57 protein-coding genes and 3 pseudogenes (1 of these 60 only partly in view) are annotated in these 53,604 nt (G+C 71.2%); 26 read left to right on the plus strand and 34 right to left on the minus strand.

The annotated features are described in order from the left end of the window. Positions 1–159: pseudogene (locus tag ACZ6ZP_RS11750) on the plus strand (electron transfer flavoprotein subunit alpha/FixB family protein); the annotation flags it as partial. A gap of 56 nt (positions 160–215) precedes the next feature. Here ACZ6ZP_RS11750 and ACZ6ZP_RS11755 read toward each other — a convergent pair. Continuing rightward, positions 216–1,112 carry an endonuclease/exonuclease/phosphatase family protein gene (locus ACZ6ZP_RS11755; RefSeq protein ID WP_469406581.1) on the minus strand — a complete coding sequence of 299 codons (897 nt, stop codon included), beginning with the start codon at positions 1,110–1,112 and terminating at the stop codon, positions 216–218. A gap of 229 nt (positions 1,113–1,341) precedes the next feature. On the opposite strand from ACZ6ZP_RS11755, the gene ACZ6ZP_RS11760 reads away from it, so the two are divergent. Then, positions 1,342–2,634 (plus strand): DUF6986 family protein, encoded by a 1,293-nt coding sequence (locus ACZ6ZP_RS11760; RefSeq protein ID WP_469406583.1) that lies wholly within the window; start codon positions 1,342–1,344, stop codon positions 2,632–2,634. Between the two features lie 100 nt (positions 2,635–2,734). Here the strand turns inward: ACZ6ZP_RS11760 and ACZ6ZP_RS11765 are convergent, their stop codons facing one another. After that, the gene (locus ACZ6ZP_RS11765; protein WP_351157899.1) at positions 2,735–3,721 is read right to left on the minus strand and encodes a LacI family DNA-binding transcriptional regulator; all 987 of its coding nucleotides are present in this window, start codon (positions 3,719–3,721) and stop codon (positions 2,735–2,737) included. 234 nt (positions 3,722–3,955) lie between these two features. Between ACZ6ZP_RS11765 and ACZ6ZP_RS11770 the strand changes: the two genes are divergently transcribed. Next, positions 3,956–4,921 carry an ROK family protein gene (locus ACZ6ZP_RS11770; protein ID WP_361471226.1) on the plus strand — a complete coding sequence of 322 codons (966 nt, stop codon included), beginning with the start codon at positions 3,956–3,958 and terminating at the stop codon, positions 4,919–4,921. 90 nt (positions 4,922–5,011) lie between these two features. On the opposite strand, the gene ACZ6ZP_RS11775 is transcribed toward ACZ6ZP_RS11770, so the two are convergent. After that, the gene (locus ACZ6ZP_RS11775) at positions 5,012–7,135 is read right to left on the minus strand and encodes an NPCBM/NEW2 domain-containing protein (protein WP_469406586.1); all 2,124 of its coding nucleotides are present in this window, start codon (positions 7,133–7,135) and stop codon (positions 5,012–5,014) included. A 404-nt stretch (positions 7,136–7,539) separates the two neighbouring features. Here ACZ6ZP_RS11775 and ACZ6ZP_RS11780 point away from each other — a divergent pair. Then, positions 7,540–7,638: pseudogene (locus tag ACZ6ZP_RS11780) on the plus strand (carbohydrate ABC transporter permease); the annotation flags it as partial. A gap of 80 nt (positions 7,639–7,718) precedes the next feature. Here ACZ6ZP_RS11780 and ACZ6ZP_RS11785 read toward each other — a convergent pair. Then, positions 7,719–8,000, minus strand: a pseudogene (locus ACZ6ZP_RS11785) (Rrf2 family transcriptional regulator); the annotation flags it as partial. Between the two features lie 38 nt (positions 8,001–8,038). Here ACZ6ZP_RS11785 and ACZ6ZP_RS11790 point away from each other — a divergent pair. Both ACZ6ZP_RS11790 and ACZ6ZP_RS11795 read left to right on the plus strand, forming a co-directional pair. Further along, positions 8,039–8,182, plus strand: coding sequence for a VanZ family protein (locus ACZ6ZP_RS11790; protein WP_469407233.1), 144 nt, complete (start codon positions 8,039–8,041; stop codon positions 8,180–8,182). 48 nt (positions 8,183–8,230) lie between these two features. Further along, complete coding sequence (locus ACZ6ZP_RS11795; RefSeq protein ID WP_351157891.1) at positions 8,231–8,455, plus strand: hypothetical protein; 225 nt, start codon at positions 8,231–8,233, stop codon at positions 8,453–8,455. A gap of 264 nt (positions 8,456–8,719) precedes the next feature. On the opposite strand, the gene ACZ6ZP_RS11800 is transcribed toward ACZ6ZP_RS11795, so the two are convergent. The 3 genes from ACZ6ZP_RS11800 to ACZ6ZP_RS11810 form a co-directional block, all read right to left on the minus strand. Further along, a complete protein-coding gene (locus ACZ6ZP_RS11800) occupies positions 8,720–9,058 on the minus strand; it encodes a hypothetical protein (RefSeq protein WP_351157889.1) in 339 nt (112 codons plus the stop codon). Positions 9,059–9,273: 215 nt separating this feature from the next. Beyond that, a complete protein-coding gene (locus ACZ6ZP_RS11805) occupies positions 9,274–9,780 on the minus strand; it encodes a response regulator (protein WP_351157886.1) in 507 nt (168 codons plus the stop codon). A gap of 536 nt (positions 9,781–10,316) precedes the next feature. After that, positions 10,317–10,682: a cupin domain-containing protein gene (locus ACZ6ZP_RS11810; RefSeq protein ID WP_351157884.1), complete on the minus strand. Its 366-nt coding sequence runs from the start codon at positions 10,680–10,682 to the stop codon at positions 10,317–10,319. 378 nt (positions 10,683–11,060) lie between these two features. On the opposite strand from ACZ6ZP_RS11810, the gene ACZ6ZP_RS11815 reads away from it, so the two are divergent. Together ACZ6ZP_RS11815 and ACZ6ZP_RS11820 are read left to right on the plus strand one after the other, a co-directional pair. Further along, positions 11,061–11,261 carry a hypothetical protein gene (locus ACZ6ZP_RS11815; RefSeq protein ID WP_361471216.1) on the plus strand — a complete coding sequence of 67 codons (201 nt, stop codon included), beginning with the start codon at positions 11,061–11,063 and terminating at the stop codon, positions 11,259–11,261. Positions 11,262–11,270: 9 nt separating this feature from the next. Continuing rightward, on the plus strand, positions 11,271–11,540 hold the full coding sequence (locus tag ACZ6ZP_RS11820; protein WP_351157880.1) for a hypothetical protein: 270 nt from the start codon (positions 11,271–11,273) through the stop codon (positions 11,538–11,540). 25 nt (positions 11,541–11,565) lie between these two features. Here the strand turns inward: ACZ6ZP_RS11820 and ACZ6ZP_RS11825 are convergent, their stop codons facing one another. Further along, a complete protein-coding gene (locus ACZ6ZP_RS11825; protein WP_351158054.1) occupies positions 11,566–12,153 on the minus strand; it encodes a hypothetical protein in 588 nt (195 codons plus the stop codon). Positions 12,154–12,155: 2 nt separating this feature from the next. Beyond that, positions 12,156–12,473, minus strand: a complete 318-nt coding sequence (locus ACZ6ZP_RS11830; protein ID WP_351157877.1) for a PadR family transcriptional regulator — start codon at positions 12,471–12,473, stop codon at positions 12,156–12,158. Between the two features lie 204 nt (positions 12,474–12,677). On the opposite strand from ACZ6ZP_RS11830, the gene ACZ6ZP_RS11835 reads away from it, so the two are divergent. Continuing rightward, entirely contained in the window at positions 12,678–13,712 is a 1,035-nt protein-coding gene (locus tag ACZ6ZP_RS11835) for a pentapeptide repeat-containing protein (protein WP_361471213.1), read from the plus strand. Between the two features lie 76 nt (positions 13,713–13,788). On the opposite strand, the gene ACZ6ZP_RS11840 is transcribed toward ACZ6ZP_RS11835, so the two are convergent. Together ACZ6ZP_RS11840 and ACZ6ZP_RS11845 are read right to left on the minus strand one after the other, a co-directional pair. Continuing rightward, positions 13,789–14,814, minus strand: coding sequence for a hypothetical protein (locus ACZ6ZP_RS11840; protein ID WP_469406591.1), 1,026 nt, complete (start codon positions 14,812–14,814; stop codon positions 13,789–13,791). Positions 14,815–14,997: 183 nt separating this feature from the next. Then, positions 14,998–15,450 carry a winged helix-turn-helix transcriptional regulator gene (locus ACZ6ZP_RS11845; RefSeq protein WP_351157871.1) on the minus strand — a complete coding sequence of 151 codons (453 nt, stop codon included), beginning with the start codon at positions 15,448–15,450 and terminating at the stop codon, positions 14,998–15,000. Positions 15,451–15,562: 112 nt separating this feature from the next. Between ACZ6ZP_RS11845 and ACZ6ZP_RS11850 the strand changes: the two genes are divergently transcribed. The 5 genes from ACZ6ZP_RS11850 (at position 15,563) to ACZ6ZP_RS11870 (ending at position 19,821) form a co-directional block, all read left to right on the plus strand. Beyond that, on the plus strand, positions 15,563–16,849 hold the full coding sequence (locus tag ACZ6ZP_RS11850; RefSeq protein WP_399981671.1) for an MFS transporter: 1,287 nt from the start codon (positions 15,563–15,565) through the stop codon (positions 16,847–16,849). Between the two features lie 145 nt (positions 16,850–16,994). Beyond that, complete coding sequence (locus ACZ6ZP_RS11855; protein WP_351157869.1) at positions 16,995–17,132, plus strand: lasso RiPP family leader peptide-containing protein; 138 nt, start codon at positions 16,995–16,997, stop codon at positions 17,130–17,132. 96 nt (positions 17,133–17,228) lie between these two features. After that, the gene (locus ACZ6ZP_RS11860) at positions 17,229–19,133 is read left to right on the plus strand and encodes an asparagine synthase-related protein (protein WP_469406593.1); all 1,905 of its coding nucleotides are present in this window, start codon (positions 17,229–17,231) and stop codon (positions 19,131–19,133) included. Beyond that, positions 19,130–19,393, plus strand: a complete 264-nt coding sequence (locus ACZ6ZP_RS11865) for a lasso peptide biosynthesis PqqD family chaperone (protein WP_351157864.1) — start codon at positions 19,130–19,132, stop codon at positions 19,391–19,393. Before ACZ6ZP_RS11860 ends, ACZ6ZP_RS11865 begins: the two co-directional genes overlap by 4 nt. Then, complete coding sequence (locus ACZ6ZP_RS11870; protein ID WP_469406595.1) at positions 19,390–19,821, plus strand: lasso peptide biosynthesis B2 protein; 432 nt, start codon at positions 19,390–19,392, stop codon at positions 19,819–19,821. Before ACZ6ZP_RS11865 ends, ACZ6ZP_RS11870 begins: the two co-directional genes overlap by 4 nt. 444 nt (positions 19,822–20,265) lie before the next feature. On the opposite strand, the gene ACZ6ZP_RS11875 is transcribed toward ACZ6ZP_RS11870, so the two are convergent. Next, positions 20,266–21,564 carry an MFS transporter gene (locus tag ACZ6ZP_RS11875; RefSeq protein WP_469406597.1) on the minus strand — a complete coding sequence of 433 codons (1,299 nt, stop codon included), beginning with the start codon at positions 21,562–21,564 and terminating at the stop codon, positions 20,266–20,268. A gap of 99 nt (positions 21,565–21,663) precedes the next feature. Here ACZ6ZP_RS11875 and ACZ6ZP_RS11880 point away from each other — a divergent pair, with 99 nt between their 5' ends. Continuing rightward, positions 21,664–22,749 (plus strand): DUF5937 family protein, encoded by a 1,086-nt coding sequence (locus ACZ6ZP_RS11880; RefSeq protein ID WP_469406598.1) that lies wholly within the window; start codon positions 21,664–21,666, stop codon positions 22,747–22,749. A 187-nt stretch (positions 22,750–22,936) separates the two neighbouring features. On the opposite strand, the gene ACZ6ZP_RS11885 is transcribed toward ACZ6ZP_RS11880, so the two are convergent. Further along, complete coding sequence (locus ACZ6ZP_RS11885) at positions 22,937–23,314, minus strand: STAS domain-containing protein (protein ID WP_383826241.1); 378 nt, start codon at positions 23,312–23,314, stop codon at positions 22,937–22,939. A 303-nt stretch (positions 23,315–23,617) separates the two neighbouring features. Here ACZ6ZP_RS11885 and ACZ6ZP_RS11890 point away from each other — a divergent pair, with 303 nt between their 5' ends. Next, positions 23,618–24,664: an NUDIX hydrolase gene (locus ACZ6ZP_RS11890; RefSeq protein ID WP_351157852.1), complete on the plus strand. Its 1,047-nt coding sequence runs from the start codon at positions 23,618–23,620 to the stop codon at positions 24,662–24,664. Positions 24,665–24,809: 145 nt separating this feature from the next. On the opposite strand, the gene ACZ6ZP_RS11895 is transcribed toward ACZ6ZP_RS11890, so the two are convergent. Beyond that, positions 24,810–26,165: a dipeptidase gene (locus ACZ6ZP_RS11895; protein WP_351157850.1), complete on the minus strand. Its 1,356-nt coding sequence runs from the start codon at positions 26,163–26,165 to the stop codon at positions 24,810–24,812. A 135-nt stretch (positions 26,166–26,300) separates the two neighbouring features. On the opposite strand from ACZ6ZP_RS11895, the gene ACZ6ZP_RS11900 reads away from it, so the two are divergent. Continuing rightward, complete coding sequence (locus ACZ6ZP_RS11900; RefSeq protein WP_351157848.1) at positions 26,301–27,503, plus strand: geranylgeranyl reductase family protein; 1,203 nt, start codon at positions 26,301–26,303, stop codon at positions 27,501–27,503. Positions 27,504–27,537: 34 nt separating this feature from the next. Here the strand turns inward: ACZ6ZP_RS11900 and ACZ6ZP_RS11905 are convergent, their stop codons facing one another. Beyond that, on the minus strand, positions 27,538–28,017 hold the full coding sequence (locus ACZ6ZP_RS11905; RefSeq protein ID WP_361471194.1) for a nitroreductase family deazaflavin-dependent oxidoreductase: 480 nt from the start codon (positions 28,015–28,017) through the stop codon (positions 27,538–27,540). A gap of 174 nt (positions 28,018–28,191) precedes the next feature. On the opposite strand from ACZ6ZP_RS11905, the gene ACZ6ZP_RS11910 reads away from it, so the two are divergent. From ACZ6ZP_RS11910 to ACZ6ZP_RS11930, 5 genes are all read left to right on the plus strand, one after another. After that, positions 28,192–28,890, plus strand: coding sequence for a TetR/AcrR family transcriptional regulator (locus tag ACZ6ZP_RS11910; protein ID WP_351157844.1), 699 nt, complete (start codon positions 28,192–28,194; stop codon positions 28,888–28,890). 130 nt (positions 28,891–29,020) lie between these two features. After that, entirely contained in the window at positions 29,021–29,158 is a 138-nt protein-coding gene (locus ACZ6ZP_RS11915) for a hypothetical protein (RefSeq protein WP_469406600.1), read from the plus strand. An 80-nt stretch (positions 29,159–29,238) separates the two neighbouring features. Next, the gene (locus ACZ6ZP_RS11920) at positions 29,239–29,433 is read left to right on the plus strand and encodes a hypothetical protein (RefSeq protein ID WP_469406601.1); all 195 of its coding nucleotides are present in this window, start codon (positions 29,239–29,241) and stop codon (positions 29,431–29,433) included. A 53-nt stretch (positions 29,434–29,486) separates the two neighbouring features. Next, positions 29,487–30,743, plus strand: a complete 1,257-nt coding sequence (locus tag ACZ6ZP_RS11925) for a sensor histidine kinase (RefSeq protein ID WP_366463028.1) — start codon at positions 29,487–29,489, stop codon at positions 30,741–30,743. Then, a complete protein-coding gene (locus ACZ6ZP_RS11930; RefSeq protein ID WP_351157834.1) occupies positions 30,740–31,405 on the plus strand; it encodes a response regulator transcription factor in 666 nt (221 codons plus the stop codon). The genes ACZ6ZP_RS11925 and ACZ6ZP_RS11930 overlap by 4 nt, the downstream gene beginning before the upstream one ends. Here ACZ6ZP_RS11930 and ACZ6ZP_RS11935 read toward each other — a convergent pair. Continuing rightward, entirely contained in the window at positions 31,366–31,638 is a 273-nt protein-coding gene (locus ACZ6ZP_RS11935) for a DUF6332 family protein (protein WP_351157831.1), read from the minus strand. The genes ACZ6ZP_RS11930 and ACZ6ZP_RS11935 overlap by 40 nt on opposite strands. Before the next feature lie 76 nt (positions 31,639–31,714). Next, entirely contained in the window at positions 31,715–33,202 is a 1,488-nt protein-coding gene (locus ACZ6ZP_RS11940) for an MFS transporter (protein ID WP_351157829.1), read from the minus strand. Positions 33,203–33,290: 88 nt separating this feature from the next. On the opposite strand from ACZ6ZP_RS11940, the gene ACZ6ZP_RS11945 reads away from it, so the two are divergent. Continuing rightward, positions 33,291–33,707: a MarR family winged helix-turn-helix transcriptional regulator gene (locus ACZ6ZP_RS11945; protein ID WP_361471185.1), complete on the plus strand. Its 417-nt coding sequence runs from the start codon at positions 33,291–33,293 to the stop codon at positions 33,705–33,707. Between the two features lie 64 nt (positions 33,708–33,771). Here ACZ6ZP_RS11945 and ACZ6ZP_RS11950 read toward each other — a convergent pair whose 3' ends face one another. The 8 genes from ACZ6ZP_RS11950 to ACZ6ZP_RS11985 form a co-directional block, all read right to left on the minus strand. After that, complete coding sequence (locus ACZ6ZP_RS11950) at positions 33,772–34,500, minus strand: maleylpyruvate isomerase family mycothiol-dependent enzyme (protein ID WP_366463026.1); 729 nt, start codon at positions 34,498–34,500, stop codon at positions 33,772–33,774. 48 nt (positions 34,501–34,548) lie between these two features. Continuing rightward, positions 34,549–35,010 (minus strand): DUF3237 domain-containing protein, encoded by a 462-nt coding sequence (locus ACZ6ZP_RS11955; RefSeq protein ID WP_351157821.1) that lies wholly within the window; start codon positions 35,008–35,010, stop codon positions 34,549–34,551. 62 nt (positions 35,011–35,072) lie between these two features. Then, positions 35,073–35,879, minus strand: a complete 807-nt coding sequence (locus tag ACZ6ZP_RS11960) for an ABC transporter ATP-binding protein (RefSeq protein ID WP_351157819.1) — start codon at positions 35,877–35,879, stop codon at positions 35,073–35,075. Next, on the minus strand, positions 35,872–36,960 hold the full coding sequence (locus tag ACZ6ZP_RS11965) for an ABC transporter ATP-binding protein (RefSeq protein ID WP_366463024.1): 1,089 nt from the start codon (positions 36,958–36,960) through the stop codon (positions 35,872–35,874). The genes ACZ6ZP_RS11960 and ACZ6ZP_RS11965 overlap by 8 nt, the downstream gene beginning before the upstream one ends. Continuing rightward, the gene (locus tag ACZ6ZP_RS11970) at positions 36,957–37,832 is read right to left on the minus strand and encodes an ABC transporter permease (protein WP_469406603.1); all 876 of its coding nucleotides are present in this window, start codon (positions 37,830–37,832) and stop codon (positions 36,957–36,959) included. The genes ACZ6ZP_RS11965 and ACZ6ZP_RS11970 overlap by 4 nt, the downstream gene beginning before the upstream one ends. Next, positions 37,829–38,779: an ABC transporter permease gene (locus ACZ6ZP_RS11975; RefSeq protein ID WP_469406604.1), complete on the minus strand. Its 951-nt coding sequence runs from the start codon at positions 38,777–38,779 to the stop codon at positions 37,829–37,831. The genes ACZ6ZP_RS11970 and ACZ6ZP_RS11975 overlap by 4 nt, the downstream gene beginning before the upstream one ends. Then, positions 38,776–40,431: an ABC transporter substrate-binding protein gene (locus tag ACZ6ZP_RS11980; RefSeq protein ID WP_469406606.1), complete on the minus strand. Its 1,656-nt coding sequence runs from the start codon at positions 40,429–40,431 to the stop codon at positions 38,776–38,778. The genes ACZ6ZP_RS11975 and ACZ6ZP_RS11980 overlap by 4 nt, the downstream gene beginning before the upstream one ends. Before the next feature lie 140 nt (positions 40,432–40,571). Further along, positions 40,572–42,293 (minus strand): CocE/NonD family hydrolase, encoded by a 1,722-nt coding sequence (locus tag ACZ6ZP_RS11985; RefSeq protein ID WP_469406607.1) that lies wholly within the window; start codon positions 42,291–42,293, stop codon positions 40,572–40,574. A gap of 122 nt (positions 42,294–42,415) precedes the next feature. Here ACZ6ZP_RS11985 and ACZ6ZP_RS11990 point away from each other — a divergent pair, with 122 nt between their 5' ends. Next, positions 42,416–43,018, plus strand: a complete 603-nt coding sequence (locus tag ACZ6ZP_RS11990) for a TetR/AcrR family transcriptional regulator (RefSeq protein ID WP_469406609.1) — start codon at positions 42,416–42,418, stop codon at positions 43,016–43,018. A gap of 273 nt (positions 43,019–43,291) precedes the next feature. Beyond that, positions 43,292–44,758: an amidase gene (locus tag ACZ6ZP_RS11995; protein WP_469406611.1), complete on the plus strand. Its 1,467-nt coding sequence runs from the start codon at positions 43,292–43,294 to the stop codon at positions 44,756–44,758. Positions 44,759–44,832: 74 nt separating this feature from the next. Here the strand turns inward: ACZ6ZP_RS11995 and ACZ6ZP_RS12000 are convergent, their stop codons facing one another. The 5 genes from ACZ6ZP_RS12000 to ACZ6ZP_RS12020 all read right to left on the minus strand — a co-directional run bounded on the left by ACZ6ZP_RS12000 (position 44,833) and on the right by ACZ6ZP_RS12020 (position 48,506). Further along, positions 44,833–45,921 (minus strand): serine hydrolase domain-containing protein, encoded by a 1,089-nt coding sequence (locus ACZ6ZP_RS12000; protein WP_469406612.1) that lies wholly within the window; start codon positions 45,919–45,921, stop codon positions 44,833–44,835. Beyond that, entirely contained in the window at positions 45,918–46,901 is a 984-nt protein-coding gene (locus ACZ6ZP_RS12005; protein ID WP_469406613.1) for a DUF6895 family protein, read from the minus strand. The genes ACZ6ZP_RS12000 and ACZ6ZP_RS12005 overlap by 4 nt, the downstream gene beginning before the upstream one ends. Continuing rightward, on the minus strand, positions 46,898–47,707 hold the full coding sequence (locus ACZ6ZP_RS12010) for a hypothetical protein (RefSeq protein WP_468613432.1): 810 nt from the start codon (positions 47,705–47,707) through the stop codon (positions 46,898–46,900). The genes ACZ6ZP_RS12005 and ACZ6ZP_RS12010 overlap by 4 nt, the downstream gene beginning before the upstream one ends. Then, positions 47,704–47,892: a hypothetical protein gene (locus ACZ6ZP_RS12015; protein ID WP_351157796.1), complete on the minus strand. Its 189-nt coding sequence runs from the start codon at positions 47,890–47,892 to the stop codon at positions 47,704–47,706. Before ACZ6ZP_RS12015 ends, ACZ6ZP_RS12010 begins: the two co-directional genes overlap by 4 nt. 251 nt (positions 47,893–48,143) lie before the next feature. Beyond that, positions 48,144–48,506, minus strand: coding sequence for a DUF952 domain-containing protein (locus ACZ6ZP_RS12020; protein WP_399981616.1), 363 nt, complete (start codon positions 48,504–48,506; stop codon positions 48,144–48,146). A 324-nt stretch (positions 48,507–48,830) separates the two neighbouring features. Between ACZ6ZP_RS12020 and ACZ6ZP_RS12025 the strand changes: the two genes are divergently transcribed. Continuing rightward, positions 48,831–49,517: a phosphatase PAP2 family protein gene (locus ACZ6ZP_RS12025; RefSeq protein WP_469406615.1), complete on the plus strand. Its 687-nt coding sequence runs from the start codon at positions 48,831–48,833 to the stop codon at positions 49,515–49,517. Between the two features lie 12 nt (positions 49,518–49,529). Here the strand turns inward: ACZ6ZP_RS12025 and ACZ6ZP_RS12030 are convergent, their stop codons facing one another. The 4 genes in view from ACZ6ZP_RS12030 to ACZ6ZP_RS12045 are tightly spaced (at most 25 nt apart) and all read right to left on the minus strand, a layout consistent with a single transcriptional unit that may run on beyond the window. Then, entirely contained in the window at positions 49,530–50,894 is a 1,365-nt protein-coding gene (locus tag ACZ6ZP_RS12030) for a glutamate-1-semialdehyde 2,1-aminomutase (RefSeq protein ID WP_469407235.1), read from the minus strand. A 25-nt stretch (positions 50,895–50,919) separates the two neighbouring features. Then, positions 50,920–51,471 (minus strand): dTDP-4-dehydrorhamnose 3,5-epimerase family protein, encoded by a 552-nt coding sequence (locus ACZ6ZP_RS12035; RefSeq protein ID WP_351157790.1) that lies wholly within the window; start codon positions 51,469–51,471, stop codon positions 50,920–50,922. Further along, a complete protein-coding gene (locus ACZ6ZP_RS12040) occupies positions 51,468–52,727 on the minus strand; it encodes a polysaccharide pyruvyl transferase family protein (protein ID WP_469406617.1) in 1,260 nt (419 codons plus the stop codon). The genes ACZ6ZP_RS12035 and ACZ6ZP_RS12040 overlap by 4 nt, the downstream gene beginning before the upstream one ends. Continuing rightward, on the minus strand, positions 52,724–53,604 hold the 3' portion of the coding sequence (locus ACZ6ZP_RS12045) for a glycosyltransferase family 2 protein (protein WP_469406618.1). Its footprint extends 67 nt past the window's final position; the window shows 881 of its 948 coding nt (coding positions 68–948); the start codon falls outside the window, past its right edge; it ends in the stop codon at positions 52,724–52,726. Before ACZ6ZP_RS12045 ends, ACZ6ZP_RS12040 begins: the two co-directional genes overlap by 4 nt.

The following is a 53,604-nucleotide window of genomic DNA, read 5'->3' on the forward strand; positions in this document are numbered from 1 at the left end:
ATCCAGCACCGGGCGGGCATGCAGACCTCCAAGACGATCGTGGCGATCAACAAGGACGCCGAGGCCCCGATCTTCGACCTGGTCGACTACGGCGTGGTCGGCGACCTCTTCGACGTCGTCCCCCAGCTCACCGAAGAGGTCAACACCCGCAAGGGCTGAGCTCATCGACGTACGAGGCCCTCACCCCGCAGCCGCGGGGTGAGGGCCTCGGCGCGTCACAGGGTCAGACTCGCCTGCACCGGCAGATGGTCGCTAGGGAACTGCCCGCCCAGCGAGAAGGTGTTGATGGCCGCCGAGTGGACCCGCACCGCGGGCGTCGCCAGGATCCAGTCGATCCGGTCGCCGTCGGGCTTCAGCGGCTTGTAGCCGTGGAAGGTGGCGTACGCCTTGCTGCGCTCGGCCGCCGCGTCCCAGGTGTCGACGAGACCGGCGCCCAGCAGCGTGTCGTAGACCGGGTTCTTGTGGGCCGCGACATTGAAGTCACCGGTGACCAGGAGCGGCAGGGACGGGTCGAGGGCCGCGATCCGTTCGGAAATCAAACTCGCGGCACGCGCGCGTGCGTACTGACTCGCGTTGTCCAGGTGGGTGTTGAGGACGTACAGCTCGCTGTCCGTGCGCAGGTCGTGGAAGCGGACCCAGGTGACCATGCGGATGGAGCCGCCGCCCCACGTGTTCGATCCGATGACGTCGGGGGTGTCGGAGAGCCAGTAGTGGTCGTACGCGATCGGCGCGAGTCTGCGGGTGTCGTAGAAGACGCTCATGAACTCGTCGCGGCTGCCGCCCGCCCGGCCGGTGCTGATCCAGTCGTAGTGCGGGCCCAGGTCCTCGGCGATGTCCCGCACCTGCTGGTAGAGGCCTTCTTGGGTGCCGATGACATGAGGGCGCGCGCGACGCAGCAGTTCCCGGGTCACCGGGCGCCGGTCGGCCCAGGTGTTGGGCGGCGTGGTGCTCGCGTAGCGGAGGTTGAACGACATGACCTCCAGTCGGCGCCCCGCGCGCTCAACCCCGTGCGCGGGGGAGGCGGCCAGTGCGGTGGTGAACAAGGGCACCGCCACCGCGGCGAGCGCGGTCTGCAGGCCCAGGCGGCGCGAAACTCGGGTGTCGTTCGGCACGCGGTCTCCTTCAAGGGGTGAGGGTCAGGATGAGGTGCGGGCGGGCGAGTGCGGAAGCAGGATCTGAGACACGGGTGAACGGACGCGGTCCGGCAGACGAGAGGGTGTTGACCAGCGGGAAGGTCGCCGGATAACTTCGGCATGCGGATTGTTGATTCCGTGAAGCGGAAGTTCTGGCAGTCCTGAGTGGTCCTGAGTGTGTGGTCCTGAGCGTGTGGAGGGTGCAGGAATGGGTCAGCAAGAGAAGGTGGCAACGAGTCTCGCGGGCGCGGTCAGCGAGGGCATCAGCGCTTCCCTCGCCCCGGTGGACGCGGAGCTGGAGCGCCGCTATCCCGGAGACCCGGGCACCCGCCAGCCGGTCCACACCGTGTACGTCCCCGGTGAGCTCTTCGGTGCCGACACCATTCGTACGTGGGGCGACCAGGCTCTGAAGTCCCTCGACCAGCACGCTCCGGACGCCGCCACCTTCGCGTCCGTCCTCGGTCTGGCCGACGACCTCGCCGCGCCCGTCTACGACCGCGTACGCGCCAAGCTGGAGCGCGAGCCCGTCGAGGACCTGCGCATCGACTTCGAGGACGGCTACAAGGGCGCGGACGAGGACCAGGACGCCGCCCGCGCGGCCCGCCTGATCTCCGAGGCCTACAAGAACGGCACAGCCGCCCCGTACATGGGCATCCGCATGAAGTGCTTCGAGGAGAACGTGCGCGACCGCGCCATCCGCACCCTCGACATCTTCCTGTCCGGCCTCATGGAGGCCGGCGGCCTGCCCGACGGCCTGGTCCTTACGCTGCCCAAGGTGACCTACCCCGAGCAGGTCACCGCGATGGTGCGCCTCCTGGAGGAGTTCGAGAAGGCGCGTGGCCTGGAGGCGGGCCGGATCGGCTTCGAGATCCAGATCGAGACCAGTCAGTCCATCCTGGCCGCCGACGGCACCGCCACCGTGGCCCGCATGATCGGCGCCGCCGAGGGCCGCGCCACCGGCCTGCACTACGGCACGTTCGACTACAGCGCCTGCCTCGGCGTCAGCGCCGCCTACCAGACCAGCGACCACCCGGCCGCCGACCACGCCAAGGCGATCATGCAGGTCGCCGCTGCGGGCACCGGCGTCCGCGTCTCGGACGGCTCCACCAACGTCCTGCCCATCGGCACCACCGAGAAGGTCCACGACGCCTGGCGCCTGCACTACGGCCTCACGCGCCGCGCCCTGGCCCGCGCCTACTACCAGGGCTGGGACATGCACCCCGGCCACATCCCCACCCGCTACGCCGCCGTGTTCGCCTTCTACCGCGAGGGCTTCGAGCAGGCCGCCGCGCGCCTGTCCGCCTACGCGGCCCACCGTGAGGGCGGCGACGTGGCGGACGAGCCGGCCTCGGCCAAGGCGCTCGCCGGCTACCTGCTGCGCGGCCTGGACTGCGGCGCCCTGGACGTCGGCGAGGTCACCCGGCTCACCGGCCTGACGCTGGCCCGCCTGCAGAGCTTCTCCGGCCCGCGCCGCGGGGACCTCACGCCGCACGGCAAGTAACTCCCGGCTCGCCCTGTCACCCCTGCCCCGTAGTCTGTGAGCCACGAAAAGTGGCGTCACAGGAGCGGGGCAGCGGTGCCTTCGGGCGTACCGCCAACTGTCAGCCCGCGGGCGGCAGTTCGCCCGATCCGCGCTTGATCAGCCGCGTCGGGAGCTCGATGCGCTCAGGGGCGTCGGAGGCGCCGTCCAGCTGACGGAACAGGCGCTCCGCGGCGGTGCGGCCCAGCTGCGCCGCGTCCTGGGCGACGACGGTCACCCCCGGCTGCAGCAGGTCCGCAAGCTCGATGTCGTCGAAGCCGACGAGGGCCACGGGGTGGGAGTGCCCGGCGAGGACCCGCACGACCGTCACCGTCACACGGTTGTTGCCCGCGAAGATCGCCGTGACGGGGTCGGGGCCGCTCAGCATCGCCCGGGTGGCCGGTCCCACGCGGTCCGGCGAGGTGATGCCCAGGGACATCCACTCCTCCTGGACGGGGATGCCCGCGTCCTCCATGGCCGCGCGGTAGCCGCGCAGGCGCTCTATGGCGGTGTGGATGCGCGGCTGGTCGCCGATGAAGCCGATGCGGCGGTGGCCGTGGGCGATGAGGTGGGCGACGCCGTCGCGGGCGCCGCCGAAGCTGTCGGAGAGCACGACATCGGCGTCGATCTTCCCGGCGGGGCGGTCGACGAAGACGGTGGCGACCCCGGCGGCGATCTCCGGCTCCAGATAGCGGTGGTCGTCACCGGCGGGGATGACGACCAGGCCGTCGACCCGGCGCGCGCACAGCGCGAGCACCAACTCCTGCTCGCGGTCGGGGTCTTCGGCGCTCGAGCCGTTGATGAGCAGCGCGCCGTGGGCGCGGGCCACTTCCTCCACGGCGCGGCTGAGCGGGCCGTAGAAGGGGTCGGCGAGGTCTTCGAGGACCAGGCCGATGCTGGCCGTGCGGCCCTTGCGCAGCACCCGCGCGCTGTCGTTGCGGCGAAAGCCCAGGGCGTCGATGGCCTCCTGGACGCGGCGCTCGGTGTCGGGGGTGACACCCGCCTCGCCGTTCACGACGCGGGAGACCGTCTTGAGGCCGACTCCGGCGCGTGCGGCGACGTCTTTCATGGTCGGACGGTTGCCGTAGCGGGGTTCGGGTCGCTCGGGTCGGCTGGCGGTCTCGGCCACGGTGCGCTGTCCTGTCGTCGACGATGGTGAGCTGAAGAGGTGCGTAAGTGATGTGGCGTCGAGCATAGAACCTGGACAACGTTGTCAGATGCAAGAGAGACTGTCCATCGCATTCTCCGGCCTGCCCTTTCACCGGGGGAGCGGCCTGCCCTTTCACCAGGAGATCTGACACTGATGCACACGGACCTCGTCGCCGCACTCGACATCGGCGGCACCAAGATCGCCGGCGCCCTGGTGGACGGCCGCGGCCGGATCCTGCTGCGTGCCCAGCGGCCCACGCCCGCGCGCGAGGACGGCGACACCGTGATGCGGGCGGTCGAAGAGGTCGTCGGCGAGCTCACGCACTCCCCGCTGTGGGGCAGGGCGCGCGCGGTCGGCATCGGCAGCGCGGGCCCCGTGGACGCCTCCGCGGGCACGGTCAGCCCCGTCAACGTCCCCGGGTGGCGCGGCTACCCGCTGGTCGAGCGGGTGCGCGCGGCCACCGGCGGACTGCCGGTCGAGCTGGTCGGCGACGGCGTCGCGATGACGGCGGCCGAGCACTGGCAGGGCGCGGCCCGCGGCCACGACAACGCGCTGTGCATGGTGGTGTCCACCGGCGTCGGCGGCGGACTGATCCTCGGCGGCAAGCTGCACCCCGGCCCCACCGGCAACGCGGGCCACATCGGTCACATCAGCGTCGATCTGGACGGCGACCCCTGCCCGTGCGGCGCGCGCGGGTGCGTGGAGCGCATAGCGAGCGGGCCCAACATCGCACGGCGCGCCCTGGAGGGCGGCTGGCGGCCGGGCGCCGACGGCGACACGTCCGCCGCCGCGGTGGCCGTCGCCGCACGGGCCGGGAACCCGGTCGCCGTCGCCTCCTTCGAGCGGGCGGCCCAGGCGCTCGCCGCGGGCATCGCCGCCACGGCCACGCTCGTCGAGATCGACATCGCCGTGATCGGCGGCGGGGTGGCGAAGGCGGGCAATGTCCTCTTCGACCCGCTGCGCCGGTCCCTGCGGGACTACGCCACGCTCTCGTTCGTACGCCATCTGACCGTGGGCCCGGCCTTGATGGGGACGGACGCGGGTCTCGTGGGGGCCGCGGCAGCCGCGCTCAGCCAGGAGGACAGGGCCGTGGACCTGCACCCCGCTGTGGGCAGCTGACCGTCCCTGGGGCTGCCGCCCGCCGGTTCGTCCGAGTGCGGGCCGGGCTGAAGTGCACCAGCCCGGCCCGCGGTTGACGATGTGTCGGATTCAGCAGCTGAGCACCGGCTCCGCCCAGTCCGCGTGGTCGGAGTCCCTGCCGTCACCGCCGTCCGTGACGACCAGGCGCACGATCTGGGCGCCGCTCACGTCCGCCGAAAGGCTCTTCGCCGCATCGGCGTTGGTGAGGACGCCGGTCGATGCGGCCTTCTTGCCGTCCGCCCAGATCTCGAAGGTGACCGTTCCCTTCGGGTCCTTCTCGTCGTCGACGCCCACCTTCGCGCTGACCTTCTCGCAGGAGGCGCCGGTGTAGTACTCGACGGAGCCCGCGGCGTGCACCCCGAGCCCCTTGGCGTGGACGACCCCGCCGATGGTGAGCGGATTGCCGTCGCCCGCCGCGCTCTCGCCGTTGCTGGTGTCCTTCTCGACAGGGCCCCAGCCATTGACCGCCGACATCCACGGCAGGTCACTGACCGCCGAGTTGCCCGCGGGCGGCGCCACGACGACATGGGCCGTCAGCGGCAGCACGCTCTGGGCGCGGGTGCCGCCGGGGGAGCGGTAGCTGGTCTTGAGCGTCAGGTCGTACGCTCCCGGGGTCGCGCCCTGCGGTGCGCTCACCGACCACGACGTACGCAGCGACGTGCCCGTACGCAAGGAGCTCGCGGTCGAGGGCGAGGTCGCCTTGATGCGCCAGCCGGAGGGGCCGGTGAAGGTGACGGACACCTTCCGCGCGGGGGTGCGGCCGAGATTGGTGACCTTCGACGTCAGCTTCTCCGGCTTGCCGGCCTCCACCAACGGCGCTCCGTCCAGGCCGAGTTCGACCGCCGAAGGGTTCTTGGCCCACTTGCCGTCCGCCGCGACGCGCAGCAGCACGGTGCCGTGCGCGGGGACGGTCGCCGCGATCGCGCCCGCCGTGTTGTAGCTCTTGTGCTGCCACAGGTCGCGCAGCGTGTACCCGTCGGCCTCCGGGAGCCCGACGGCCTTGGCCGACGTGGCGATCGACTGGGCGCTGCCCGTCTCGTTGAAGAGCGCGACCGTGCGGCTGCCGTCCTTCATCTCCTTGGCGACGACCCAGCGGCCGTCCTGGGAGGAGAGCACCTTGCCCTGCTTGCCCAGCGGGTCCTGGTCGACGGCGATGACTTCCTTGTTGCCGATGATCTCGAAGGTCTCGGGGGTGGCCTTGCGCAGGTCGGAGCCGATGAGCAGCGGGGCTGCCATGATCGACCACATCGAGAAGTGCGTGCGGTACTCGGTGTCGGTCATGCCGCCATTGCCCACCTCGAGCATGTCCGGGTCGTTCCAGCGGCCCGGACCCGCGTGCTCGGCGAGCGGCAGGTTCTGCTTCATGATCGACAGCATCGAGCTCCAGTTGTCGCTGATGTCGCCGGTGGTGCGCCACAGATGGCCGACGTCGGCGGCCCACTCCCAGGGCTTGTTCTCTCCCCACTCGCAGATGCTGTAGACGATGGGGCGGCCGGTGGCCTTCAGCGCGTCGCGCATGGCGATGTACCGCTTCTTGGCGTCGACGCCTTGGTTGTTGCAGTTGTCGTACTTGAGGTAGTCGACGCCCCAGTCGGCGAACTGCCGTGCGTCGCTGACCTCATGGCCGAGTGCTCCGGGGAATCCGATGTCGCTGCAGGTCTTGGTGCCGGCGCTGGTGTAGATGCCGAGCTTGAGTCCCTTGGCGTGCACGTAATCGGCAACCGCCTTGATTCCGTTGGGGAATCGCTTGGGGTCGGGCACCAGTTTGCCGTTGGCGTCCCGCTGGGGCAGTGCCCAGCAGTCGTCGAGATTGACGTACTGATAGCCGGCGTCCTTGAGGCCCTTCTCGACGAAGATGTCCGCGATTCCCTTGACCATCGCCTCGTCGAACTCGGCCCTGCAATGCGTGGAGTTCCAGTTGTTGAAGCCCATGGGCGGGGTGAGGGCGAGACCGTCGGGGAGCTTCGCGTCGGGAGCGCGTGTCCCGGCGGCCTGTGCCCCGGCGCCCTGTGACCTGGTGGTCTGCGACTCGGCGGTCTGCGGCTCGGTGGTGGAGGGCATGAAGGGCCTCTCGGCCGCACCGCCCGCGTCACGGGCCGCCGCCGGCGCCGCGAGCCCTGCGGCACACAGCAGTGCGGCGGCCAGCGACCCGACGACTCTTCGACGCGTTGTGAGGGGTGAGGTATGACGCATCGTTACATTCCTCCGTACTCGCAGAAGTTGGGGGACTGCGTACGTGTCAGAGGTGCGCGCTTACGGTAGGCCGTGTTCGACTCTGTTGGAAGAGGGTCGCAACGGTTCTAGGACCCGAACGCCAAAACCCTTGGCTGGTAAGGCACTTGGTAGTGGTATCGCAACCCTCGCGTTCGGTTGTGTTCGGTTGCACCCCGAGGAGGGGGGCATGGCGCAGTCATCGTTCATGGGTCCTGCCACGTCTCGAAGCATGGCAGGACATCGGATGTCCCGGCGGAATGTCCTGTGCGGTGCGGCCGCCGGAGCCGGAGCGGTCACTCTTCCGGCCCTGCTCACGGCCCGCGGCGACGGCCCGGGCGGCACAGCGAGTTCCAGCAGAACATCACGCGCTATCTGCAGGGCACGCCGGCTCGGTCCGGGTGGCGCTGCCCACGGTGCTGGTCTTCCTGCTCCTGCAGCGGCACTTCATCGCAGGGCTGAGGTTGGGGTCGAGCAAGGGTTGAGGGGGTGTGGCGACAGCGAATGCGGATGCGGGTGTGGGTGCGGATGGGGATCTTGGTGATGCCGGGGCGTAACGGGGTGGCTAGCGAGGTGCCGCGAGTACGTCCCGGAGTACGTCCGCGAGCGTGACGCGGGCGAGCTCGTGCCGCAGGGTTTCCTCGATGCCCTCGTAGATGCCCTGCATCGCCGGCTGGATACCGTAACCCACCACGCATCCCTGGTCCGGGGTGGTGCGGTGCATCGCGAACAGCGGGCCGGGTTCCACTGCCTCGTACACGTCGAGCAGGGTCATCGACTCCAGCTCGCGCGCCAGTGACCAGCCCGCGCCCACGCCCCGCCGGGACTCCCCTCGGCCTCTTCGCCTACGCGGCGGCCCGTCGCCCATCGGCTCTCACGATCGTGGTGGGCTGCTCTGCCTTGAGTGCCGGCATCGAGGCCGTGCAGTTCGTCATGAACGCCGGCCGGGTCGTCGATGTCGGCGACGTCATTTTCAACACCGTCGGCGGACTGGTGGGCTGCTGCTGGCCGCCGGGGCTTGGCTGGTGACAGGGCGCGGTACTGAAGGAGCCCGCCACGGCCCGCCAAGGAGCCCGTATGACCGACCAACATCCCCGCCGCTTCATGATGGTGCGCGACATCGATGAGACCGGCGTTTCCGGCGTCGGCGTCATCGTCGAAGGCATCGAGTTCACCGATGGCACCGTCGCCCTGCGATGGCTGACCGAGACGACCTCGACCGCCATCTACGCATCCATGGACGATGTCGAAACCATCCACGGCCACGGCGGCAGGACACGGATCGTCTGGATCGACGAGTAGGGCAATGACTCAGCGGGCGCCACTGTGCCGCCGTACTGACCGTGCACTGCTTTGAAGACACGACCCGGTCGCGGCCACTGAGCCCTGGGGCGTCGACGGCGGCATCCACCGCCGGCTCATCCGGCCCCAGGTCACCGCGCTCATGGCCGTCCATCAGGAACGGCGCACCGTGCGGATCTACGACATCCAGCGACGACGACGCTGACGCCGACACCGCGAAACCCCCGCCAGGGCGGGCGGTCTGCCGCTTCCCCGGACCACAGCTCAGGCCGAGGCATGACCACCGATCGTCACCTCGATGTCGTCTCCCGACTGGGCGAACTCCCGGATCAGCCAAGTGCGGCCGCCGATCGGCGTGCCCGCGCCGGTGGTGTAGGCCGAGACGGTGAGCACGGGGCCCATCGAGTCGGCGCGCAGCTGCGCCTCGGTGACCACGTCATCGGAAAGCCGCAGTTCCACGTCGATCGGCCACGGCTCTGCCGCAAAGGCCGTGGGATCGGAGAGCCCCAGCAGGCGGCAGCGAGCGCCGGGGAAGAGATGCGTGTGACCGCATACGGCCAGGAAGGTGTTCGCTTCGGTCGGACCGGTGGAGGACTGGGGCATGACGAAGCTCCGAAATCGGTGGGGGGCAGGCCGCCCTTGGATTGTGCGGCCTCCGACGGGCGGGCGGCGGCATCCCACGGCCTCGACGCCCCCACTGCCACCCGGTCGGAGCCGCACGAGATCGGTGAAGCGACGTAGGGCGACGGATTCAGTACCGCCTTTCCGCCCCTTTCTGCCACTCAGCCGCTTTCTGACACTCAGCCCGGAACACGCCCCTAGTGGCGGCCGGGTGGGTCGGAGGTGCACTGCGGGTCAAGAGGGGTGTTGTTCGTGCGGAAGGCGGCTCCGTCCTTCAACTGCGCCCGTAAGTCCTCGAGTTCCCGCTGCATCGCTTGCAGCCGCTGATACGTCTCGAAGAGATAGCGAATCTTGGTGCGCAGGGTCAACGGGTCGATGGGCTTGAGAACAACGTCGGCCACCCCGAGCAGGTACGCCGCGGCTGACACCTCGCGGCTCACGCTGTAGCCGGTCAGCAGGACGATGGGGATCGACCGCGTCTGATCCAGGCGGTGCATGTAGCGCACGACGTCCAGGCCGCCGACGCCCGGCATGCGCAGATCCAGCAGTACGAGACCGACATTGCCCCGCAGGAGCTCCCGCAGGGCGTCGTCACCGTTGGTCGCGCGCCCCAGTTCGTAGCCGAGGGGGGCCAGCGCGCTTTCCAGCGCGAACAGCGTGTCCTCGTGGTCATCGACGACGAGGATCTTGGAGTGCGTTGGCATCGCCTCGGGCCCCTCTCACTGACGTAACCAGGCTATGCCTAGGACGAGTTGAAGAATCCTTCCTCGCGTGGGAGTTGATGCTTCAACGGCCACGAGGAGAACACCGGCCACAACAGTCAGCCCCCTCCCGCCGGAAGGCAAGAGGGGGGAGTTCCCGTTTCAACTTGTGTCAGTGGCGCCGCTCTGGGAAGACGTGCGGGCGTAGAGCCGGTGGCACCGAACCGCATGGGTTGATCGCCGCTGATGCCACCGGTCCCGGACTCCCATGGAGGCATGTTCGATCCCGCATTGCCGCCCCATGGTCGAGGCGGGTCGGCCGCGGCCGAGGGAGCTCGCCGCGGCCGCTCCTGCCGTCAGCTTGCTCCTGATCAGGGTGGATGGCCTCCGCATTTCTCACGCCGTATTCCGTACGACGCATTCCTCACGCAGGCAGGCGAGTTCGGGCCATCGGGTGTGGTGTCGAGTTCGGGATATCGGGTGCGGAGCAGGGCTGGACGCCCGGGCCCGAGCCCAGGAGTGACCTGTATGCGTCGCGGCTATCCCTGCGCCGCCTTCGCGTACTCCTGTGCCATGCCACCCGCGAAGTCGTACACCACGACCGGTTCCTCACCCACCACCCAGGCATCGTGTCCGGGCGAGCACACGAAGACATCGCCCGGCCCGACTTCGACCTCGCCTCCGTCGTCCATGCGGATGTGCATCCGCCCCTGGACGACATAGCCGTTGTGATGGATCTGGCAGCTCTCGGTCCCCGCGAGCGGGGCCACGGACTCGGACCAGCGCCAGCCGGGCTCGAAGTTGCCCACGGCGAAGTCCAGTCCGGTGAGATGTACGGCTTCCAGGTGGCCGCGGGGGAAATCGCGGCGCTCATCCGGCTTTTCGACCGCCTTGACCTCGATCATGACGACTTCCTCCGTTCGGGCCGTGCAACGTTCCGGAGTCAGTTGTCGCCGCCGCGTGACCCACGGCCGACGTCATCGCCAGCCGACCCCTTCATTCCATCGTCTGCCTGTCAACCGGGGGACGCCACCTGGGGGACTGCCGGGTCACCGAGGGGGTCGGGTCTCCTACTTGCTGTGTTGATCGAGGCGCCGATTCGGACGTCGATTCAGGCATGGACACGGACGTCGGTTCAGGCACAGACGCGCCTGACCTGCCAGAACGGCAGGAGTGACATCCCCCGGATATCCGGCGCGCTACCATCCGAATGCCAACCGGGAATCACCACCCGTGATTCCACCCATGATTCCACCCGTGATTCCACAGCCTGGGAGGGCGGCATGAGCAGCCAGCCGTGGACCACCGAGGAGCTCGTCGACCTCGACGAGACCATCGACGCCGCCCGCGAATCCGGCAACGACGAGCTCGCCGCCTACTGGCTGAGCGTCCGTGACGGCGGCACGCCCACCGCTGACTGGGAAGACCTCCGCGTCGGCCTCTACGCCAAACACGGCATCGACGTCAGCGACCACGCGGCATAATCAGGCGCCATGGCGCCCCAGCACAGCAGGCCCGGAGCCCGCATCGTCCTCGGCCCCACCGCCGTCGCACAGGCCGGCCGCTTCACGCCGGCCGAAGAGATCTCCGTGGACCGCGCCCTGGCCGCCATCGCCGCCGACCCCACCATCGGCTTCGTCCGCACCCGCACCGAAAACGGCGGGATCATGTGGGAGTACCGGGCATCCGGCACCAGCGTCCGCATCATCTACACGATGACCATCCGACGCACCATCGTCACCGTGGCGTACTTCGAAGCCTGAGCCAGGACCGCGCCCCACCCGTGGGCTACTGCTCGCCGGGCGGGTCATCCGTGCGGGCCGCGGCCAGCTCGATCTCGCGGATCCGGCGCAACCACCGCGCCAACACATACAGGGCGCCGCCGAGGATGGCGCACGGCTCCCAGATCTCCGTGACGAGAGCCGGTAGACCGCCGTCCCCGACGATGTACACCGACTGAGCGCCGACCACCAGGGCAATCGCCGTGTTCGTGCGGCGCTCCACCCGCAACAGCCACTCCACCGGAACCCACAAGGGGCCGCACAGATCACTCAGGCGCATGCGGATCGCGGCGCCGAGGAAACCGAACGACAGCCGAAGCTGAGCCCAGCTCGACAGGGTCTGCCCGGACTCAGGATCTCCGGCGAGTACGGCTGCCCAGTCCGCGCGAAGATGCGGACGCCGACGCCCCGCGAGCGCTGCGGCCAACGACATCGCCCTTCGTGGAACCCGCAGATCGGCCAGTTGGTCCGACTTCGCTTTGATGCCGATGGTGAGGAGGAGGACCCCTACGACCGCCGGCGTGCCGAACTGCCATTGCACGATCTGCTCGAATCCCACCACAAAGACCGCGGCGATCAGTGCCACCAAAGGCATGGCTACGTGCCACCTCCTGCGAAGCCAGGACGGCGACCGTACCGGGCGGCCCGTTCAGCAAGTGCGGACGAGGCCCACGTGCGTCCGGCACCCGTGAGCTCGTAGAACCGCCGGGCGGGACGGCCGGGGTGCGGATCCGACTCCACGGAACCTGCGACCAACCCCTGCCTCTCCAGCCGGTCGAGGATCGGGTACACGGTTCCAGAGCCGAGCTCGGCCTCCTGACAGATCTTCAGCCCCCAGGCCGGGTCGTTGGAGGTGGACGCCAACAACACCTTGATCACCTCAAGTGTCGGGCGTGTAAGGCGAATTGAGGTCATGTCAGGGGTACAGCACTCGGCGGAGCGTATGTCGAGAACGAAGTACGCTCCCTGGTGACGGGACCGACGGGCCCTCGGGGCCACTCGGGGGCCTCCAGGGCGTGAGCGCCTCTCCTGTGAATCCGTCGAGCTGAACCTCAACCCCAGCTCTGAACAAGCGGGTTCACCGCATGCCGACGGCTGCAGACGGACATCATGCCCGGCATGGATGAGTCCCAGCAGAAGCTCAGGCCTTGGCAGTGGGCGGCCATCGGTGGCGGGGCACTCGGTTTCATCGCGGCCGTCATCTGGGTGCCGTGGCTCATCGAAGGCGGCCACATCAAAGACGATGAGGGCAACCTCTACTCGTCCGCGGGCATCATCATCACCGGGCTCCGCACAGCGTTCATCGCAGTGGCCGCCGGAGCCATCGCCGGGGTCGGCCTCTGGTACACGCACCAGAGCCATAAACAGACCGAACGGCTCTTCCAGCACACGCGAGCAAAGGATCGTGAGCAAGCGGAGCTCACCCGTGAAGGCCAAGTCACCGACCGGTACGTGGAAGCGATCAAGCTGCTGGCTTCTGACAACATCACCCAACGGCTCGGCGGCATCTACAGCCTCGGGCGCATCATGCGTGACAGCGAGAAGGACCACTGGACTGTGGCCGAAGTCCTGGCCGCGTTCGTGCGGACCCAGTCCCCCAGAACGACTGCCGAGGGCGGCGAGGGGCAATCAGTGCACCGAGCCGATATTCACGCCGCGATCACGGTGATCGGCAGAAACCCCAGGAACGGGCTGAGCGTCCTGCTGTACAAGACGATCGACCTTTCCAACACCGACCTCAGGGGGTACCAGCTCTACAGCCTGGACCTGGATTCGATCATCTTCGATGGTGCTGACCTGTCGGACTGCCAACTCGCAGGCACATCCCTCAACCGCAGCAGCTTCCGGAACGCCAGACTTCGAGACGCCAATCTCGGGGGATGCTCCCTGAACCGCGCGAGCTTCAACAAGGCCGACCTCACGCGAGCAGACCTCTCATGGGCTCGCATGGTGAGAGCCACGGTGACCGATGCGGTCCTGGACGACGCCATGCTCTTCCACCTCCAGGCTGACGCTGCCTACGGGTGGGCCCGCAATCAGGTCGACGCCGGCAGACACGACGCAACCACCCGGTTTCCCGACGACATCGCGGCCTGGCTCGAAGCCAGGGCGGAAGAGGCCCGGAACGCTGGAGAAGTGCGGGAGCGCCAATAGACGGTTCGAGGAGCGGCCGTTCGCTCGCCGCGGTCCGAGGCCGGACAGGGCCGCGGCCCGCGGCGGGCGGCAGGATTCAGGCGGAGGATGCTGCCGTGTCCCCGGTGCGTCGGGGAGTGGGACGTGGCGGCTGCAGGCGGTCGTACAGGGCCGCGAAGGCGGTGCAGGTGATGGGCAGGGTCAGGGCCGCGGTGATCAGGATGCCGACGATGACGGGGGCGAGGATGCCTGCGTAGTAGGCGGCGAAGAAGTTGCCCGTGGCGTCTTCGAGAAGGCCTCGTATGAGGGGGCGCAGGGGCAGGGCGAGTTGCACCACCAGCCGGAGCACCCCGGCGCTGAGCGCGGCCAGCGGCAGTGTGAGGGCGAGGACGCGGACCACTCCTGCGCGCCTCCATGCCAGAGACCAGGAACGGCGCAGGGCCGCGCGGGGGCCGAGGCCGGCTGCCGCGGCGGCCGGGGCGAGGGCGAGCCCCAGGCGCAGCAGTACGGCGGCGAACAGGGCCACCGCCGGGGAGGTCTCGACGAGTGTGTGGGGCCACGTTCCGCGTTTCAGCACCTCGTCCTCGGTGTCGAGATGGAGGCCGGTGAGACGGTCCGCCACGACCGCGACGAACACCGGCAGAGGCCAGACGATCAGGCCGCGCAGCGCGTACACGGTGAGCACCGGGCGCAGCCGCGCGCGGATCGCGCCCTGAGGCCGATCGTCCGTCGCGGAGGGGGCCTGGGCCTCCGCCGCGACGACGGCTCGGGAGCACACGCTCTGCAGGGCCGCGCTGCCCATGCCGAACAGGAGCAGGAAGAGCGGGAGCGTCCAGAGGGCGACCAGTGTCAGGTCGGTGTGGTCGTGCAGGTAGGGGTCCTCGAGCTGGTGGTACCGGACGACTTCGTTTCGCATGTGGGTGAAGAGGGGCCAGGCGAGAGCGAATATCGCGGCCGTCATCAGCAGCCCGGCCAGTCCGGACAGACCGACGACACGCACCGTCGCACTCGCCAGCGTGCCCCGATGCCGCCGCAGGGCGACGAACGCCGTGGCGGTGACACCGCGTTGTGGGCTCACGCCTGTCGGTGGCGCGGTGCGGTCGTGCGGTGTCGTGCGCTTCATGGGGTGAGCCTTCTGTCTGTTCCTGTGCTGTTCCTTGTCCGTTCCTGGTGGGGACGCTGGGTGGGAGGCGTGAGGTTCTCCGCATGGGCCCCGACCTTTGGCGGGGCTGCTGGAATCGGCACCCACCGGCGCGTGCGTACGCCAAGTCCTTCCGAGCGGGAAGCGCAGGCCCTGCGGCTCAGTTCACTGGGGCGTGACCTTGTGGACGGTGGTGTCGTCGGGGTTCAGGCGGCGGCCGTCCGCGGACAGTACTTCCAGTTCGCGCAGACCCTGTCCCTCTCGGCGGTCGACCAACTGTGAGTGCGGTTCGCCGGGGGCGAAGAAGTTCTGTTCGCCCCACTGCCGCAGGGCCACGATGACGGGGAAGAGTGCCTTGCCCTTCGGGGTCAGTACGTACTCGCGGTAGGCGCTGCCGTCCGAGGCGGGGACGGATTCGAGGACGCCGCCGGCGACCAGGCTGCGCAGGCGCGCGGTGAGGATGTTCTTCGCCACGCCGAGGCTGCGCTGGAACTCCCCGAAGCGTCGGCTTCCGTCGAAGGCGTCCCGCACGATCAGCAGGGACCACCAGTCGCCGATCGCGTCCACCGACCGGGCGACGGGGCATTCGCTGTCGTCGAAGCGGGTCCTGGTCACCATGGTGTCTCCCCGTTCCTCATTCCCGTACTGGTTGCAACATGCTACCAGGAGGGGTTATCTTCGCCTTCCTTTCTTAGTGGCAAGTTGAAACCAAGTGAGTGGAGGAGCGCTGATGGCCGGCGACTGTGCGGCTGTGACACGACCGACCGAGGCCCCGGGCGGGGGAGGCTCCGCGGCCGTCCTGTCCCGTGGCGTCGTCATGTTGTTCGCCGTTGCCTGTGGGGCAGCGGTGGCCAACGTCTATTTCTCCCAGCCGCTCCTGGTGACCATGGGGCACGACCTGGCGATGAGCCCGGCGCTCGTCGGCAGCGTGGTCACCCTCACGCATGTCGGCTATGGCCTCGGCCTCTTCCTGCTCGTGCCGCTGGGCGACGTGGTCGACCGCCGGCGGCTCATCGTGGCCCAGTTGCTGCTCCTGGTGGCGGCGCTGGCCGTGGTCGCACTCGCCCATAGCGCGGCGATCCTGCTCGCGGGCATGGCCGCGGTCGGTCTGCTCGCGGTCGTCACGCAGACGCTGGTGGCCTTCGCGGCATCGCTGGCACCTGCCGACGGGCGCGGGCGGGTCGTCGGCCTGGTCACCAGCGGCGTGGTCATCGGCATCCTGCTCGCCCGCACCGCATCCGGCCTGGTCGCCGACCTCGCGGGCTGGCGGGCCGTCTACGTCGCCTCGGCATCGCTCACCGCTCTGCTCGCCCTGGTCCTCTACCGCGTACTGCCGCGCCCCAATGACCGCGGCGATCACGGTGACGCCCCGCCGACCACCCTGCGCTACGGACAACTCCTGCGCTCCACGGTCACCCTGTTCGCACGGGAGCGACTGCTGCGGCTCCGGGCCCTGTTCGGCCTGCTGATCTTCGCCGCCTTCAGCACCCTGTGGAGCAGCGTCGCGCTGCCGCTCAGCGAGGCCCCGTACTTCCTGTCCCACAGTGCGATCGGGGCGCTGGGCCTCATCGGTGTCGTCGGCGCCCTGGCCGCGACCGTCGCGGGCCGACTGAACGACCGCGGGCTCTCCCGGCGGACCACCGGCATCGCCCTCGCGCTGCTTGCCGCCTCGTGGCTGCCCTTGGCCTTCACCCGCAGCTCGCTCTGGGCCCTGGCCGTCGGGGTGATCCTTCTCGACCTCGCCGTGCAGGCCGTCCATGTCACCAACCAGACGCTGATCTACGCCCTGCACCCGGAGGCAGGCAGCCGGTTGATCGGCGGATACATGGTCTTCTACTCGATCGGCAGTGCCACCGGCGCCATCGCCGCCACCTCCCTCTACGCAGTGGCCGGTTGGGGCGCCGTCTGTGCTCTGGGAGCCGCGTTCAGCTGTCTCGGGCTCGTGTTGTGGACGTGCACTCGACACAGCATCCCGGACCCCGCAGGCACAGTGCCCCGGACCCCGCAGGCGAGGTGACCGCGCGGCCCTGACGCCCGGCCAGCAGGCAATTCACTCCATTGGGTGGGACATCGCCCTGGCCGGCGTACCGCCGAAATGCCATGGGCATTTTCCGCAGCGGCGTGGGGTTCCGCGCCGTCGGCAGAAGCAAGGGAGGCCCTTCATGCAGCAGGAAGAAGTCTACGAACCACCCGCCATGGTGGAAGTCGGTGACTTCGCCGAACTGACCCGCGGCGAGGCCCTGGGCGCGCAGTACGAGGGCGGTTTCCCGCCCTACGAGTGGTACCTCGGCCCCAACTGACCCCTTGGCGCCTCGGCGGCTGACTCCTTGGCACCGCGGCCCAACTGATCCCGAACTCGACAGCACATGAACAGCACATGATGGGTGATACGTGCCATGAGCGGTGACGTGTGGTTCACGATCCTCCCGGACGGTGAATCCGGCGTGGCCGCGGCGCGGCTCCTGCGTCCCTGGGCCACCGCGTCCGTCGCGCACCACTCCGGTCGGCCCTGGCTGCTGGGCAGTTGGCCGGACGGTCTGGTGACGGTGGGCGTGGCAGGGGCGCGGCGCGTCGCGGTGATCGGGCGCTGCCCGGTCACCGCCGATGCGCTGTCCGCGCGGGCGGGACGGCTGCGGGACCTGGGGGACGTGGAGCGGATCGCCCAGGGCCTGACCGGGAGTTTCCACCTCCTCGCCTCCGTCGACGGTTCGGTCCGGGCCAGAGGGAGCGCGTCCGGGGTGCGGCGGCTCTTTCACACGCGTCTTGGCGGAGTGTCCGTGGCCGCCGACCGGTCGGACCGGCTCGCCGCCGTGACCGGAGCGGGCCCCGACGAACGGGTCCTGGCCGCCCACTTGCTCGGCTCGCCGCTTCCGTATCCGCTGGACGACCACTGCGTGTGGCAGGGCGTGCGAGCCCTGCCGTCCTTCGACTGCCTGCTGCTCGACGCGGACGGGCGGGCCCGCACCCGGCGGTGGTGGACCCCGCCGGAGCCGCAGCGCGCGTGGCAGGAGGGAGTACCCGCGGTGCGGGCGGCGTTGACCGCGGCGGTGGGCGCCTGCACGGCCGGCGGGGGCACCGTGAGCGCGGACATGTCCGGCGGCATGGACTCCACCAGCCTGTGCTTCCTGGCCGCCCGGGAGCAGGAGCGGAGCCGGCCGCCCGGAGCGAAGCTGGTGACGATGCGCTGGCAGAGCCTGGACCCGCAGAACGACGACGCGGCCTGGGCCGAGCGCGCCGCCACCCACCTTCCCGACAGCGAGCACGTCACGCCCGCCCGCGACCAATGGCCGCATTGGTACAGCGACTTGACGGCACTCACCGAGGACGCCGTACCCACCGACGAGCCGGGACCGTGGGTGCGCGACGGCGCCAGGATCGCCTCGCTCTGCCGCCTGATGACCGACCGGGGGTCTCGCCTGCACCTGATGGGCGGCGGCGCGGACGAGCTGTTCAGTACATTTCCGCCCCACCTGCACGACTACGTACGACGTCATCCGCTGGCGGCGTACGCCCGCATCCGAACCCAACGCGCCTCCCAGCACTGGCCGCTGGGGCCACTGCTGCGGCAGCTCGCGGACGGCAGGACGTACGGCCAGTGGCTGTCCGCGTGGGCGCGGGGCCTCACCGCCGCCGAGCCGGCCTCGGCCGCCCTGGTCCGCCGGGCCCCCTCGACGGCGTGGGGGATGGACCTGCGCATGCCGCCGTGGGCGACGCGGGACGCGGCCCTGGCCGTGCAGAGCCTGCTCCGCGAAGCCGCCGAGAGCGCCGAGCCGCTCGCGGCCCGGCGGGGACAGCACACGGCACTCGCGTGTGTACGGACCGGTGGGCGCGGCCTGCGGCAGCTGGACCAGGTGACCTCGCGCAGCGGCCTCGGGCAGGCCGCGCCCTACCTCGACGATCAGGTGATCGAGGCGGCCCTGGCCATCCGCGTGGAGGAGCGCAGCACGCCAGGCCGGTACAAGCCGGTGCTCGCCGAGGCGGTGCGCGGCATCGTGCCCGACGACGTCCTGCGGCGGAGCACCAAGGGCGAGTACTGCACGGACTTCCACGTGGGTCTGCGCCACAACCGCGCGGCCCTGGTCGAGCAGTTCGACGGCTCGATGCTGGCCCGGGCCGGGCTGATCGACGACGAGACGGTCCGCGCGTCCCTGCTCGGCGTGCACCCGACGCCGGAGGGGCTGCGCTCCCTCAGCTCCAGCCTGGGCAGCGAGATCTGGCTCCGCGCCCGCCCCGGGCGCGCCCGCCCGGCCGAACACCGTGATGGACCAAGGAGAACCGTGATCAACGAAGGAGCATCGTGAGTCTGACCCTGCGACCCGACGTCTGCGCGACGGACACAGCGGACGGCATGGTGCTCCTGGACGAAGTCACCGGCCGGTACTTCCAGCTCAACCGCACCGCGGCACTCGTCCTGCGCGGTCTCCTCGACGGAGCCGAACCACCGGACGCGGCCCGCGCGTTGTGCGCCGCCTACCCCCGGCTCACCGCCGAGCGCGCCGACGCCGACGCGGCCTCGATCACGCGCGCGCTGATCGGGGCCCGGCTGGTGGTGCCCGTATGAGCCAGTCGATGGTGCCCGCCGCCCGCGGCCGCCTGCCCCTGCGCAGCCGTCCCGCCGCCCTCCTCGCCACGGCCGCCGCCCGGCTGATCGTCGCGTGCAAGCCGCGGCGCATCCGCCGCGTCCTTTCGGTGATCCGGCGCGGGGCCGCCCCCGCCACCGCCCGGCAGGCGCTCGCCGCCCGCGAGGCGGTCGTCGCGGTCAGCGTGCGGTGCGCCGGGGAGGGCTGCCTCCAGCGCTCCGTGGCCACCGCCCTGCTGTGCCGGATGAGCGGTGCCTGGCCGGACTGGTGCACAGGGGTGCGCACGGAGCCGTTCCGCGCGCATGCCTGGGTGGAGGTGGACGGCGTCCCGGTGGGCGAGCCGCACCAGCCTGGGGAGTACCGCCGCATGCTGGTGGTGGCGGCCGCGCTGCCGGGGAAGCGGCCCTGAGGCCCGGCGGGCACCCGGCTGCAAGCGACCCCCTCGGCCGTCCGCGAAGGCGCCGACCACAACGGTCCTGGGCGAGGGGTCAGAGCCGGGCGATACGGCGAGCGTGCGGGGTGGGATGGGGATGGGGAGGGGGATGGCGTCACCCGGCTCATGGCGGCGCGGAGACTTGAGCGGGCGGTGGTGAAGAGCCCGAATTAGCCCGCACGGTGGAACCGGAGACCGTCCGCATGATCCGCTCCGTGACACGGGCCGTCATGTCCCGCACCGGCGAGTGGGATTGAGATCGTCGGGGCGTGGCCACCGATCATCTCCAGCAGACGGAGCACTCCGCATGAAAGCCCCGAAGTACGCGCGTGACATTCCCGGCCTGTGCTGGGACGAGAGCCCCGGTGATGTCCTTCACTGCACCCTTGAACAGAACCACACCGGCGATCACTTCCACGCCTACACCCGAACCCGGTGGCCCAACCGGGCGCGCGCCGCCCGGGCCGCGACGGAGCCACGGAGCGGGCGTACAAGGAACTGAGGTGCCACGGCGCCCGTGGACAGGAGCGTCGCGGCGGCGAGGCTGCCCCAGAGCGCGGTCGGGCCGTGAGGTGCGAGAGCGGTGATGACCGTGGGGGAGACGGCCAGGCCGAAGCCCGTGGAGAGTTCGAAGCGGGCGAGCGTACGCCCCAGGACAGGGGCCGGGGCGAGAGCGGTGACGAGCGCGGTGGCGCTGCCGGCGTAGATGATCTCGCCGATCGTGCAGACGACGGACACCGCGGCGACGGCCGGGGCGCCCCAGCCGTGTCCCAGGGAGGTGGCCGCGAGGAAGCCGAGATAGGACACGGCGAGCACCACGCCGGCCAGCGCCAGCACGGTCTGCCGGGAGAAGCGGGACAGCAGGACGGTGACCGGCACCTGCAAGGTGACCACCAGCACCGTGTTGGCCACGAAGATGGCCGCCGACCACACCGGGGACGCGTGCAACTGGGTCACCAGGACCAGCGGGAGCGCGATTTCGGGGACGTTGAGGCAGAAGACGTAGACCACGTTGGCGGCGAGCAGCGTGCGCATCCGGGGTGCGGGCCCGCTGTCCCCCTTCTTGGCCGGGGCGGTCGGAGCCGCCACCCCGGCCGCGGCAGCCGCGGCGGCGGTCGGGTCCGCCCGCAGGCGCACCGACCACGCCAGCGCCGCCGCCGTGAGATACGCGACCCCGGTGACCGCTGCCAGCGCCTGCAGTGCGGTGGTGCCGCCCGCCAGGCAAGCGGTGGCCAGGAGCGCGCCCACGCCCATGCCTGCGTTGCGCAGGGCGCGGCCTGCCGCGAGCGCGGTGTCGCGTTCCCGGCCGTGGGCGAGCGTGGCCACGAGCGCCGCGTGGGCGGCCGGCCATGCCTGGTTGCCGATGCCGAGGAACAGCGCCGCCGCCGCGAACAGCCCGACGTGTCCCGCAGGAGTGGCGAGCAGCAGCGCCACGCCGAGGAACCGCACCAGCATCGACGCCGCCACCACCGTGCTGCGCGCGCCCCGGTCGAGCCATCGGCCCACCGCGGGCATGCACACCAGACCCACGACGATGCCGACGGTCATGGCGACGCCGGTGGCCGGCGCGGAAAGCCGCAGCACCGTCACGCCGTAGAGCAGCAGGAACGGGCGCAGCAGGCCGGTGCCGAGGGCGTCCACGGCTATGGCGACGGCATAGCGCGGGCCTCCGGAGGCGTGGAGGAGGGCGCGGGGCTCGATCTTGGTGGTGGTGGGCATGGCGCCCACGGTGGGGTCGGCCGCCGGATCGGCCACGTCGGTTGACGAACCCCGTCAATCGGCGTCGGCGCCGGTCATCCGGTCGGTGATGATGCGGGGATGACGTTGAGGATCGACATCAGCGGTCTGCCGTCCGAGCGCCTGCGGTTCGCCGCGTCCCCGCTGGCCGAGCTGACCGCGATGCTGCACGTGCTGGCCGAACCCGGGCATCATCCGCGGTACGCCGACTGGGCGGGTGACGTCTGGTCCGGACTGCGGCCCGAGCTGGCCGAGCGGTTGCGGGAGGCGGAGTTCCTCTGGCGTTCCTCACAGGCCGACTTCCTGATCCCCGCCCGGCCCCGGCCCACTCTTGCCGAGGAGTTGGACGACGTGGACCGGATCGGCGACGAGGCGTATGTGACCGCCGCGCTGGTCACCACGTGTGGCAGCAACCGGGCCCGTTTCGCCGCGTCCTCGCCGCTGACCGACGCGACCGCCCGCGAGCGTGCGCTGGACCTGGCCCAGGCCCGTGGCCCGCGGCAGGAGGCCTTCGCGGAACGGCTGCTCGCGGACCCGGCCGCCGTACGGGCGCGGGTGCGCCACACCCTCGAACAGTGCGCCGAGGCCTTCTTCGATGCCGCGTGGGCCGATGTCGCCGAGCGGTTGGCCACCGATCTGCGCCTGAAGAACGACTTGTTGCAGCGTCAGGGCATCGGATCGGCACTGGCATCGGTCTCCGACGCCGTCACCCTGGCACCGGACGGCGACTGCGTCATCGTGGACAAGCTGCAGGACAAGTCGACCGCCGCCCGCGGCATCGGGGTCACCTTCATCCCCAGCGTCTTCGGCCGCCCGCACCTGGTGGCGGTCCATTCGCCGGGGTGGCAGCCGGTGGTGCAGTACCCCGTGGCCGAGCCGGGTCCCTCGGAGCCGGTGTCGCTGGAGACGGTCACCCTGCGCCTCGAGGCACTCGCGCATCCGGTACGGCTGCGGCTGCTGCGCACCCTGGCCCGCGGTTCGCACACCACGGGCGAGCTGGCGCACGCCTGGGAACTTTCGGCCCCGGAGGTCTCCCGCCACCTCGCCGTCCTGCGCGGCGCGGGTCTGCTCACGGCCCGGCGGGAGGGCCGCTACGTCCGCTACACCCTCAAGCTGCCCGATCTGACGGCGCTGGGCGCCGATCTGCTGGCGGCCGTACTGCGCTGAGTGCCGCAGGGCCGCACCCGGTTCACACGGGGTGTGAACGGAATGCATATATGCATCGTGCGCGCCTACTGCCGGTAACAGCGTCGGCAGGGCAAGCTGGGAGGAGCTGCCCGGACCCCGCAGCGCTCCCGCGCCACCCCGGCCGGGAGTTCGCCACCCCTGTCGTGGGCTCACCCCTGTCGCGGGCTCATTCCTGCTCCAGTGCCTTCTCCAGGGTGGGAACGGGCGACAGCATGGGAGTGAGGCCCGTCAGGCGCAGGATGCGCAGCGTCAGGCGGTGGGTGCAGATCACGGAGAGACGGGCGCCTCTCGCCGCCGTACGACGGTGTGCGCGGACCAGCAGGGCGACGCCGGAGCAGTCGAAGAACGTGGTCCGCGTCAGGTCGATGACCACGGTGCTGGCGGTCCCACCGGTGATCGGGTCCAGCAGCGGGCCCATCCGCTGGTAGGCCAACAGGTCGATCTCACCGTGCAGTTCGATGACGACAGCGCCGTTGTGGCCGTACACGCGCGGCTGCTGGTCGGAGTCCTCGAAGGCGAATTCGTTCAGTGCACGGAGTTGCACGTGTCCCCCCAGTGTCGACGACGGCCGGGTCCTCGCGGCAGCGGGGTGCGTCGAAAGAGCCGGATTCAGGAGGTCACCAGGGGCTGGGGCGCCTGGCGGATCACGCTAGCGGGGGAGGGCCCGGCCTGTGGTGAGGGAACGATTCATGCAGCGCGACTGCCACCCGATGGGGTGAAGCGAGCGCGAATCCCTTGACATGTTGGGGCGCCTTTCGGCCTGGGGGAGGGCCGCCTCATCAGGGCCTGGTTTCCGTGGCAGGGTGTTGCGGGCAAGCCACAGGGGGCCAACAGAAGAGGGGGAACCGTGATCGTCTGGATCAACGGCGCGTTCGGTGCGGGCAAGACCAGCGCCGCACGGGAACTGATCGAGCTGATCCCGAACAGCACACTCTTCGACCCCGAGGTCATCGGCGGCGGACTGCCCGACCTGCTGCCGCCCAAGTGCCTCGCCGAGGTGAGCGACTTCCAGGATCTGTCGATCTGGCGGCGGCTCGTCGTGGACACGGCGGCGGCGCTGCTCGCCGAGGTCGGTGGCGTCCTCGTGGTGCCCATGACCCTGCTGCGGCAGGACTACCGCGACGAGATCTTCGGCGGGCTCGCCTCGCGCAGAATCGCCGTACGCCATGTCGTCCTGGCCCCGGATGAAACGATCCTGCGCCAACGCATCACCGCCCGTCCCGTCCCGGAACTGCCGGACGGCGAGCTGCGCGTGCGGCAGTGGTCGTTCGACCACATCGAGCCCTACCGCGCCGCGCTGGCGGGCTGGCTCGGCGCCGACGCCCTGCGCATCGACTCCGGCGCGCTCACGCCCTGCGAGACCGCCGAGCGCATCGCCGACGCCGTACGCAGCGGGGCCGCGTCCGTCTGCGACATCGTGCAGACCCCGGAGCCCACCGCGGAGACGCTCGCGGCCGGCGTGCTGCTCTTCGACGAGCGGGACCGGGTGCTGCTGGTCGACCCGACGTACAAGGCCGGTTGGGAGTTCCCCGGCGGCGTCGTCGAACCGGGCGAGGCGCCCGCGCGCGCGGGCATGCGCGAGGTGGCCGAGGAGACCGGCATCCAACTCGCCCACGCCCCGCGGCTCCTGGTCGTCGACTGGGAACCGCCCACACCGCCGGGCTACGGAGGGATGCGCTTCCTCTTCGACGGCGGCAGCCTCGACAGCGGTGAGGCCCGGCAGATGCTCCTGCCGGGCCCCGAACTCCGCGACTGCCGCTTCGTCACCGAGGACGAGGCGGCCCGGCTGCTGCCCGCCGTGCGCTACGAACGGCTGCGCTGGGCCCTGCGCGCACGCGAGCGCGGGGTCCCCCTGTACCTGGAGGCGGGAGTCCCCGTCGGCCCTCCTCAGTGACCGTCGGCCGCCTCTGAACGGCGGGTCGGTCCACGCCGTACCCGTCGACGGCGGCCCGCGGCACGGACGACGCCTCGCCGGTGGGCAGAGCTGTGGGCAGAGGAACTCCCCCTGCCCACAGCCCCGCGGAAGAAGCCTCGGGGGCTCAGCTCGCCGCGTACTTCTGCAGGAACAGCGCCTCCGCCACCGACAGCCGCTCCAGCTCCTGCGGCGACACGCTCTCGTCGACCGCGTGGATCTGCGCCTCGGGCTCGCTCAGGCCGATCAGCAGGATCTCCGCCTGCGGGTAGAGCGAGGCCAGGGTGTTGCACAGCGGGATCGAGCCGCCCTGCCCCGCGTACTGCATCTCCTCGCCGGGGTAGGCCTCGCCCATCGCCTCCGCCATCGCCGCGTACGCCGGGCTGGTGGTGTCCGCGCGGAACGCCTGGCCCTGCCCGATCTGCTCGGTGGACACCTGAGCGCCCCACGGCGTGTGCGCCTCCACGTGCGCCTGCAGCAGCTTGGTGGCCTCGGCCGCGTCCACGCCCGGCGGCACCCGCAGGCTGATCAGCGCCCGCGCGGCCGCCTGCACGGACGGCGTCGCGCCGACCACGGGCGGGCAGTCGATGCCGATGACCGTGACCGCGGGACGCACCCAGATGCGGTCGGCGACCGTGCCCGTGCCGACCAGACGCACACCGTCGAGCACCTTGGCGTCCTTGCGGAAGGCGGCCTCTTCGTACTGAAGCCCGTCCCACACCTCGTCGCCCGTGAGCCCGTCGACCGTCGTCGAGCCGTCCTCCGCGCGCAGCGAGTCGAGCACCCGCACCAGCGCCGCGAGCGCGTCGGGGGCGGCGCCGCCGAACTGGCCCGAGTGCAGATTGCCCTCAAGGGTGTCGATGCGGACGCGTACGAGGGTCATGCCGCGCAGGGTCGTGGTGACCGTCGGCAGGCCGACGCGGAAGTTGCCCGCGTCGCCGATGACGATGGTGTCGGCCACCAGCAGGTCGGGGTGCGCCTCGGCGTACCGCTCCAGGCCACCCGTGCCCTGCTCCTCGGAGCCCTCGGCGATCACCTTGACGGTCACCGGGACACCGCCGTTGGCCTTCAGGGCGCGCAGCGCGAGCAGGTGCATCAGGACGCCGCCCTTGCAGTCGGCGCTGCCGCGTCCGTACCAGCGTCCTTCGCGCTCCGTGAGCTCGAACGGCGGGGTGGTCCACGCCGCCTCGTCGAGCGGCGGCTGCACGTCGTAGTGCGCGTACAGCAGCACCGTGGGAGCGCCCTCGGGGCCCGGCAGCATTCCGTACACCGACTGGGTGCCGTCCGGGGTGTCGAGCAGCGCCACGTCCTGGAACCCCTCGGCGCGCAGCGCGTCGGCCACCCAGTTGGCGGCGGCCTCGCTCTCGCTCCGGGGGAACTGATCGAAGTCCGCCACCGACTTGAAGGCCACCAGTTCGGTGAGCTCCGCCTTCGCCTTCGGCATGAGTGAGGCGACGGTCTCGGCGATCGGATTCGGCGACATGGGCACGCTCCTCGTAGGTGCGACGTTGTACGTATGTGGGTGTTGTGATCCTCCCACAGGCGGGTGCCGGGAGTGCCCGCCGTAGGATGCCTTGGAAAGCGCGGCCAACAGCTGGATCGGGAGCGGTAGACCAACGTGAGCAGCGAGAACTCAGCGGACGACGCTCAATACGTGTGGGACGTCGTCGTGGTGGGAGCAGGGCCCGCCGGGGCGTCGGCGGCCTATGCGGCAGCCGTCGCGGGACGCAGCGTCCTCGTCCTGGAGAAAGCCGAACTGCCCCGGTACAAGACGTGTGGCGGCGGCATCATCGGTCCCTCGCGTGACGCGCTCCCGCCCGGGTTCGAACTGCCCTTCAGGGACCGGGTGCACGCGGTGACGTTCTCCCTGGACGGCAAGTTCGCCCGCACCCGCCGCTCGAAGCAGATGCTCTTCGGGCTCATCAACCGCCCCGAGTTCGACCAGCAGCTGGTCGAGCACGCGCAGAAGGCGGGCGCCGAGCTGCGCACCGGCGTCACCGTCGCGCGCGTGGAGCAGCACGGCTCGGTCGTGCCCGACCGGCGCACGGTCGCCGTGGTCCTTCAGGGCGGCGAGACGGTGCTGGCCCGCGCGGTCGTCGGTGCCGATGGCAGTGCGAGCCGCATAGGAGCACATGTCGGCGTGAAGCTCGACCAGGTGGATCTCGGTCTGGAGGCCGAGATCCCGGTGCCGCAGAGCGTCGCCGAGGACTGGGCGGGCCGGGTGCTCATCGACTGGGGTCCGATGCCCGGCAGTTACGGATGGGTGTTCCCCAAGGGCGACACCCTCACCGTCGGGGTCATCTCCGCGCGCGGCGAAGGCTCGGCCACCAAGCGGTACTTGGAGGACTTCATCGCCCGCCTGGGGCTCGCGGGCTTCGAGCCGAGCATCTCCTCCGGCCATCTGACGCGCTGCCGCAGCGACGACTCGCCGCTCTCGCGCGGCCGGGTCCTGGTGTGCGGTGACGCGGCGGGGCTGCTCGAGCCGTGGACCCGCGAAGGCATCTCCTTCGCGCTGCGCTCGGGGCGCCTCGCGGGGGAGTGGGCGGTACGGATCGGCGAGGCGCACGACGCGGTCGACGCCCGCCGCCAGGCCCTGAACTACGCCTTCGCGATCAAGGCCGGCCTCGGCGTCGAGATGAGCGTCGGGCGGCGCATGCTCACCCTCTTCGAGCGCCGTCCGGGCGCGCTGCACGCGGCGATCACCGGGTTCCGGCCCGCGTGGAACGCGTTCGCGAGGATCACCCGGGGCTCGACCACGCTCGGCGAGCTGGTGCGCAACCACCCGATGGCAGGGCGGGCGCTGAGCAGGGTCGACCGGTAGGGATCCGCCCGCGGGCGGCCCGCGGTCCGCGGCCTCACTTGGTGACGGTGACGCGGAAGACGGGGTGGTCGCTCGCGGCCGCCTCGATCTCCGCGTCGGTGGACTTGGCGGTCACGCCCTTGAAGTACTGGTTGACCTCCCAGCCCCACTTCTCCAGATAGCCGCGCAGCACCGGCAGCTTCTCGGCGTCCGCCACCTCCTCGACCGTGAACGCGCGGACCTTGCGCCCCACCCGCAGCTCGCCGCCGCCCGCCACGCGCATGTTGCGCACCCACTGCGAGTGCCCACGGGCCGAGACCAGGTACTGGGCCCCTTCGTACGTGAACGGGTTGACCGGGATGCGCTGCATCTGCCCGCTCTTGCGGCCGCGCACGGAGAGTTCGGCCGACCCCATCAGGCTGATGCCGCGCCGCGCCAGCCAGCCGATCACGCTGTTGAGCCGGACGGCCAGTGGGCTGCCCTTGAGGTAGTAGGGGGTGGGGGAGGAGGACGCCGAGGGGGAGGACGAGGACATGGTGACCGCCAGAGTCGGGAGGGCTTCCGAGAGCACTGCTCTCGCTTAAGAGCAGTGTGCACGAGAGCGGCGCTTCATTTCAAGAGCGGTGATCTCGAAAGTGTCGCCCGCTCTCATTTCAGTGCGCCGCTCTCGTTTTAGCGCACTGCTCCGAACCCGTGGCACACTGCCTGTATGAGTAGCGCTACCAGCGGGGCCAGGGCCCGCGCCCGAGTCGAAGTCACCGCCGCCATCAAGGACGAGGCGCGCAGACAGCTGGCGGCCGACGGCGCCGCCAAGCTCTCGCTGCGCGCCGTGGCCCGCGAGCTCGGCATGGTGTCCTCCGCCCTCTACCGCTACTTCCCCAGCCGCGACGACCTCCTGACCGCGCTCATCATCGACGCCTACGACTCCCTCGGCGCCGCTGCCGAGGAGGCGCATGCCGAGGTCGCGTCGGCCGAACCCGTACGGCGCTGGACGACCGTGTGCGAGGCCGTGCGGACCTGGGCGCTCGCGCATCCCCATGAGTACGCCCTCATCTACGGCTCGCCCGTCCCCGGCTACAGCGCGCCCTCCTCCACGATCGAAGCCGCGGCCCGTGTCGGGCAGCTGCTCATCGGGATTCTGCGCGACGCCCACCAGGGGCGCGGTGTCGCCGCGCGGCCGCTGCCGGGCGGGCTGCGTCCCGAGGCCGAGCGGATCGCGGCGGACCTCGCGCCCGATCTGCCGCCCGCGGTGGCCGCGGCGTTGGTCGCGGCGTGGGCCCAGCTGTTCGGGCTCGTGGGCTTCGAGGTGTTCGGACAGTTCAACCGCGTCGTCGAGGACCGCTCGGCGTTCTTCTCCTATGCGGCCACTCAACTCGCCCACGGCGTGGGGCTGGTGGACCAGGGCTGAGCCCCGGGCCGCGGCGAGAGGAGGTCCGGGTCCTGGCGCAGTATCCGCCCTGCTTCGGCGGCCCGAGCGGCGCCTCTTCGCCGCCGCGCAACGCCCGGAACGGGCCCAGCAGTTCGAAGCGAGCATCCCGGTGCTGATGTTCTGCGTCGCCTGCGGCCTGTCGATGGACTACGAGGTGTTCATGCTGGCGCGCATCAAGGAGGAGTACGAGCGAGTCGGCGACACGCGGCGGGCGGGGCCACCGGGATCCGGCAGAGCGCCCCGCTGATCACCGCGGCGGCCGGGATTCTCGCGCTCTCGTTCCGCACGTACGCCACCGGAGGCATCGTCTTCCTCAAGGAACTCGGCGTGGGCACCGCCCTGACGATCCTCGTGGACGCCACCCTCATCCGCGTCGTCCTGCTCGCCGTGGCCATGCGGCTGGCGGGCCGCGGCAACTGGTGGGCGCCCGGTCCGCTGCGCCGACTGCACCAGCGCCTCGGCCTGCACGAAGGCGTGGAGAGTGGCAAGACCCCCGAGGTACTCCAGCGGGAGTACGCGTGATCGCCACCGCCGGGTGACGACCGCCGGGCACCGAGCGGTCTAGCGTTGCCGTCATGGATGAGCGGCGCGAACACAAGCGCGGCGGTCCGCCCTTGCCCTGGAGCGGACCGGCGATGTGGCGGCACGGGCCGCCCTGGTGGAACCAGCGCGACGAGTCGGGGAACGTCAGCAGGCTGCCGTGGCTGACGACGCTGGCGATCACCGTGTTCGTGCAGGTCGGCTCGAAGTACGCCGCCGAGGGCCAGCTCGACCGCGAGCCCCTCGACCTCTACGCCCGGCTGCTCCTGCTCGCGGGCACGGCCTCGCTCCTGCTGCGCCACCGCCATCCGGTCCCGGTCGCGTACGTCACGGCCGGGACCGCGCTCGTCTACCTCGGGGCCGGGTACGCGTACGGACCGGTCCTCATCACCGTCGCCGTCGGCTGCTTCGCGGCGGTCGTCGCCGGGCATCGGCGCGCGGCCTGGGGCGCCGTCGGCATGCTGTGGGCGGGGCATCTGCTGGTCGCGCACTGGCTCTATCAATGGCTGCCGCCGGACGGCGACAACGCCCGGACGTGGGGCGAGGAAACCGTCGTCGCCGTCTGGGTCGTCGCCATCATCGCCGTGTCCGAACTGGCCCGCGTACGGCGCGAGCAGTGGATGAAGGAGCGGGCCGAGCGCGCGCAGGCAGCCAAGCGGCGGGCCGACGAGGAGCGCCTGCGCATGGCGCGCGAGCTGCACGACGTCCTCGCGCACAGCATCTCCGTGATCAATGTCCAGGCGGGCGTCGGCCTGGCGCTGCTCGACTCCGATCCCGAACAGGCCCGCACGGCCCTGACCACCATCAAGGCCGCGAGCAAGGAGGCCCTGGGGGAGGTCCGTCAGGTCCTGGACACCCTGCGCACGCCCGGTGACGCGCCCCGCGCCCCGGCCCCCGGGCTCGACCGGCTGCCCGAGCTGGTGCAGCAGGCGGCCGGCGCGGGGCTCACCGTCGAGGTCGACACCCAGGGCGCCGGAAAGAAGCCGGCGCCCGGCGTGGACCTCGCTGCCTTCCGCATCGTCCAGGAGGCCCTCACCAACGTCGTACGGCACTCCGGGTCGAGGCACGCGCGCGTGCTCGTGCGCCACGAGGCCGCGGCGCTCACCCTGCGCGTGGACGACGACGGCCCCGCCACCGGCGCGGACGCGGGCGGCAGCGGGAACGGTCTTGCCGGGATGCGGGAGCGCGCCGCCGCCCTCAATGGCACGATCGAGGCGGGCCCGCGCCCGGACGGGGGATTCCGTGTGACCGCCGTACTGCCCACCCGCACGGCACCTCAGGAGGACCAGTGATCCGCGTACTGCTCGCCGACGACCAGTCGCTGGTCCGGGCCGGCTTCAAGGCACTGCTCGGCGCCCAGCGGGACATCGAGGTCGCGGGCGAGGCCGCCGACGGCGAGGAGGCGGTGCGCCTGGTGCGTGAACTGCGCCCCGACGTCGTCCTGATGGACATCCGCATGCCGCTGCTCGACGGGCTCGCCGCGACGCGGAGGATCACCGACGAGCCGGATCTGAACGACGTCAAGGTGGTCATGCTGACCACCTTCGAGCTGGACGAGTACGTCTTCGAGGCGATCCGCTCCGGCGCGTCGGGCTTCCTGGTCAAGGACACCGAGCCCGAGGAACTGCTGCGCGCGGTCCGCGCGGTGGTCGACGGGGACGCGCTGCTCTCGCCCGGTGTGACGCGCCGTCTCATCGCCGAGTTCGCGGCCCGCTCCAAGGAGCCGTCGGGCCCCGAGCCGCTGGGCGAACTCACCGAGCGGGAGCGGGAGGTGATGGCGCTGGTCGGCATCGGCCTGTCGAACGAGGAGATCGCACGCCGTCTGGTGGTCAGCCCGCTGACCGCGAAGACGCACGTCAGCCGCACGATGGTGAAGCTGGGCGCCCGGGACCGCGCGCAACTGGTCGTCCTGGCCTACGAGTCGGGCCTGGTGCGGCCGGGGTGGCTGGGCTGAGTCGCCCGCCGGTGGCGCACGAGGATGGTCACCACGGACACGACGAAGAGGACGGCCGCGACGATCAGGCCGACCCGGTTCAGCGTGTTCTTCGAGGGCGATGACACGCCGAAGAAGTGGACCGGTGCGGTCACGGCCATGAAGGCGGCTCCCGCGACGCAGGTCGCGACGAACAGCGCGAAACCGATCTCCACGGTGGCCGCGTCCCGCTGGGCCTGCGTCCTTCGCCCCATGTCCCGAGTGTCGGGGATGTGACTCCGGCGGGCAAGGAACTGCCCGCCGGAGTACGGATGTCGGCGGCAGGTCGGATCAGTCGCGGACGGCGACCCGCTCCTCGTCGGCCTCGTGCTGGACGGACTTCACGACCAGGAGCGTCTCCTGCGTACGACGTGTGCGCAGCCCGGTGAGAGTGATGAGGAGTCCGGCGACCGCGATCGCCGTGACCACGATCAGTCCGGGGCGGTAGCTGTCGAGCACGGCCTGCGGCGAGGCGTCGGCGCCGTGGGAGGCCGCGGTGATCACGGCCGTGACGACGGCGAGGAAGATCGCGCCGCCCACCTGGATCGAGGTGTTCAGGAGGCCCGAGACCATGCCCTGCTCGTCGTCGTGCACGCCGTTGGTGGCCTGGATGTTGAGCGAGGGGAAGACCAGGGCGCAGGCGAAGCCCAGCAGGATCATGGAGGGCAGGATCATGGACGCGTACGACGGGGTGAGGCTGACGCGCAGGAACAGCGTGTACGAGGCCACGAGCAGGACGAAGCCCGCCACGATGACCCGCGGCGTGCCGAACCGGTCGATCACCGAACCGACCTTCGTGGAGGAGAGCGCGACCAGGGCGCCCGCGGGCAGGAAGGCCAGCGCGGTCTCCAGGGCGGACCAGCCGAGCAGCGTCTGGAAGTACTGGGTGGCCAGGAACTGGAAGGAGACGTAGCCGCCGAAGAACGTCATCGCGCCGATCTGCGCCCGCAGTTGGGGCCCTGAGCGCAGGACGCCGAGGCGGATCAGCGGGCTCGCGGTGCGCAGCTCGATGCGTACGAAGACGGCGAGCAGCACGGCCGCGGCGAGGAACGACAGGAGGGTGCGGGCCGATGCCCAGCCCGCCTCCGGCGCCTCGACCACGGTGAACACGAGCAGCAGCATCGCCGCCGTGCCGGTGACGGCGCCCGGCACGTCGTAGCCGCCGACGTTCTTCTCGCGGGCGCTGCGCGGGATCAGCTTGAGTCCGGCGATCAGCGCGATGACGGCGATGGGGGCGGGCAGCAGCATCGTCAGGCGCCAGCTGGCCTCGGTGAGCAGGCCGGAGAGGACAAGGCCCATGGAGAAGCCGGTGGCGGCGCAGGTGGTGTAGATGGTGAGCGCGCGGTTGCGGACCGGGCCCTCGGCGAACGTCGTGGTGATGATGGAAAGGCCCGCGGGCGCGGTGAACGCGGCGCTCAGCCCCTTGATGAAGCGGCTCGCGATCAGCAGCGGCCCGGAGTCGACGAACCCGCCCAGGAGTGAGGCGAGGGCGAAGACGGCGAGCGCGATCAGGAAGACGCGGCGCCGCCCGAGCAGGTCGGCGGCGCGTCCGCCCAGGAGCAGGAGGCCGCCGTAGCCGAGGATGTAGCCGCTGACGACCCACTGCAGGGTCGAGGTGGAGAGGTTCAGCTCGGAGCCGATGGAGGGCAGGGCGACGCCGACCATCGACACGTCGAGCGCGTCGAGGAACATCGCGGCGCAGAGCACGAGGAGAGTGCCCCACAGACGCGGGGACCAGCGCTCCGGGGACGCGGAGGCAGCTGTGAGCGGAGAAGTCATGCGCAGCAGAGTACATGCACATGCATTGAGTGCAAGTGCATTTAATTCCGATGCAACAAAGGGGCGATTTCTGCTACCGTGCGATGTCATGGCGGCGAAGAAGGCCGAGCAAGGGCTCGTGGACCAATGGCGCGACATCCTCGCGGTGCACGCACGCACCCTGTGCGAACTCGACAGCGCCCTGCGTGAGCACGGCCTGGGGGCCAGCGACTTCGAGGTCCTCGACGTCCTGTCCGATGCCGCTGCTGAGGGCGCTGCGTCGGACGGCGACTGCGCCTACCGCGTGCAGGACATCGCGGGCCGGGTGCACCTGAGCCAGAGCGCGCTGTCCCGCCTCATCGGCCGCCTGGAGAAGGACGGCCTCGTGGAGCGCGCCATGTGCAGCGAGGACCGGCGCGGGGTGCGGGTCGTGCTCACCGACAAGGGACGCCGACTGCACGCCGAGGTACGGCCGGTGCAGCGGGCGGTGCTGCGGCGGATGCTGGCGGAGACCGCCGCCAAGTAACGGACCACCCTCACGCCCCTGGCCGTCACGCCCCCCCGCATACCCCGCCCGCATACCCCCGCCCTCATACCCCCGACGTCTCGCTCCACAGCCTGCCCAGCGCGGTGTCGCCGGTGACCTGCGGGATCGGCGCGCGGTTCCACAGCGCGAGGTAGAGCTGCTCCGCGGGACCCGACAACTCGCAGTCGGCCGGGCCGTCCTCGCCCTGCACCGTGGCGGGCGGCTCCTGCGAGAGGCGTACGGTCCACACGGCGTCCGCGTCCGTCGCCCGCACCCGCAGCACCCGCGGCTCCGGAGTCCGCACCCTGCTGCGCGAGCGCGCGTGGAACCCGCGCAACAGCTCGTCGATCCCGTCCGCCGCGAACTCCGTGCCGATCGGCGACGGCGCGCCGCCGCGCGCGGACTCGGCGTCCACGCGGTGGATCGCCGTCTCGTTCGCCTGCCGCCGCGCCCAGAACGCGAGCGGGGACGGAGCGGGCAGGAACGCCCAGCACCGCGTGTCCGGCGCGGCGGCCCGCAGCGTGGCGACCAGGTCGCCGTGCGCCTGCCGGTACCAGTCGACCAGGGCCGCGCCGTCCAGCTCCGGCGGATCCCCCAGGGGCAGCCGCTCGTCATGCCCCTCGGCGACGTACGCCGCGGCCCAGCGGTGCACCGCCCCCGTGTGCCGCAGCAGATCGCGCACGGTCCAGTCGGGGCAGGTGACCACCTTGGCACCCGGCCCGGCCACTTCGGCGGCGCGGGCCAGCAACTGGCCTTCGGCGTCCAGAATTTCGAGGTGTTCGGCAATCTCCATGGGGGGATTGTGCCGGATGAAGTGCGCTCGATGACGGGTGGATTTCCGCTACTTGAGGGCGTACATGCGGATGGCGACCGTGTCCTCGCCCTCGGGCCGGGCCAGGCCCACGAAGACCGTCTCGGCCAGCCAGCGGTGCGCGGGGGCGTCGGTGCGGAAGACGGGGGAGGTGCGGTAGTAGTGACCGGCGTGGCTGACCTGGAGGCCGTCGTCGTGCTGGTCGGGGCTGTCGGAGGCGGGGCGGTAGTAGCCGCGGTTGACGATGTCGATGACGGCGCCGTCGTCGGCCTGGATCAGGTAGCGCGCGTCGAGCTGGCAGATCTCGCCGCGCGTACTGCTCCAGTCGCCGCCGCCCGCCAGGACCGTGCCGCGCAGCCGCGGGCCCTCCACGGTTCCGCCGACGATCGGGGTGAACTCGGTGACCTCCCCCTCGCCGTGACCGATGTGCAGGGACTGGTCGAGGTGGGCGCGGATCTCGAAGGCGTAGGTCAGGGCGGGAGTGAAGGTCATGGATGACACTCCTTGAGTGGGAGGGGGGTTGAGCGGATGAGTGGGTGGGGGTCTGGCGAGCGTCACGCGGTGGTGGCGGCGCGCCGTGGGGTCCAGCCCCTGCGGGGCACCGATTCGATCAACTTGCGGGTGTACGCGGCCTCCGGCCGTTCCAGGACCGCGACCGTGCGGCCCCGCTCCACGATCCGGCCGCGGTGCATCACCACGATGTCCTCGCAGATGTGCTGGACGATGCCGAGGTCGTGGGTGATGAACAGGTAGGCGATACCGGACTGTTCGCGCAGATCCCGCAGCAGGGTGACGATCTGGGCCTGCACGGACACGTCGAGCGCTGCGACCGCCTCGTCGAGCACCAAGACGCGGGGCCGGACGGCCACCGCGCGGGCGATGGCGACACGTTGGCGCTGGCCGCCCGACAGGGCGCGGGGCAGCGACCGTGCCTGGGGTGCGGCGAGTCCCACCTGGTCGAGCAGTTCGGCGGTGCGCCGGGCCAGCGCGCCGCCGCGCAGGTCGGTGTGGTGCGCCAGGACCTCGCTGATGCTGTCGTCGACGCGTTGATGCCGGTCCAGGGAGGCGTACGGGTCCTGGAAGACCATCTGGACGTCCCGGGCGAAGCTCCTGCGCACGGCGGTGCGGGCCCGTCGGCCCGGCAGGGGCCGGCCGTTCCACCGCACGGCGCCGGCGGTCGGCACTTCGAGGCCCGCGACCATGCGGGCGGTGGTGGTCTTGCCCGAGCCGGACTCGCCGACCACGGCCAGGGAGGCGCCGGCGGCCAGGGTCAGGTCGACGCCGTCGACCGCGACGAAGTCCCCGAAGGTCTTGCGCAGGCCGGTCGCCTCCAGGGCGGGCGGGGCGCTGGATTCAGCCACGACGCACTCTCCTGTCCGTGCCGGGTGCTCCGTCGGTCACGGGGCGGGGGAAGTGGCAGGCCGCCGTGCGGCCGTGGCCGTGGCCGTCGCCAGGGCTGGCGCCGTGACCGTCCTCGGCGCCGTCACCGGTCGGCTCCGGCAGCGGACGCTGCGCGGTGCAGAGGTCCTGGGCCGCCGGACAGCGGGGCGCGAACGCACAGCCGGGACCGGCCTCGAACGCCGAGAGCGGCCTGCCGCCGATCGCCCGCAACGGCTGTGCGCCCGCCCCAGGGTCGGGCCGGGACGCCAGCAGAGCCCGGGTGTAGGGGTGGCGGGACCCGTCGTGCAGGCGCGAGGCCGGCACCTGCTCGACCACCGAGCCCGCGTACATCACCGCGATGCTGTCGCAGACCGCCGCGGCCAGCGCCAGGTCATGGGTGATGAACAGCATCGCGAGCCCTCGCCGGTCCCGGGCCTCGTCGATGACGGCCATGACCTCGGCCTGCGTGGTGACGTCAAGCGCGGTGGTCGGTTCGTCCGCGAGCAGCAGCCGGGGCTCCGTGATCAGGGCCGCCGCGATCATCACGCGTTGCAGCAGCCCGCCGGACAGCTCGGCCGGGCGCTGCCGCAGCCGCCGCGGCGCGTCGGCGATGCCCACCTCGCGCAGCAGGTCCGTCGCGCGGGCCTCGGCGGCGCCGCGACGCTCCCCGCGCGTGGTGATCAGACCCTCGGTGAGGAAGTCGCCGATGGTGCGCAGCGGATTGATGTGCGCCCGCGGGTCCTGGAAGATCATCGCGACCTCGCGGCTGCGCAGCGTACGCAGGGCGGCCGGATCCATGGCGGTGACCGAGACGCCCTCGAAGCGGACCTCGCCACCCACCCGGGCGCCGGGCGGCAGCAGCCGCAGCACCGAACGGGCGGTGAGCGACTTGCCCGAACCGGACTCGCCCACCAGACCCACGGCACTGCCCGCCGGGACGGTGAGGTCCACGCGGTGGATGACCGTGCGGTGTTCGCCCTTGACGGGCAGGGTGATGTGCAGGCCGTCGAACTCCAGCAGGGGAGCGTCGGGCCTCGGCGGGGGAGTCTTTGTGCGCTTCATCGGTCCTCTCCCAGAAGTCGACGGGACAGGCCGCCGCCGAGCAGATTGCAGGCGATGACGAAGACGACGATGACCAGACCGGCGTACAGCGACTGTTCGGGCTGCCCGCCGATGATGCCCGGGGCGCCGTTCGCCACCATCAACCCCCATTCGGCGGTGGGCGGTTGGCTGCCGAGCCCGATGAAGGAGAACGCCGCCACGTCGAGCATCGTGTAGCCGAACGAGGTCGTCGCCTGCACGAGGACCAGCGGCAGCAGATTCGGCAGCAGATGGCGCAGGCAGATCCTGCGGCCGGACAGACCGAGCATGCCGAGCGCGCAGATGTACGGCAGCGAGCGCTCACGCAGGGCCGCACCGCGCACGACGCGCGCGATGTACGGCAGGTAGGCGATGGAGAGGGTGACGACGGCGATGTCCAGGCCCGCCCCGAAGACCGCCGCGCCGACCACGGCGAGGACCAGCCCGGGAAAGCCGAAGACGAGGTCGAGGAAAGCGGAGACGGCCCGGTCGTACCAGCCGCCGAGCCAGGCCGCGGAGACCGCGAGCGCCGTGCCGACCACACCGGCGGCCAGTGTGACGAGAGCCGGAGCGAGCAGACTGGGCCGCGCGCCGTACAGGAGGCGCGAGAGGATGTCGCGGCCCGTGTCGTCCGTGCCGAGCCAGTGCGCCGCCGAGCTGCCCTGCGAAACGGCGAGCGGGTCGACGGCGTTGGGATCGTACGGAGCGACCAGCGGGGCGAACACGGCGGCGACGACCACCAGCGCCACGACGGCTCCGGCGGCGATGGGCACCGCCTGGCCGCGGGCGAGGGCACGGACACGGCCGAGCGGAAGCCTGGCGCCGGTCGCGGAGGCCAACTGATAGGTGCTCACTGGCTTCCTCCCAGCGGAACGCGATGGTCGAGTGCCGCGCTGAGCACGTCCACGACGGTGTTGATCAGGGCGAACGCCACCACCGTGAGCAGCGCGAGAGCCTGCACCACGGCCAGGTCCTGCTTGGCGGCGCTCTGGATCAGGAGCGCGCCGACGCCGTTGAGGCCGAAGGCCTGCTCCACGATCGACGAACCGGCGACCAGACCCGCCACGGCCACCCCCGAGACGGAGACGATCGGCCCCGAGGCGTTGCGCAGGATGTGCTTGCGGACGATGAAGCGCTCCCGGATGCCCCGGCTGCGGGCGGTCTGCACATGCTCGGAGACCAGTTCGGCGCGGATCGCGGCCCGGGAGACCTGGGCGACGTAGGCCAGCCACGAGGCGGCGAGCGCCAGGGCGGGCAGGGTGAGGTGCTCCAGGCGGTCGGCGAAGCCCGCGCCGGACCCGTAGGCCGGGAACCAGCCCAGGCGCACGGCGAGGCCCCACGTCAGCAGCACTGCCATGACGAAGACCGGCACCGCCATGAGCGTCGTGGAGAGCACCGTCACCGCCGTGTCGACCCACTTGCCGCGCAGGGCGGCCAGGGCTCCCAGCGCGACACCGAAGGCGACGATGAGCAGGGCGGCGTAGGCGATGAGGAACAGGGTGTTGCCGATCCGCGCGCCCAACAGGTGGGTGACGGAGTCCTGGTAGCTGAGGGACTCTCCCGCGTCGCCCTGCAGCATGCCGGTCAGCCAGCGCCAGTAGCTCTCCAGGAACGGATCGTCCAGGTGGTACTGGCGGTGAATCTCCGCCAGCAGGGCGGGGCTTGGCTCCTTGCCGCCGCCGACCAGCAGGGTCGCCGGGTCGCCGGGGGACAGGAACAGCGCGCCGTAGATGGCGACGCTCGCGATCAGCAGGGTCACCAGCAGGGCCGCCGCCCGCCGGGCGACGAAGCGGGCGATCACGAGGTGCCCTTGCCGGTGCCGCCGAGGTGCGCCGCCCACGGCATGTTGATGTACGCGAAGGACGAAGGGGCCCCGCTGAGCCGCTTGTTGAGGAACAGCCGCTCGTGCGGGGAGGCCAGCGGCACCACGGGCAGATCCGTGCTGTAGCGCTGCTGGGCCTGGGTGAACAGCCGGGCCGACTTCTCGGGGCGCAGGGTGGCCTGCGCCTGCCCGAGCAGTGAAGTGACCTTGGGATTGCGGTAGTTGGTCCAGTTGAAGAGCGACTTGGGGTCGGTGAGGAGCTGGGCGTAGGAGATCGGGTCGGGGATCTCGACGTACCCGAGGACCATGGTCGCGTCCAGGCCCTTGCGCAGCGAGGCGTCGAAGAACAGCCCGGACATCTGCGTCGGCTGCAACTGCTTGATGACGATCTTGATGCCGATGCGCTCGGCGCCCGCCTGCAGGAAGGTGAGGGTCTGCTGCGACTGCTGGTCCCCCGCGGCCGTGGCGATGGTCAGCGTGCGCTTGTGCGTGCGGGCCTGGCCCACCAGCTTCTTGGCCTTGTCCACGTCGACCTCGGGGACGGCGGGCAGCGCGTCGTGCCCCTTGGCGTAGATACCGGCGGCCTCGCCGTGCTGCCACACCAGCGGCGGGATGAAGGTCTTGAGCTGCTGTGCCGCGCCCGCGTACACGTTCTTGATCAGATCGTCCCGGTCCAGGACGAGGGAGAGCGCCTCGGCGATCTTGTGGTCCGCCAGCGGTGAGTCGGGGCCGATCGCGGCGATGAAGTTCGTCTGCGCCGAAGGGCCGTGGTGCAGCGTGCCCACGTCGGACGACCGCAGGGCGCGGGCGCCCGCCGAGCTGATCTCGTAGCTGCCGTCGACCTCGCCGGAGAGCAGGGCGCTGGTGAGCGTGGAGCCGTCGGTGATGAACTTGAAGTTCAGCGTCTTGATCTTGGGCCGGAGCGAGGTGTCCCAGTAGTCGGCGTTGCGGGTGGCGGTGATGGACTCGCCGGGTTTCCACGACGTCAGCTCGAAGGGGCCCGTGCACATCAGTCCGCCCTTGGCGCTGCCGTAGCCGCGTCCGGCCTTCTTCATGTACGCGGCTTCGTTGACGGTGCCGAAGCTGGTGGCGAGCGCCTTCAGGAACATCTCGTCAGGGGTCTTGAAGCGGACGGTCACCTGGTGCGCGCTCGTCGCGCTGATCGTCTTCACATGGGTGAGGAGGCTGGCGTTGACGCTCTGTGTGGCGGGGTCGCCCTGCCGTCGCAGGCTGCTGACGATGTCGTCGGCGGTCATGGGGTGCCCGTTCCAGAACGTCACGCCCTTGCGGAGGTTGAGGACCAGGGTGGTGTCGTCCGGTCGGCTCCAGGAGGAGGCGAGGCCGGGGGAGGTGGAGTAGTCGGGCTCAAGCCGCAGCAACGAGTCGCAGAGGTTGGCCTTGACGGTGCTCGGCGAATAGTCGGCGACCTTCGCCGAATCCAGCGTCCTCGGCTCACCCATGGGCAGGTTCCACGTGACGTGGTCCAGGGCGCCCGAGGCGGCGGGCGTGGTCATGGTGAGTTTCTGGGCGCGCGGAGCCGGATCGGCGTCGGAGCCCGACGTACAGGCGGTCGCGGTGAGCAGGACGCACAGGGCGCCGACGACCGGGGCGGTGGTTCTGGGAGCCTTCATGAGGGAGCTCCTCGGGGGAGTCGGATGAGGGGAGTTGCCATCGGAGCTACTGGTGCGGGTGGTGCGGGTGGTGCGGGTGGTGTGAGTGGCGCGGGTGGTGCCGCTGTGCGTCGGGCCGTGCGGGGGCGACGCGGGGTGGTTCAGGCGCCGGGTGCGGGTGCGGGCGCGGGCGTGGGTGTGGGCATGACCGTGACGGTCAGCCGGGACGGGCAGGCGCCGCCGGTGTGCAGGGTCTGGGTGCTGGGCTTGGCGGTGAGCGCGGTCCAGGGGTTCTCGCCGGTCCCGGGAGCGGGCAGGAACAGGGGGTGGTCGCTGCCGGCCACGAGCAGCGCGAGGCGGTGGCCGGGACGCAGCCGGTAGCCGGTGTGCCCGAGGTCGAGATGGATCTCGTCTGCCGTATCGGCGGCGCGCACCGCCACCTGACCCCGCGCGATCTGGTGCACCCGCCCGTCCGGCCCGAGGTCGACGACCTTGGCGAAGACGTCGAACTCCGGCGCGGTGCCGGTGACATGGAGATCCACGGCGACCGGACCCGCCAGGTCCAGGGGCTCGGTGAGCACGGGCGCCGAGAACACGAGTACGTCGTCTCGGGCGGCGACCGGCGCGAGGTCCGGGTAGCTGTGCAGATAGGCGAAGGAGTCCTCGACCAGGGAGGGCACCGGGGCGTCCGGGTCGTGGGTCCACTGCGTGGCCTGCTCGTGCTCGCCGGGCACGTCGGGTACGTCGGCCAGTAAGGCGCCCGGCAGCGGGCCGGTGGCGCGAGCCAAGTCGGTGAGCCAGTAGGACAGTTCGGTGCTTTCCGGTGGCGGCCAGGCGGAGGAGGTCCGCCAGTCCCCGTGACCGAGTTCCCATGTCACCTTGGACAGCGAGGACACCGGACGTATGCCCTTGAGGAACACGTCGAAGAAGTCGATCGCCGGATTCGCGTAGTCCGGCAGCATCCGGGCGAGGGCGTCCTCATTGGTGTTGTGGTCGTCCTCGTCACGGATCGGCGCCTGCGCGAGACGGTAGTTCTCGTGGTCGACCGCGCCCGCCCACAGGTACTGGACGGCGTCCCAGCCGGGCCGTGAGGCCAGTTCCATGTAGTCCCGCATGTGCGCGGTGACGATGTTGTCGAACCACCCCACGCAGTGCAGCACCGGAACCGGCCGCGCGTCGAAGGGGTGCAGCCCCGGCTGCGTCGACAGACCCGTCTGCCGGGGCGCCAGCAGATCGAACCACAGGGAACGGGCGCCGATGGCGCGGAACGCCTCCTCGTACTGCTCGATGACGGGCCGTGCGGAGCGGTCGATCCGGTACTCGTACGAGTCGTTGTCCACCCAGTGGTGGGCGAAGTACTCGACGCCCTCCAGCCACACCGGCACGTTCTGCCCCGCGGGCTGCCAGATCGTGGTGAAGTCCGCCGCGGTCACGCGCGGCACGATCGCCCGCAGCGCCGGGTGCTGGGCGGCGACGGCGGCCCACTGGGTGAACCCGTAGTAGGAGTCGCCGAACATGCCCACCCGGCCGTCCGACCAGGCCTGGTTGACGATCCAGTCGATGGCTTCGTAGCCGTCCTGCGACTCCCGCAGGAAGGGCAATGTGCTGCCGCCCGAGCGGAATTTTCCGCGTACGTCCTGCACCACCACGGCGTAGCCGCGGGCGGTGAACAGGCGCGCGATGCGGTCGAAGTACACGTAGCGGCTGTTCTTGTCGTAGGGCAGGCGCACGAGCACCGCCGGGAACGCCGTGTCGTCGCCCTGCCGGTGTGCGGGGAGGTAGACATCGGTGGCCAGTCGTACGCCGTCGCGCATGCGGGCCATGTACTGCCGGGCGTTCTCGGCGAGGGGCGCCGCGCCGATCCGCTCGAAGGTGAAAGGCATGGGCGTCTCCAGCCGGACGAGATGCGAGGACGAGGAGATACAACAGCGTTGTGTAACGCTGTTGTATGACAACATTGCAGCAGTACGCCACCGCGTCAACACTCCGTATTGAGGTCGATGACATGCCGATCGAGGTAGACACAGCCCAGCGGCTCGACGAGATCGCCGCCGCCACCATCCGGGTGGCCCGCGAGCGCGGCGTGCGCGCCGTGACCATCCGCGCAGTCGCCGAGCAGCTCGGCGGCTCGACGGCCATGGTCACCAACTACGTCCCGAGCCGCTCCGACCTGATGGTCAACGCGATGCGGCACGCGGATGAGGAGTGGGGGCGCGAGTTGGAGGGAGTCCTGGAGGGCACTCAAGGGGCGGAGCGCCTCGCGGCGTTCGCGCGCTGGATGTGCACCACCGCGGACGACGACGAGGTGATGCGCAGGCTTCTGATGGAGATTGTCGGGGCCGGGGCCGGGGCCGGTGTCGGGCGTGAAGTCGATCGGGTGCGGACGGTGGCGCGCGCCCAGCGGGACGAGCTGGAGGAGGTGACCGTCGCGGCGGGCACTCCCGCCCCCGAGTTGGCGGCGGACATCCTGCATCTGCTGTTCCGTGGGTACTGGCTGTCCACGCTGGAGGATCCCGAGGGGTGGTCGGACGAGCGCGGAACGCGGGCTGTTCTGGCGGCGGTTGAGCTGCTTCAGGGCGGGGCGCCAAAGGGTGCTGCCGGGGAGTGAGATCGGGGCGGAGGTCGGGTGTGAGGTCAGAGGCGAAGCCAGGGGTGAAGTCAGAGGTGAAGCCAGGGGTGAGGCTGGCGGTCAGGTCGTGCGGGTCTTGACAAGCCGGGTGGTGGACATGAATCTGAGCTCCAGCAAAAACAGCGTTGTATGACGCTGTTTGATTTCTGAGCAGAGCATCTGAGCGGAGCATCAGTACTCCGCCGCGCTAGCCGCACGGCCGGGCCGACTCCCGGGTGCGGGCGCCCCCTTCTTCAGAGGCGAGAGGCGATCATGGAAACCCGGAGTCCGGCTGCCGAGCTGTGGCAGCGCACCGCCACCGACCTGGCCGATGCCATCCGCAGACGCGAGATCTCGTCCGCCGAGGTCGTGCGGTCCTGCCTGGCACGCATCGAGGAGACCAACCCACGCCTCGGGGCGCTGGTCGACATCCGCCCCGACGAGGCGCTGGCCGATGCGCGCCGCGCCGACCGGGCCGTCGCCGCGGGCGACGAACTCGGCCCGCTGCACGGTGTACCGGTGTCCACCAAGATCAATACGGATCAGCGGGGCTATGCCACCAGCCACGGCGTGGCCGCCCTCGCCGGGCGCCCCGCGGAAGGGGACGCGGCCTGCGTCACGGCCCTGAGGCACTCCGGCGCCGTCCTCCTCGGCCGGAGCAACGCCCCCGCCTTCTCCTACCGTTGGTTCTCCACCAACGCCCTGCACGGCCGCACCCTCAACCCCTGGGACACCGGCCGCACCCCCGGCGGCTCCAGCGGTGGCGCCTCCAGCAGCCTCGCCGCCGGGATGACACCGATCGCACAGGGCAACGACATCGGCGGTTCGATCCGCTACCCGGCAGCCTGCTGCGGGGTGGTCGGCATCCGCCCCACCGTCGGCCGGGTCTCCAACTGGACGCCGCCGGCCTACGCCGACACCCCCGCGGGCAGGAAACAGATCGACTTCCCGCCCACCGTGCAGGCGTGTGCCGTCGAGGGGCCGTTGGCCAGGACGGTGGCCGACGCCCGCCTCGCGCTGAACGTCATGACCACCCCTGACCTGCGCGATCCGTACGGCATCCCAGCCGCGCCCGGCCGTCTTGCGGACGGCGTGAAGGCCAAGGTCACGGTGGTGCGCGGCATCGGCACGGTCAAGAACCACCCGGGTGTCGACCTGGCCGTCTCCAGCGCCGTCGCACGGCTCGTCGACGCCGGGCACGAGGTCGAGGAACTCGACGACCTGCCGCTGCTCGCCGAGGCCGCGCGCATCTGGGCCCTGCTGATCTACGAGGACTTCCGCCCGATGCTCCCGCTGGTGAACGAGGTCGGCGACGACGACATCCGTGCCTCCCTGAAGTACTCCTTCGGCGCGGCGGCGGGCATCTGGGGCGAAGGCCCGTCGCTGGAGACGTACATCCAGGGCTGGGCGCGCCGCGCCTCCCTCATCACTCAGCTCCAACACCTCCTGGGCATCCACCGGATCCTGCTCACGCCCGTCAGCGCGGAGCTGCCGTTCGAGCAGGACGCGGACATCGCGAGCCCCGAGCGCGCCGCCGAACTGGTCGCCGCCATGTGGCCGATGACGGCGGTGCCGGTCCTGGGCTTCCCCGCCATCACGGTGCCGTCGATGCTCAGCGAGGGCCTGCCGGTCAGCGTCCAGCTCATCGGCGGACGCTACGCGGAGGAGCGGATCCTCGACGCGGCACAGGCGATAGAGGACCGCACTCCGCGGTTCCTGCCGCCTCTCCTGGGCGGCTAGGGGGTGGGCGGCCGGGTGTGCTCGGGGCTGTCCGGCTGCTGCCTCGACGCCTCTGGAATGCCTCTGCGCATCCTCTACCTGATTCCGCGGGAAGCCTCCGGATCGGTTTCCCGTGCGGTTTCCTGTGCCAGTGAGCGCAGTGCGTCGTATGCGCGCTGGATGAACCTGCCGTTCAGGGTCGGGGCGGCGTTGGTGAGGGCGACGAGGGCGACGCCCGTCTGCGGGCTGAAGCCGGCGAAGGACGTGAATCCGCGGGTGGCGCCGGAGTGGTGGTGGAGATCGTGGCCGGGGCGCGGCTGGATGTTCCAGATCAGTGCGAGGCGCCGGGTTCCGCGCGGCGCGACGAGCCGGGCGCGGATGACGTCGAAGAGCCCGGCCCGCAGGGACGGTCGCGCCGCGGCGGCCGGGTCGATCAGGGCGTCGAGCAGCCGGAGCATGTCCCGCCCGCTGGAGCGCGCGGCCCCGGCCGCGGGCAGGCCGGGGATCTGCCAGGCGGGGCGGGGGCGGCCGTGCCAGTGGCCGGTGGCCTGGGGGAGGTCGGCGCGACAGTCCGTGTGGTGCAGGCCGAGCGGGTGCAACACCCGTGCGGCGAGGAGGTCTTCGTAGCCGCACGTCTCGTGGGCGTCGTCGTGGGCATCGACGGCGTGGACCAACAGGTGTCCGAGCAGGCCGACGCCGAAGTTGGAGTAGGCCAGGCGTGAGCCGGGCTCGAAGCGCGGCCGGGTGCGTCCTACGGCGCGCAGCAGGTCGTGGTGCGAGAACCCGGCATAGGGGTTGGTCAGCAACCGGGCGGGACCGGCGGTCAGCAGCCCCGGCGGCAGCCGGGGGAGCCCCGACGTGTGGGTGGCCAGGTGCAGCAGGGTCATGGCCGCACCGCGGGGACGCGGCGTGGCTGCGGGCGGCAGGAACCGGGAGACGGGATCGTCGTGGGAGACCTCGCCCCGTGCGACCAGTTCCGCGAACAGAAGGGCCGTCAGAACCTTCGTGAGGGAGCCGATTTCGAAGCGGGTGTCGGCGTCGACCGGTTCGCCCCCGTGGTGCGCGCTGCGCCCTTCGGCGATGAACACCCGCTCGGCACCGCGCCGCAGGGCGATGACGGTGCCACTGGCGCCGGTCGGGGCGTCAAGCAGCGGACCGGCCGCCTCGGCCGCCCACCGCGTCATGGGCGGGCCGAGGTGCCGTCGGGATCATCGGGCGAGCCGGGAGGTTCGGGGAAGGCGGGGGAGTCGCGGTCGAGGATGCGTGAGACCGCCAGCGTCCCCGCGATCGCGGCGACGACCGCGGTGTGCTGCTGGTCCGCGAACCGCGTGTCGAGGTCGGCGGAGACCTCGGCCGTGTCCCGTGGCACCAGACCGTCCTCGTGCTGGATGCCGGCCATGAGCTCCCAGGCTCCCGGATCGAGGTAGGGCTCCTTCAGGCAACTGCCGACGATCATCAGCTCGCCTACCAGGTCCCACTCCCCGACCTCGGCCCAGATGTCGATCCAGGCGGGCAGCCACGCGGCGAGATAGTCGCCGATGTCGTCGGGAAGGCCCTGCGGCAGACGGCCCCAGTCGGTCACATGGAAGACCGTGTGCGTCATGTTGTAGCCGGTGATCCAGTCGATGAGCCAGGGCTCGGGAGTGTTCCCGAGCCAGGTGGCGCGGATCAACTCTTCCCAGGAGCCCGTCCGGCCGCCGCTGTCGAGGCCGGTCACGCGGGTCGCGTTGGCGACGGCGAGGGCGCGGTTGGGCTGGTGCTCCACGCTGCGTACCGACCTCAACCCCGTGACGTGCCCCAGCAGTTGCTGCATGGGCTCGTGGCGGTAGCCGCCGCGGGCGAGGTGCGCGTACGTCTCCAGGGAGTCCGTCATGAGCGGGTAGCGGAGCAGGCGCGCGTAGAGCAGATCGCCCTCGCCGAACTGTCCCCAGGCGTGGTCGATCATGTCGCGGGCCAGCCGCAGCCCGTTCGCGCCGGACACGGACTCGCGCAGCACCAGGGAGGAGGCGAGGGCCAGTTCGCCGAGCGCCTTGTAGGCGCCCGGAGGGTCGGAGACATCGGTGCCCGCGCCTTTCGGCAGGGCGCCGCGGTGGTGGTGTTCGTGCAGCCAGCCCAGTGCCTTCGCGCTCACCTGGTGGGCGGTCGTCGCCGCCGACGCCGTCATGGGTGCTCCAGTCCGAGTAGTTTGCCGGCGATCGCGGTGTCGAGGGCGAGCCGGGGTCCGTTGCCGAGCACCCGCAGGTGCGCGACGAGCGGGACGGGGTCGAGCGGCAGTGCCACGCCCTCGTGCTCGAGCAGGGCGAGCCAGCGGGCGATCCGGGCCGCCGTGGGGTAGTCGCGGCGCAGCAGCGACCGCGTGGCGCCCCGGGCGAGGGCCAGCGGCGCACCGCGGGCCGCGGTGTGGACCGGTCCGTCGAGTCCGGGGAGGGCCAGCGAGGACAACTGTCCCATCCGCACCGACCATTCGGCCCAACCGAGATCACGCGTCGTATCGGGCGACGGAGCTTCGGCCGGGCGGATCGGGGCGGAGATCCCTGCCCGCGCCGCCAGGAGGGGCGCCTCGGTCGGCTGCGCCGCATACGGAGAGGGCGCCCTCGCCGCCTCGCCCTCCGCCGCGAACCGTGCAAGCATCGATGCGGTGGCCCAGTCCCGCCATGCCATCACCCATGGTTCGGCGGGCCCGGCGGGCGGCGACTGCGGAACGCTCTGCGGGGGCGGGAAGACGCTGAAGGACCGCGCCACAGCCTCTGCGTCCAGTGGGTGCAGGGCCACGCCGGTCAGCAGGTGAGGGGCGAAGGTGTCCGCGCCGACGACCCGGACCGCGGCAAGTGCCGCGGCGCCGTCCTCGGCGCCTTCCACGTGCGCGGCGACCATGGCCGCGCCCCCGGCGCCCCGCAGGGCGTCGAGGGCACGGCGAGCAAGGTCGGCAGCGGAGTCGGCGTACGCCGTCCGGGACCGATCGGAGCTCACTTGTCCTTCGGCTCCTTCGGCTGCGACGGGGAGAGAAGCAGCCCGAGCAGGAGGAGACCGGCGCCGCCGGCCTGCGGTGAGTAGACGGGGGCGTCACTCACGGCTGTCTCCGGCTCCACCATCGCGGCGCCGAGCGCCACGGGGTCGGGGCTGAGAAGGGGTGAGTGCACAGTCTGAGCAAGCATGGGTGCCTCCTAATGGATGTCACGACCATCTCGGTGATGCTCAACCCCCCTTAGGCTACATCGAAATTGGGCGATTAGCGTCTTATGTCACGCTACGTGGCTTTATGTCTAATTCAATAGTGAACGACCCTCTACGCCCTGGGGGTACTTCACCCGGCTACACCCCAGGGGTACTTCGGCCGGCGGAGCCGGCGTGCCACGCCCCGACGTCAACACCGCTGCCCTCGCGGGCAGTTGGGCGCGTCCCAAGCTCACGTCCGGGGGACGAGGCGGGTCGCCCGTCCCTCCTGGTCCCGCTCGATCTCCAGCAGCCCCTCGACCGCGGTGCGGTCGATCGGTCCGAACACGTGCGGAAACAAGGTGCCGCCCGGAACCCCCGGCGGCGGGGTGGGATCCGCGGCCTCCCACCGCACCGTCGCGCCGAGCTTGTGCTCGTCGACTTGCAGCAGCATGAGCGGCCCGGCGGCGTCCTTGTGGAACGCGGTAGCGACCGCCAGGGAGGTCTCCTCATCAGGAGAACAGTGGACGAAACCCTCGTCCGCGAGAGAGGCGGGCGCGTAAGGCCCGTCGGAATCGGCGAGCCAGTCGCCGAGCGTCACCACGTGGTAGATCATCGTTCGGTTATAGCGGGCGACGGCGCAGACCGCGCGGTACCCACGGCTTTGTCAGCGGCCGTGCGACGGATCGAGGCTCTCAGGCGGGAGGCCTGCCTCGACTTGAGCCCCGGGGCCGAAAGGCTTGGGTGATCACCGGGCTTACAAGAGGGCCCCGCACGGCCCCTTTCGGTTGGTTAGGGTGGGAAACACCGCCAGCCGCGCAGCGAGCCTGGAGCAGGGGAAACAGGAAGGCGCTGATGCATGGCTGGCCACCGGTCGGATGACGGGGCGCGTCCTCGCCCTGGCTCGGGAAGTCGGGATGCGGAGCGCCGTCTGCCGGTCGTGGATCGCTATCGCCGGTCCACCGGCCGCGGTCGGTCGGCGACCGCCGTGCTGCCCCCGGTGCTGCGGGCCCCGCTCGGGCTGGTCGCTGTCCTCGCCGCGTTGGTGGTTGTCGTGATCGGGGTTCTGTACGCGGGGCACAGTGAGCCCGGCACGGTGGACCGGTGGTTCGTCCAGCCGACGGCGGACAGCGTGCGGGCGCCGTGGCGGGGCGTCGCGCTGGCCACGGACTTCCTGGCGGAGCCCGCAGGGGCGGCGACGCTGATCGTCCTCGCCGTGGCGGGCTGTCTGCTGCTTCGGCGTCCTCGGGCGGCGGTGCTCGTCGTGGTCGGCGTCTGCGTGACCGTGGGGACGACGACGCTGCTCAAGTCCCTTGTGGGACGCACCATCCACGGCGAAGGCAACCTGTCCTACCCGAGCGGGCACACCGCCTTTCTCACCGCGCTCGCCCTCATGGCGGCGCTGTTCCTGGCGAGGCGGCGCGACCTCGGCAGGGCGGCCGGCACGTCACTTGTGCTCGCCGCGGCGCTGGTCGCCGGTGCCGTCATGGGGTGGGCGCAGGTCGCCCTGGGCGCGCACTACCCCACCGACGTCCTGGGCGGCTGGTGCACCGCCCTTGCGGTGGTCCCGGTGACCGCCTGGCTGGTCGACCGGGCGGCCAACGCCGCCCGGCGGGACCATCCCTGACGTCACGTCACGTCACGCCAGGCGGCGGAACACCGGCTTCACCGGTCGCCCCGCCAGCCAAGGAGTGGGATCACCGGCGTCCAGCGCCTTCCGGTACACCGCACATGCCTGGGCCACCACTTCGACGGTGCGGTCGATGTCGGTGTCGTCGAGCGCGCTGCTCACCACGAACGAGGGCGCCAGGACCCCGCCCGCGAGCAACTGGCGCAGGAACAGCGTGCGGTACGGCTGAGACGGCTGCCGCCTCTCGTCGAGCGTGCCGAAGACCAGGTTGCTGGCCCGGCCCCGGACGACGACGTGGTCGGCCACGCCCATACTGGCCGCGGCGTCGCGGACACCGGCGGCCAACCGCTCGCCGAGAGCGTGCAGTCGTGCGGTCACGCCTTCCTCGACGTACGTGGTCTGCACGGCCATCGCTGCGGCCAGCGAATGCGTCTCCGCGCCGTGCGTGGTGGACAGCAGGAACACCCGGTCGCCGGAGTGCCGCAGCCCGCCCCACTCCATCAGATCGCGGCGCCCGGCCAGCGCCGAGACGGCGAATCCGTTGCCCAGCGCCTTGCCGAAGGTGGAGAGGTCGGGGACGACGCCGTACAGGCCCTGGGCGCCCGCCTCTGACCAGCGCAGACCGGTGATCATCTCGTCGAAGATCAGTACGCATCCGTGCCGGTCGGCGAGGTCGCGCAGGCCCGCGAGGTACCCGGGAGCGGGGTCTTCCCTGCTCGAACGGAGTTGAGGGCTTGGGGAAGGCTCGGTGTGGCCTGTGGGTTCCAGGATCAGGCAGGCGATCTCCCCTTGGTACCGGGTCAGGAGCTCCTCCGTCGCGGCCAGGTCCCCGTAGGGGAACGCCACGGTGAGCTCGGTGGTCGCCGCCGGGATTCCGGCGGACATCGGTGTCGTCCCGATGAACCAGTCGTCCACGGAGAAGAACGGATGGTCGCCGCAGACGGCCACCCGCGCACGCCCGGTGACGGCGCGGGCCAGGCGCACCGCGGCGGTGGTGACGTCGGAGCCGTTCTTCGCGAACTTCACCATCTCCGCGGTCGGCACCGTGGCCAGGAAGCGTTCCGCGGCCTGGACCTCCACGATGGACGGCCGGACGAAGTTGCTGCCGCGGTCCAGTTCCCGCCGCGCCGCCTCGGTCACACGGGGGTGGACGTGGCCCAGGCTCACCGACCGCAGGCCGGACCCGTACTCGATGTAGCGGTTGCCGTCGACGTCCCACACATGGGCTCCGCGGCCGTGGCTGATGACCGGGGCCAGGTCCTCGGGGTACTGGTCGTCGCCCTTGGCGTACGTGTGCGCGCCCCCGGGGATCATCGCGTGCAGCCGCTCGTTCGCCTGCCGGGACCGGGGCAGGCGGAACTCCTCGGTGTCCACGGTGTTCGCAGTGTCCACGGCGGCTTCAGCTCTCTTTCTGCTTCAGGGCCTCGGCGAGGCTCGGCGCCTCCCGGTCCCGCTGGGACATCGATGTGACCGGCAGCGGCCACGCGATGGCGAGCTCCGGGTCGTCGTGGGCGATCGTCACGTCCTCGGCCGGATCGTGCGGGCGGTCGATGCGGTACGAGGTGTCGGCGGTCCCGGTCAGCGCCTGGAAACCGTGCGCGCATCCCGCCGGGATGTACAGGGTCACCTGCGTCTCGCCGGACAGCTCGAAGGTGGCCACGTTGCGGTACGTCGGTGAGCCGGGCCGCAGGTCCACGACGACGTCGAAGATCTTCCCGGACGAGCACCGCACCAGCTTGGCCTCGCCTGCTCCGGAGCGCAGGTGCAGTCCGCGCAGCACTCCCTGGACCGAGCGGGAGAGGCTGTCCTGGATGAAGGTGTCCGGGTCGAGGCCCACCGAGCGGACCACGTCGGCGTCGAAGGTGCGGCAGAAGAAGCCGCGTTCGTCGGCGTGCGGTGTCGGCTCGAACAGGTACGCGCCGTCGATCTCCGGGACTTCGGTCGCTTTCATGGGGCCTTCCGCGAGGTGGGGGCGTGGTGGGGGTCGAGGTCGTGGCCGGTCGGCGGGAACAGGGCCGCGGTCAAGGCGGTGAACTGGTGCTGGAGTTGCCGGGTGGCGTCCCGGTTCCGCTCGGCGAGCGTCCGCCGTACCTCCACCGCGTGCTTCTCCAGCGCCCGGAACTGTTCGAGCAGCCGGTCGGCGTCGACCTCACGGGCCGGGTGGCAGTACGCGCCGAGGCCCATCCGCTCCATGAGCGCGTCGCTCTTGGCCGCGTAGCTGAGGGCGAGCGTCGGCGTGCCGACCTTCAGCGCGCAGATCAGGTTGTGGAACCGGGTGGCCACCACGGTGTCGGCGGCCGCCGTCTCCTTCATCAGGTCGGCGAGCGAGGCCGCCTCGGAGGAGGTGACCAGTGGTGAGTCCACCGCGTCGAGGATCGCGGCCACCACCGACGCGTCGCATGCGTCGCCGGTGAGCAGCCGGACCGCCCTGCCCTCCTCGACAAGCGTACGGACGAACCGAGTCGTGCCGTCGAGGTAGCGCCGGTGGATCTCCCCGGCCCGGGCGCGGTCGTCGTTGCCGCCGTGGAAGTCCATGACGCCGACGCAGACCGGGCCCGTCGGGGCAGTGGGATCCGAGGGCGCGCTCGCCGGCGGGGTCGGCAAGGCGAAGGCGAGGTCCGGGTAGACCTCGTCACGGGCGGTGTCCACACCCATCGCCCGCATCGCGTCGCGGGACAGCACGTCCCGGTACGAGCGGTAGGCGGCCAGCCGCGCCGACCAGCGCACCAGGGCCCTGGTCGGCCGGTCGGCGATCTCGGCGGCGCCGACGCTGACCAGCGCGACCCGAGTGCCGAACAGCCGGCCGGACGCGCAGAGCAGGAACAGCGAGTACGGGAAGCCCCACGGCCGCAGCGGCAGCGTCGCCTCCAGGACGCCCATGCCCGGCACGATCACCACGTCGTGCCGGCGCACCCAGGCGGCGGTGCGGACGACGTCGACGAGTTTGCCCAGACCCTTGCCCGCGATCGCGCCCGCCCGCGACGCGGTCCGGTACTCCCCGCGGTACCAGTGCAGCCGCGTCGCGGGAATCCGGTAGCGGGCCGTGACGACCTCGGGGCCGCCGCACAGAGCGTCCACGGCCGCCTCCGGGTGCTCGGCGCGGAGGTGGCCGAGCACGGCCTCCAGCGATCCGTCGTTGCCGAGGTTGCCGGAGCCGAGCAGGCCGAACACCCCCACGCGCACCGGAGTCCGGCCCCCGGACGTCATGCCTGCCTCCCCTCGCGTCCGGCGACGAGGGCGTCGACGGAGACCGGATGCAGGGCCGCGTCGACCGGGGCGCGGTCCTCGACCCGCTCGCCGGAGCCCGGCCGGACCCGGCTGGTCATCCAGGTGGCCAGGTGGCGGTAGCACGCGCTCCGGTCGGCGGAGGACAACGGCGCCCGCCGGATCGCCGAGGCGAACCCCGCGACGTACTCGGCGAGCAGCCGGGGCGTCGGGTGCAGCGGGCCCGCCCGGCGCGGGTCCAGGTTGACGCACCGGGAGCGCATGGAGGGGTTCACCCGCTCGGCGCGGGTGGGGTGGTCGCGGCGGAAGTACAGCAGCTCCGGCACCTGGTGGAAGGGCCCGTGCAGGGTGATCTCGGCGACGAACGTGCGGTCCGCGTGGTGGTAGCTGTCGTGCGGCTTCACCCGGCGCAGCACGTCGGCCCGCATCACCCCGTAGAAGTCGTCGCCGCCGGGCTCGAAGAGCAGACTGCGGAAGCGCTCGGGCGCGCGCGGCGAGTCGGTGGCGAGCCCGTACTCGTAGGGGACCTTCACCTTGCCGTCCTCGTCGATGACCGCCTGGTCGCTGTGCGCGAGGATGACGTGGGGCCGCTCGTCCAGGGCGTCCACGCAGCGCCGCAGCAGGTCCCGGGCGTACAGGTCGTCGTGCGAGGCCCACTTGAACAGCTCGCCGCGGCACTCGGTGAACACGTAGTTGTGATTGGGCGCGGCGCCGATGTTGCGGGTCAGCCGGATGTACCGGATGCGTGAGTCCTTCGCCGCGTACCGGCGGCAGATGTCCTGGGTCCCGTCGGCCGACGCGTTGTCGGAGATGACCAGTTCGAAGTCCTCGTAGGTCTGGCCGAGCAGGGCGTCGAGCG

The sequence above is a fragment of the Streptomyces sp. NPDC054047 genome (assembly GCF_055585065.1).

Bases quoted from the DNA above. Each gene is read 5' to 3' on its own strand.
- ACZ6ZP_RS11760 (WP_469406583.1), top strand. From the start codon at position 1,342: ATGGGTCAGCAAGAGAAGGTGGCAACGAGTCTCGCGGGCGCGGTCAGC.
- ACZ6ZP_RS11765 (WP_351157899.1), bottom strand. From the start codon at position 3,721: ATGAAAGACGTCGCCGCACGCGCCGGAGTCGGCCTCAAGACGGTCTCC.
- ACZ6ZP_RS11770 (WP_361471226.1), top strand. From the start codon at position 3,956: ATGCACACGGACCTCGTCGCCGCACTCGACATCGGCGGCACCAAGATC.
- ACZ6ZP_RS11775 (WP_469406586.1), bottom strand. From the start codon at position 7,135: ATGCGTCATACCTCACCCCTCACAACGCGTCGAAGAGTCGTCGGGTCG.
- ACZ6ZP_RS11795 (WP_351157891.1), top strand. From the start codon at position 8,231: ATGACCGACCAACATCCCCGCCGCTTCATGATGGTGCGCGACATCGAT.
- ACZ6ZP_RS11800 (WP_351157889.1), bottom strand. From the start codon at position 9,058: ATGCCCCAGTCCTCCACCGGTCCGACCGAAGCGAACACCTTCCTGGCC.
- ACZ6ZP_RS11805 (WP_351157886.1), bottom strand. From the start codon at position 9,780: ATGCCAACGCACTCCAAGATCCTCGTCGTCGATGACCACGAGGACACG.
- ACZ6ZP_RS11810 (WP_351157884.1), bottom strand. From the start codon at position 10,682: ATGATCGAGGTCAAGGCGGTCGAAAAGCCGGATGAGCGCCGCGATTTC.
- ACZ6ZP_RS11815 (WP_361471216.1), top strand. From the start codon at position 11,061: ATGAGCAGCCAGCCGTGGACCACCGAGGAGCTCGTCGACCTCGACGAG.
- ACZ6ZP_RS11820 (WP_351157880.1), top strand. From the start codon at position 11,271: ATGGCGCCCCAGCACAGCAGGCCCGGAGCCCGCATCGTCCTCGGCCCC.
- ACZ6ZP_RS11825 (WP_351158054.1), bottom strand. From the start codon at position 12,153: ATGCCTTTGGTGGCACTGATCGCCGCGGTCTTTGTGGTGGGATTCGAG.
- ACZ6ZP_RS11830 (WP_351157877.1), bottom strand. From the start codon at position 12,473: ATGACCTCAATTCGCCTTACACGCCCGACACTTGAGGTGATCAAGGTG.
- ACZ6ZP_RS11835 (WP_361471213.1), top strand. From the start codon at position 12,678: ATGGATGAGTCCCAGCAGAAGCTCAGGCCTTGGCAGTGGGCGGCCATC.
- ACZ6ZP_RS11840 (WP_469406591.1), bottom strand. From the start codon at position 14,814: ATGAAGCGCACGACACCGCACGACCGCACCGCGCCACCGACAGGCGTG.
- ACZ6ZP_RS11845 (WP_351157871.1), bottom strand. From the start codon at position 15,450: ATGGTGACCAGGACCCGCTTCGACGACAGCGAATGCCCCGTCGCCCGG.
- ACZ6ZP_RS11850 (WP_399981671.1), top strand. From the start codon at position 15,563: ATGGCCGGCGACTGTGCGGCTGTGACACGACCGACCGAGGCCCCGGGC.
- ACZ6ZP_RS11855 (WP_351157869.1), top strand. From the start codon at position 16,995: ATGCAGCAGGAAGAAGTCTACGAACCACCCGCCATGGTGGAAGTCGGT.
- ACZ6ZP_RS11860 (WP_469406593.1), top strand. From the start codon at position 17,229: ATGAGCGGTGACGTGTGGTTCACGATCCTCCCGGACGGTGAATCCGGC.
- ACZ6ZP_RS11870 (WP_469406595.1), top strand. From the start codon at position 19,390: ATGAGCCAGTCGATGGTGCCCGCCGCCCGCGGCCGCCTGCCCCTGCGC.
- ACZ6ZP_RS11875 (WP_469406597.1), bottom strand. From the start codon at position 21,564: ATGCCCACCACCACCAAGATCGAGCCCCGCGCCCTCCTCCACGCCTCC.
- ACZ6ZP_RS11880 (WP_469406598.1), top strand. From the start codon at position 21,664: ATGACGTTGAGGATCGACATCAGCGGTCTGCCGTCCGAGCGCCTGCGG.
- ACZ6ZP_RS11895 (WP_351157850.1), bottom strand. From the start codon at position 26,165: ATGTCGCCGAATCCGATCGCCGAGACCGTCGCCTCACTCATGCCGAAG.
- ACZ6ZP_RS11905 (WP_361471194.1), bottom strand. From the start codon at position 28,017: ATGTCCTCGTCCTCCCCCTCGGCGTCCTCCTCCCCCACCCCCTACTAC.
- ACZ6ZP_RS11910 (WP_351157844.1), top strand. From the start codon at position 28,192: ATGAGTAGCGCTACCAGCGGGGCCAGGGCCCGCGCCCGAGTCGAAGTC.
- ACZ6ZP_RS11925 (WP_366463028.1), top strand. From the start codon at position 29,487: ATGGATGAGCGGCGCGAACACAAGCGCGGCGGTCCGCCCTTGCCCTGG.
- ACZ6ZP_RS11935 (WP_351157831.1), bottom strand. From the start codon at position 31,638: ATGGGGCGAAGGACGCAGGCCCAGCGGGACGCGGCCACCGTGGAGATC.
- ACZ6ZP_RS11940 (WP_351157829.1), bottom strand. From the start codon at position 33,202: ATGACTTCTCCGCTCACAGCTGCCTCCGCGTCCCCGGAGCGCTGGTCC.
- ACZ6ZP_RS11945 (WP_361471185.1), top strand. From the start codon at position 33,291: ATGGCGGCGAAGAAGGCCGAGCAAGGGCTCGTGGACCAATGGCGCGAC.
- ACZ6ZP_RS11950 (WP_366463026.1), bottom strand. From the start codon at position 34,500: ATGGAGATTGCCGAACACCTCGAAATTCTGGACGCCGAAGGCCAGTTG.
- ACZ6ZP_RS11955 (WP_351157821.1), bottom strand. From the start codon at position 35,010: ATGACCTTCACTCCCGCCCTGACCTACGCCTTCGAGATCCGCGCCCAC.
- ACZ6ZP_RS11965 (WP_366463024.1), bottom strand. From the start codon at position 36,960: ATGAAGCGCACAAAGACTCCCCCGCCGAGGCCCGACGCTCCCCTGCTG.
- ACZ6ZP_RS11980 (WP_469406606.1), bottom strand. From the start codon at position 40,431: ATGAAGGCTCCCAGAACCACCGCCCCGGTCGTCGGCGCCCTGTGCGTC.
- ACZ6ZP_RS11985 (WP_469406607.1), bottom strand. From the start codon at position 42,293: ATGCCTTTCACCTTCGAGCGGATCGGCGCGGCGCCCCTCGCCGAGAAC.
- ACZ6ZP_RS11990 (WP_469406609.1), top strand. From the start codon at position 42,416: ATGCCGATCGAGGTAGACACAGCCCAGCGGCTCGACGAGATCGCCGCC.
- ACZ6ZP_RS11995 (WP_469406611.1), top strand. From the start codon at position 43,292: ATGGAAACCCGGAGTCCGGCTGCCGAGCTGTGGCAGCGCACCGCCACC.
- ACZ6ZP_RS12000 (WP_469406612.1), bottom strand. From the start codon at position 45,921: ATGACGCGGTGGGCGGCCGAGGCGGCCGGTCCGCTGCTTGACGCCCCG.
- ACZ6ZP_RS12005 (WP_469406613.1), bottom strand. From the start codon at position 46,901: ATGACGGCGTCGGCGGCGACGACCGCCCACCAGGTGAGCGCGAAGGCA.
- ACZ6ZP_RS12015 (WP_351157796.1), bottom strand. From the start codon at position 47,892: ATGCTTGCTCAGACTGTGCACTCACCCCTTCTCAGCCCCGACCCCGTG.
- ACZ6ZP_RS12020 (WP_399981616.1), bottom strand. From the start codon at position 48,506: ATGATCTACCACGTGGTGACGCTCGGCGACTGGCTCGCCGATTCCGAC.
- ACZ6ZP_RS12035 (WP_351157790.1), bottom strand. From the start codon at position 51,471: ATGAAAGCGACCGAAGTCCCGGAGATCGACGGCGCGTACCTGTTCGAG.
- ACZ6ZP_RS12040 (WP_469406617.1), bottom strand. From the start codon at position 52,727: ATGACGTCCGGGGGCCGGACTCCGGTGCGCGTGGGGGTGTTCGGCCTG.